The following is a 57,671-nucleotide window of genomic DNA, read 5'->3' as shown; positions in this document are numbered from 1 at the left end:
CGCGGGGGCCGCATATTAAAGGTAGTAAAGATTGGAATATGTTGTTTTGTTGGAGGGTGAATATTTAACTATTGCCGTCACGCCGTCACACCGGGATGCAGGCGGTGATGCAAGCAGTTACGCGGTGATACAGTGATGCGGCCCGCCCGCCTGAACGTCGTTCGGGCGGGTGATGCGGGGATGCGGGGATGCAAACAGTTACACGGCCCGCCCGAACGTACCGTTCGGTACGGGCGGGTGATACAGTGATACGGTGATGCAGTGATGCAGTGATGCGGGGATGCAAACAGTTACACGGTGATACAGCCCGCCCGAACGTACCGTCCGGTACGGGCGGGTGATGCGGTGATGCGGTAATGTCGTCATTCCGTCACACAGTCACGCCGGGATGCAGGGTAGAAGTACATAGGTACATAGGAAAATATGTGACAAACGGGACAAGAGGGACAGAAGGGACAAGATATGAATCTCGGAATACTGCCGACCGCTTACTGCCGACTGCTTACTGGAGTCTGGCTGCAAACTGCGAACAGCAAACCGTAAACTTCGAACCTCAAACCTCAAACCTCGAACTAATCCAGGAACCCAAACGTATCCACCATATGATAATTGGGGTTGCGGCTCATGAAGTCGCGGAAAAAGGCAGTGTGGGAGGCGCCCATCAGGATAAAGACCCGGTCATCCGGGGAGAGGGGCAACTGGTTTAAATTGGAGAACATCCGCAGGTTGCGGTGGTAAAACTTCGCGGCCTCGTCTGCGCCTTCAAAGTTCCCTTCCGTGGCAACATGGGTAAGGATATCGGCATTAACGGTGATCAGGAAATCCAGGTTGATGTTCCGGTTGATGATCCTGAGCTTGTCCAGGGTGGAGGCCGAATCGTAATCCTGTTCCCCGCGATAACCGGCCATTTTCATATAAGCCTTATAGGCGGGCGTGTCGAGGGTTCGTGCCAGGGAATCGATCCCGGGGTAGTCATAGCCCATCTGGTGGTCTATGCCGTAGATCCTTTCCGTGCCGCTAAGCCGGCCGACTTCATATGCCAGCAGTTCAATCTCGTCCGGGTACTCAAAATGCATGGACGGGTTCTCCCGGTAAGCCCGGTATTGCTCCTGGAGGCGATCGTTATACTGCGGCTCCATCTCTACTGCGATCACCGTGGGTTTAAACTTAGCCAGCCGTGCCGCGATCGCGTGCACTTCTTCCCGGTTCTTCTTATCGTGCTCATCGAACTCGGTCGTATTCGCATCCGTGGTATAACCCATATGGAAGGTCCCCAGGTTCAGGACAGGGATACCTTCTGCGGTTTCAGTTTCTGTGATGGTTTCCTTCTGAACCGGCTCTTCCCGGCACGAGAGCAGCAGGACCAGCAGGCCCAGGATCATTAATCTGTTCATGGTTGATGATTGGTAATGGTATAAAGTATTCTTCGATCAGTTACATTTCGGCTTCGTACAGCTTTTCGAGGTTCTGCAATGGCCTGCCCAGGAGTGCCTCGGCATCGGTGGGAGCGGCCTTCAGTTGTTCAGCGCTGAGCTGGTCTTCCAGTTGTTGTATTTCTTTTACTACCTGTTCCTGCTGGAAGAAAGAGAAATCGCGCTTAAACTCGTTGTAGATCATAAACCAGAGGTAAGCCCGGTAAGGATCAGCCTGTACGTCCCTGCCATCCCTGTACATATATGCGAGTTCCAGGCGGACGGAAGTAATATACCCGCTCTTCTGCAGGTCCCCGGGGTTCGGGAGTTGTGCAAGCCGCACACTCCATTCCAGCATCTGCTGCAGGTTCACCTCGGTGCCCATCCCCTGCTTATAGCAATTGGCGACGTTCCACATACAGGTGCTGTCCCCGTTATTGGCGCACTGCAGGGCGTAACTGAATGCTTTTTCGAGGTCCTGTTCCAGCCCGTCCCCGTTGCCATAGGCCATCATCATGGCATAGAGGGCGTCATTATAGCCCTGGGCTGCAGAGCGCTCGTACCAGCTATTCGCCTTTTCCAGGTCTATACGAGTGCCCATCCCCCGGTGGTAAGCATAGCCGAGGTTGTACTGGGCTTCTGCCTGTCCCATCTCTGCAGCCTGTTGCAGTAGTGGGAAGGCCTTGTCAAAATTCTTCTGGTAGAGGAGTTCCTTTGATTGCACATTCAGGGAATCGGCATCTTGCGGGTAGATCGCGAATGCCCAGAGAGCGGCCAGCAGCAGGAAAAAATATTGTTTCATAAGGGTTGGTGTATCAGCCGGGAAGGCCGGGTGTAACAACCCGCCCACCACAACAGCGCCTGAAAATAATATTTTTCTGCCAGAAAATCTTATCTGCAGGTTTTATCAAGGATAATAATACAATCTAGTAATCCCCTGGTGGAGTTTCGGAAAAATATATCTCAGTACCTTCCCCGTTGGTAAAAAACTGCGGAATATCCCGGTTTTTAATCTTGTAAGCGCCGTCGGCCCGCACCCCGTAACCAAAACCACATTCGTCTTTCAGGGTGCTGATGGTAATGGTATCGTCTTCCAGTTCCATGAGCAGTTCGCAATCCAGGTAATCACCACTCTCCTGCAGGGTGATCTTTTTGCTGTTCTTATTCACCCGGGCGTAGATGCTGCCCGAGTTATAACTGGGGGCACCCCTGCGGGCAGAAAGGTGCAGCAGGGCGGTGGATCCGGGTTCAGGGTAGATAAGCAGTTCCCCGGTCTCAGTACCATCCGGGCCGGTCCGTACATAGGTGCCGGCAGGGAAATTATCCGGTTGCACTGATTTGCAGCCCAGCACCCCTAAACAAAGGAGCAGGAAGCTTAGTCTTTTCATTAATTGGTCATTTAGGTTTGCATAGAAGAAAACTCGGACAGGCAGGGTTTATTGCCTGCCGGAACAGGAAAACAAGTAACCCCTTACAGGGCTTTTCAGAGGCTCCGGATCACCCGGCATGGATTGCCATAGGCCAGCACGTTGTCCGGGATATCTTTGGTGACCACGCTGCCCGCGCCTATGGTCACATTATTGCCGATGCTCACCCCCGGGCAGATGACAGTATTACCGCCGATCCAGGCGTTATCGCCTATGTGTACGGGTTGGGAAGTGGTAAGGTAACGGCTGCTTCCGTCTTCAGCGGTGACGATCCGGTCTTCAGCTTTTAAGGGGTGTTGGGCCGTATAGATGTGTACGCCGGGTCCGATCAGCCCGTTCTTACCGATGCGGATATGGTTATTATCCATGAACATGCAGTTGGCATTCACAAAAGTGTTCTCCGCGATAGTAATAAGGCTGCCGTAGTCACAAAAAAAAGGAGCTTCTATCCATACCCCGGGTGCTACTTCTTCAACCAGTTGCTGTAAGATGTTGTCGCGATCTGTGGCCAGGGTGCTATCCAGGCTGTTGTACTGCTGCAGCAGTGCCCGGGCCCTATGGTACATTTTTAAAAGCTCGGGGTCCCTGGAGTCATAGGCCTGGCCGGCGAGCATTTTTTGTTTTTCGGTCATTTCGGCTAATTCAATTTTACCATCCCGTACTGGTCTATGGCCTGTTGCTCATTTTCGGCCAGGATAAAGCTCAGGTCAGCCCAGGCAGTTCCCGCTATACCTTTCAATTCTATCCCGGTCTCCGTTTTCCTGATGCTGAACAGGAAATCTGTCAGCCCCGTATCCTTTCCAGAGGAAGCCCGGTTTGTATCGGTAATTCCGAATTCATCAATGGTCTGTGGCTGGTAGTTATTTAACCTGACAGCCAGTTCTGTCCAGGCCGTTCCCTGGACACCCTGCAGGGAGATGCCGGATGGGGTTTTCTGTAAGATCACTTTAAAGTTTTCCAGGTCAGCTGCTGCCTGCTCCTGGGCGATGAGAGAATTACTTGCGATTAAGAAACATACAACTGCTGACAGATCCAATATGGTCTTGCCAAAATTTGACTTTGCTTTCATAATAATGGATTTAGTTCTTTAGTTTTTCTCTTTCTTTCCCAATGGTTCTGTGTATTACTCTTTGCGGAAAATCAGCTATTAGTTTCCTCCGTAATGGAAAAATAGAAATTGCCTCAATGAGCTATACACGTTGTTATGTTCTTTTTGTATTTGAAAATCAATAAATGGGTCAATAAATAGTTTGATCTATAAAGCTTGCAATAATATTGAGGAACAATCTCATTAATTTGTAAAATTCTCTCTAAAAAAGTCCCAATATCTGTCGTCTAATGCACCGAACATAGCTTTTGGAGAATGTGCGACACCTTCCAGAATTATTGTTGTATGTTCAATTTCTAGTTTTTTAAGATGTTCCACAAATTTCTTATTGTTAATAAGACTGGGGTCTTCACCCCCCAGAATAATTCTTACTTTTATATTTCCTCTAATTTTATCGACGTTTTTTAATGCGATTTGCCAAGGGCTCTGTTCACGAAAAAATTCTATATCCCCTCCATATACCCTGTCCAAAGTTTTTTGAGCTTTTACCTCGCCAGCTAAGGGGGCTGTTTTAGGGTTTAATACTTCTTGCATAGGTCCTGGGTTTAACATAGAAATAGCTGCGAACATTTCAGGGTATTTGAATCCTAATCTAGCGACTCCATATCCTCCCATACTCCCGCCTTCTAGAATGCGACCTTGTCCATTATTAATAGTCCTAAAAGACCTATCAATATGTGGAATAACTTCATTGATTATGACGCTTTCCATTTTAACACTACCGTCTTTCCAGTCAATCCACATGCTCTCCCTTTTGCCGTCATCAAGAAAGACCACTATTACAGGAGGTATTTTTTCGTCTTTTATCGCTAAATGAAAACGGTTGGCAATCAAATTGAGTGCATAAGGAGGCCATCCACCACTGCCATGGAGCCAGTATATTACTGGAAAATAACTTGTGGTATCACTTTTATATGCATCAGGAAAATAAGTGTGAAAATCAACTTTGGTTTTCATTAAGCTACTAACAAAACTTTGATTATCTACCAAAGGAGTTTTCTGCTGTTCACCCATTTGTTGTCCTAAAAGTGATTGAACAATTAATATATGGATGATTAAAACTGTCTTTTTCATTTTAGTTCTTAATGTGTTACAACTAATGAGCAAATTCAAATTACACATAATATTTATTATGCTTTTTCTTTGATCCCGATTGGCCACGAATAAAGGCTATTATTAATTTATGATCTATATCTAAAGTTTTTCGAAAGGACCCCTTGACAATTTCCCGACGAACATTTTTACTTTAAATATTCCTGCAACCAATCTGCAGCGCGGCCGGTCCACTCAGGCGGTAAATTATGCCCACTTTCATAGAATACCAGGTTTTTGATCTCGGTCCGAATTAAATCGTGAAGCCATTCTGCCTCTTCCCTCGTATAATTTCGCGTGTCCCCGGTGCCCATCAGCATCAGTACAGGGGTATTCCGGACATAGGGAGCAAAATTAAAGACTGCCAGGGCCGAGTTTGCATCTTTAAGCAAGGGTGTCACGGCAGCTACCGCGACCTTTACCCTGGGTTCCACGGCCGCTAAATTGAATACCATCATTCCACCCATACTAAAGCCCGCAATACCCAGGCGGGTAGTGTCTATATCCTCGCGTGTCGCCAGGTAGTCCAGTGCACGCCGGTGTTCTATAACCGATTGTACCACCATATCCCTGGCCCGGTACATCCATCCTTTTTCAAAGATAAACACCCCCGCTCCTTCAAAATCATTACCGGAAATACGTTCACCATGGTATTCGGCATCAAGAGTGAGTACAGCAATTCCGGAGTTAAGAAGTTCTTTGGTAAGAAGCCCGCCAGAACTGAAACTTTGATCCTCCCACCAGCTCTCCTTGGAACTCGATACCCCATGCATCAGAAGAACGCATGGATAAGGGGCAGATCCGCCCTTCGGCAGGGCCAGGTAACCCGGAACTCGGCTGTCCCTGACGCCGCTAAAAACAATCTTTTCGCGGGTGTATGCTTCTCCTTCCGTTCGTTCAACCACCCGGGCATCTAACGGCATTCCCGTATCATATTCAAAGAAATTATGTATTACCCGGAAGGTCTCCTCATCTGCAGGATTCAGGGTTACAGTACTGTCTCTTTGAGCCTGCACCGGAACCACAAGCGCCATATAAACGCAGGACAGCAGTATGTTGAAAAAGGTTTTCATGAGTACACTATTTTTGGTTCATTTACTTTCTAAGTTTAGTTTACATCCTGTTCCACCGCCTGCACATGAATACATTTGGTACTTTCTGCTCACCCTTTTAAGATGGTCAGCAAGTACCCTTGCACCGCTACTGACCGCCCCAGGGGTTCCAGGAAGCAGGTATATACATTTATCCCTACTGCCAGCCAGGTGGCCGGGTGCTTCAGCTTCATATACTTCCAGGCCGCCAGCAGCACCAGGACAATAATTATGACCTGGGTGACATAGTTGGGGAACATAATATCTATCTCCGGCCAGTCTCCCAGGTACCAGCGAACGTACTGGTTCTGAATGCCCCGGGCCAGGGCCGGCATCATGATGATAAAGACGGTAGAGATCAACCACCAGGCGTGGTCTTCCAGCCGCTTGCGGTGGATAATGCTCATGATCACCGCATAGCCAAAGGCCAGGATCATCGGGATCTCCACGGCTGCTACCCCGTAAAAGAACCAGGGCTCAAACGGCCCGAAAAGTTCCGGGTCTGCCGCTGCCCGCTGCGTGGTCACAATATCCCGGTGCAGCATGCTGAGGGCGGTGATACTGACTCCCCCGGCCAGGAACATCCCGATGATGCCATTGGTCCGGTGCAGGGCCATCCTCCCATGGGTGGCGTAATAGGGTTGCAGTATCAAATAGAGGTACCAGGCCGTCCCCGTCCAGTAATGTATATGAACAGACCAGGCGTTGTCCGAGAAATCGCCCCAGTAATCTTCGTAGATGCCCAGTTGCATCAGCAACATCGGGAGGAGCATCCACAGGTGAAGGCTTTTATACTTTTCCATAAGCCCCGGGTTTTTAAAAAAGTGTGCTACATATATATTGTATAAAGTTTCCATCACTCCCCGGGCCTTCCGGAGCTGTCCTTCCAAGTGTGCTTTCAAAAAACCCCCAAACCTCCGCCAAGTAAGGGATGGGGGTATCAACTAACTAACTCACACTAAACAAAGTTTTCAAGCCCGCCTTGGGGCAGGCTTGAAGTTCGAGGTTTGAGGTTCGAAGTTCGAGGCCTGCCTCCAGTGGGCTGTCGGCAGTTTGCAGTTGGCAGTATTCCTTTGGCCCTTCTGTCCCCGTTGTCCCCCTATGTCACTCATCCAAAATTTGCTCCAACAACTCACTCAGGATTGCCCTGTTAACATAGAGCTGCTGTCCTCTTTGTTTTAATCGTTGCCCGAAATCATCGGTTTCGGTGATGGTTACGGCCAGGCTGTAATTACCGCGGGCACCGGGCAGCCGCTCGCCTTTGTGATCCACGGATACTGGTACCGGCGCTATCCAGGCCGATTGTATATGATAATTGCTTTTGTTGCCTTTGCTGTCCTGCAGGTAAGAGTCGTTCAGGCTGCCCTGCAGCCGGTATGTTTCGCCCAGTTGTATCTCCCGGAGCAGCAAATTGGCTTCCCCCAGGGTCTTGCTCTTTACCTGCCCGTTCTTGTCCTGCCACCAGCCGTTTAGACTAACGCTGATCTCCAGGTCTACATTTTGGTCCCCGGCCCGGAGCGCGGTTTTGGATTGAGCTAATTCGAGTTGCTCCGGGATCAGGGCCAAAAGAGTTCCCTCCGAGTTGCTTACCCACTGTAAGCGGATCGTAGCGGCAGGCACAGTGGCCCCGGCATCATCCCTAACGGTCCGCCGGAGCTCCAGGGCCTTACAGCTAACATTCAAACTAAGATCATCTGCGTAGAAATCTTCACCAGTATAGGTGGCCGCGTAAGAGGCTACGAACTTTTCGCTTTCTTTTTCGTAATAATTCTTTATAGAGGAAGCGGCCAGGTTGACCAGCCGGGGGGCGAGGGCAAGGGCCAGTGCCCCTCCGTCGAGGATGGCATTGTCTTCGCCTGCGGGGGTACAGACCGGCTGAAGGCTTACGACTTCACCCTTTTTTTGGGCAGAATCCACATGTCTGGACAACCCACAACTGCCGGGGAGGGCGACCCCCGGCAACAGCAGGAAGTAAAGTAGGTAATGTTTCATCTGTATTAAAAAAGGTAGCCAGTTTATACCCTCGCCATCAGGGGGTATTACCCGGCTACCGGGCTGGTTGTTGATCATTGGTCGTTGCAAATGGACATAGTCCCGATGAAACGAATTCGAATATAGGAAAATTTCTACAAATTGTCTCTTTTCAGAATAAAAATACGATGAAATCACCGTGTTAAAATTCCTACTTGTATGGTTTACAGGAAGAATTGTGTCACCAGCAGATCAGCGACACAGGAACGCGTGTATGTCCGGATCAGGGCAAAAAAAAACCGCGGCTGAAGAGCCGCGGTTTTCTTATTTTATAATCCCGTGATCGCTTAGTCTGCGAGGACGATGACCTTGTTGTCTTTCATTTCAACAGTACCGCTCTGTATGTGCAGCACGGTCTTCCCTTCTGCATTCCTGGTAAAGTATTCCTCTACATTTTCGGCCAGGGTAATGTTGCCTTCTATCTTAACATCACCTTCCTGCAACACAGAAACGATGGCAGCGTGGTTGTCCAGCATCTGGAACTCCCCTTCTACGCCCGGTACGGTAACCGATTTCACTTCCCCGCTGAACAGGGTTGCTTCCGGTGATACGATCTCTAAATGCATGATTATTAATTTGAGTTTGAGGTTTGAGGTTTGAGGTTCGAGGTCGTGTTCCTATCAAACCTCTAACTTCGAACCTCGAACCATTTTTTATACTTCGGCCAACATCTTCTCACCAGCTTCGATAGCCTCCTCGATGGTCCCTTTCAGGTTGAAGGCTGCTTCAGGCAGGTGATCCAGTTCCCCGTCCATGATCATGTTGAAACCTTTGATGGTCTCTTTAATGTCTACGAGGACCCCCGGGATACCGGTAAACTGCTCTGCCACGTGGAAAGGCTGTGACAGGAAACGCTGTACCCTACGGGCACGACCTACGGCCAGTTTATCCTCTTCAGACAATTCTTCCATACCAAGGATGGCGATGATGTCCTGTAATTCTTTATAACGCTGCAGTAACTCTTTTACACGCTGCGCACAGTTGTAGTGCTCTTTTCCTAAGATCTCAGGAGTAAGGATACGCGAAGTGGAATCCAGTGGATCCACAGCAGGGTAGATACCCAGCTCCGCGATCTTACGGCTAAGTACGGTAGTAGCATCCAGGTGGGCAAAGGTAGTTGCAGGTGCCGGATCCGTAAGGTCATCCGCAGGTACGTAAACCGCTTGTACAGAAGTAATGGATCCACGTTTGGTAGAAGTAATACGCTCCTGCATGGCTCCCATCTCTGTAGCCAGGGTTGGCTGGTAACCTACCGCAGAAGGCATACGACCAAGAAGTGCCGATACCTCTGAACCTGCCTGGGTGAAACGGAAAATGTTATCGACGAAGAAAAGTACGTCTTTCCCTTGTCCTTCTCCTGCCCCGTCACGGAAGTATTCCGCGATGGTCAGTCCTGAAAGGGCAACCCTTGCACGTGCTCCCGGTGGTTCGTTCATCTGTCCGAATACGAAGGTCGCTTTAGAATCGCGCATGGCTTTTTTATCCACCTTGCTCAGGTCCCATCCGCCCTCTTCCATAGAGTGCATAAAGTCGTCCCCGTACTTGATAATTCCTGATTCCAACATCTCCCTCAGCAGGTCGTTCCCCTCACGGGTACGTTCTCCTACCCCGGCGAAAACTGAAAGTCCACCGTGGCCCTTGGCGATGTTGTTGATCAATTCCTGGATCAGTACGGTCTTACCAACCCCTGCTCCTCCGAACAGTCCGATCTTACCCCCTTTGGCGTAAGGCTCGATAAGGTCGATCACCTTGATCCCTGTAAACAATACTTCGGTAGAAGTGGTCAGGTCTTCGAACTTAGGTGCCTCGCGGTGGATCGGAAGTCCGTCCTTCCCGCTCTTAGGCAGGTTTCCAAGTCCGTCGATCGGGTCACCGATCACGTTGAAAAGACGACCGTATACATCGTCCCCGATTGGCATCTGAATGGCGCTCCCGGTGGCGACAGCATCTACACCACGGCTCAGACCGTCTGTAGAGTCCATTGAGATGGTACGAACGGTGTTCTCACCTACGTGCGACTGCACTTCCAGTACCAGGATGCTCCCGTCCTCACGAGTGATCTCCAACGAATCGTAAATTTTTGGAAGGTCGGCTCCGGATGGAAACTCAACGTCTATCACCGGCCCAATGATCTGTAGAACCTTACCTGTAACTTTTGCCATTGTTTACGTATTTAATATTGTATTTAAAAACCATAAGCTTAGTGCCTATGGGGCTGTTTTTCCGGCTGCAAAGATAGTAGATTACATTTTAATTAGGAATGGTTTTAACGCCTTTTTTGGGGATAAAAAAAGCACCCCTCCCGGGGTGCTTGTAAATGCTGTTGCTTTTTGATGCTTAAGGGTTTATGGTCCAGCTTACATAATAGATGGCACCAACGGCTCCAGTACCGATAGCGGAGAAATATTCATCTCCCAGGATATTGGATCCCCCTGCCTTGAATACAGATTTGATGCTGGGCACCTGGTAATTGATCTGTGCATCGAGTACAGAATAGGAATCGATCACCCCGTCGGCAAAGGAAGCCTGCCAAAGGTAGCTGTCAGACCAACGGTAATTTACGTTAAACCCAAAGTTCTCAAATAAAGCTGTATTTCCGAAAGAAGCCTTGAACTTGTGGTTAGGGGTGTTAAAGTTGGTACGGAAATCAGGGAAAGACTCCTGGTCAAAATCCTGCTCCGCGTAGGTATAGTTGAACCCGAGGTCATAATTCCCCAGTATCTTGGTATCTATCCCTATAGTAGCCCCATAACTCTTCACCTGTGCAGGCGAGTTGGTATAGGTCTGGTAAGGAAAGAAATCCCCATTCTGCAATGCCAGCAGGGAGAGGGCGTTGTCCCCGGCCTGCCCGTAGAACGGTACGAGCACTGTAGATAAGGAAATAAAGTTGTCATACTGGTTGTAATAACCGCTCAGGTCAATAGCTGTCTTACCGAACTGTCCCCTGTACCCAAGCTCGTAAGCCGTGATCTCTTCGGGTTGTACCAGCGGAGTATTCACCGCTGTTGGCGCACCTGCCTGTACGGAAGAAGCGGAGAAAGCATTCTCGTAAGCCTGGCGACCCACTACCTGTACGGTTGGTCCGCCTGTAAAACCTTGTCCCCCGGCACTTACAGGGAAGGTGCGGATATCTCGGTCCAGGTTGTCCGGAGCCGATCCAACGAGGATAGCGCGCCCGGCATTAAGGCCGATGAACAGGTCCTGGGTGGTCGGGTTACGGAAACCTTGTTGTACAGAGACCCTGATATTCTGGTTACGGGCATTCCCCATGGTGTAGATCAGGGATCCCCTTGGCGAGAAGAACCCGTCAAAGAATTCATTCTTGTCATAGCGTACGGAACCGGTGAACTTTAACCGCTCTTCCATGAAATTTTTCTGGAGTTGCATATAGGCACCAACTTCGTTGTAAGTAATAGGCCCGTCTGTGTCGGTAAAGATGGTTCCCATGGAATTAAGTTCGTATTCGCGGAAAGAACCTCCAATCTGGATATCGGCAAAGTCACGGGTGATATGGCTGAAATTGTAATTCGCATCCACGTGGCGGAACTTGGTCTCATCGATGAACTTAGCCCCGGTCGTCAGGTCCCCGTCAGCGGTTACACGGTTAAAGACGCTCTCAAACTCCGGAGTTCCCGGGATGAGTCGGCCGGTATCTGCCTGTCCCCTTGCGATCTGGTGCGCGGTACTTTCATCATAAGGTCCACCCGGAACAAGTCCAAGCCTGGCCCCGATATATGTCTGTGCGTACTCCTGGAACCACTGCTGGTCAGGCTTCCAGCTCCTGTTGATATTGATGGCTGCGAATCGGGTATCGTAAGAATCTCCCGCATCCTCGGAAGTGATGTACCCGCGAACGAAGAAGTTATCGTTCCTGAATTCTATTTTATGCTGCTGCAGGATAAAGTTCCTGATCGCGTAGCGGTTAGCTCCCTGGTAGATGGTGTTACCACGGCCCACACGTCCCTGGTAGATGATCTCGAAATCATCGGCAAACGGACGGTAGTATACTGAGAAATCTGATTTCACACTTTCAGCATCGTAGTTCACGAGGCTGCCTTCGGCGTAACCGGTACGGGTTACAAAAGACTGTCCCACGGTACCATCCGGCAAACCTGCAAGCTGGTCAAAATTAAGCAGGGTTCCGACCTCATCACCGTATACATTGAGTCCGTCGTAGCCAGGATTGGCACGGGTAGCTCCCGGCTGCAAAGGATCGTCTTCCCTGTTCGCATGCCAGTCCTCACCTTTTAACACACTTAAATTTGCTTTAACCGCCAGTTTATCACTGAAGGCATGGGCAGCACGGATCCCGAAATCATAATAAGTATTATCACCGGCAGCTTCCTGGGAGGTGATCCCCACTTTCCCGTAGGCAGAAATGCCCTGGTAATCGAACGGGCTTTTACTGCTCATAAACAGTATCCCGTTAAAGGCGCCTGCACCGTAAAGGGCAGAAGAGGCTCCCGGAAGGATCTCTACACTCTGCACTTCCAGTTCTGACATTCCCACGAGGTTACCCAGTACGAAGTTCAGACCGGGGGCGGAGTTGTCCATCCCGTCTACCAGTTGCAGGAAACGGGTGTTGGCAAAAGTGGCAAATCCACGGGTGTTGATACTCTGGAAAGTTAAACTGTTGGTATTGATATCAACCCCTTTCAGGTTCTGAAGCCCGTCATAGAAAGAAGGGGAAGCAGAATTCTTTATCTCCTTAAGACCAAAACGCTCCACAGATACGGGCGACTCAAAGAGTCGTTCCGGGGTACGGGAGGCAGAAATGACGATCTCGTCAAGCATGGTCTGGTTCTCACTCATGGTAACGTTGATCGTTTCCCCTGAGGCACTAACCTCAGCGTTGTACAAGGTGAAGCCTATACTGGACACCTGGATGGTGAACGGCGGCTCCACGCTGGTTTCCAGAACAAAGTTCCCGTCAAAATCGGTTACAGTTCCTACAGCTTTTCCTACGATAACCACGTTGGCTCCCGGGATGGGGTCACCATTGCTGTCGGTTACAGTTCCTCTTACTTCCGTCTGCGCATAGGCTCCCAGGCTCAGCAACAACAGGGGAACCATTAATAAAAGTCTTTTCAGGGTCATATTAATTGATTGTTTATTGATCGAATGGCGGCAAGATACACAAATATTTGACCCATGATTCAGAATTTGAGAAAAATTATGCATGCATAGTAATAATTCTATTTTCCTACAAGGACTTCACTGAGAATTTGATATTCCTTTGGCATATCCTTCACTTTTTATGAAAACCAGATCGATCAGCCGCAGTATTTCAGAATTTCAACCCGGACATTGACCCATAAAAAAAGCCCCTCGAAAGGGGCTTTATATCTCAAGGAGCAGTCTTATTACTCCACGGTAACCGACTTAGCCAGGTTACGTGGCTGGTCCACGTTACACCCGCGCATCACGGCGATATGGTAAGATAGTAACTGCAGGGGGATAGTAGTCAGCAACGGGCTGAGACTTTCCATGGTCTCCGGCACTTCGATCACGTGATCGGCCAGTTCCTTCACCTGCTCATCTCCTTCTGTAACTACGGCAATGATCTTCCCTTTCCGGGATTTGATCTCCTGAATGTTACTCACAACTTTCTCGTAATGACCCTTGTTGATGGCGATCACTACTACCGGCATATGCTCATCGATCAGGGCAATAGGTCCGTGCTTCATTTCTGCAGCAGGGTATCCTTCCGCGTGTATGTAGCTGATCTCTTTCAGTTTCAGTGCACCTTCCAGGGCAACCGGGAAATTGAATCCTCGGCCCAGGTACAGGCAGTTCTCAGAATCCTTATATACGTCCGCGATGATCTCTACCAGGGCATTGGACTGTAAAGCCCGCTCAACCTTGGCAGGCATATTTTCCATCTCGGTCAGGAACTCGTGGAACTTGTCCTCGGAGAACATACCTTTATGCTTGGCCAGTTTAAGAGCCAGCAGCGTCAGTACGGTAATCTGGGTTGTAAATGCCTTGGTGGATGCCACCCCGATCTCGGGTCCGGCATGGGTATAAGCCCCGGCATCTGTTTCGCGGGCGATGGATGATCCTACCACGTTACATACCCCGAAGACAAAAGCACCCTTTTCCTTGGCCAGCTTGATAGCTGCCAGGGTATCGGCGGTCTCCCCGGACTGTGATATGGCGATGACCACATCCTTTTCTGTGATCACGGGGTTACGGTAACGGAACTCCGATGCGTACTCCACCTCTACAGGGATACGCACAAGGTCTTCAAAGATATATTCGGCGACCAGCCCGGCATGCCAGGATGTTCCGCAGGCCACTATTATAATACGGTCAGCATTCAGGAATTTCTCTATATTCTGATCCACCCCGGCCATCTTGATGATACCCTGCTCGGTACGCAACCTGCCACGGAAGGTATCCTTGATCGCCCTGGGCTGCTCATAGATCTCTTTCAACATAAAGTGGTCATAGCCACCTTTTTCAATTTCCTCCAGGTTCAGCTGCAGCTCCTGTATCAAAGGGTAAGCGATCGCATCATCCTTGATCTTCCTCAGTTTGATCTCTTTCCCCAGGCGCACAATGGCCATCTCTTCATCTTCCAGGTAAACCGATTTATTGGTGAATTCTATAAATGGAGTAGCATCTGAAGCTATAAAGAACTCGTCTTCCCCGATCCCGATAGCAAGGGGACTTCCCAGTTTGGCCACCACGATCTCGTCCGGTTTCTTGCGGTCAAATACAGCGATAGCATAAGCCCCAACAACCTGGTTAAGCGCTATTTGTACAGCCTTTCCAAGTTTTACATTTTCCTTCTTCTTGACTTCCTCTATCAGGTTGACCAGTACTTCGGTATCGGTATCGGAATGGAATTTATATCCACGTTTTACCAACTCCTTTTTGATGGATTCGTAGTTCTCGATGATCCCGTTGTGAATGATCACCAGGTCCCCGGAATTGGAATAGTGCGGGTGGGAATTCACGTCGTTGGGAACCCCGTGGGTTGCCCAACGGGTATGCCCTATCCCGAGACTTCCATTCAGGGCTATTTCTGCCTCGGCTTTCTTCTTCAGGTCTTCGACCTTTCCTTTTGTTTTCGCAAGGTTAATGTCGCTGCCGTCGTAAAGTGCGATTCCGGCGCTGTCATACCCACGGTATTCCAGTCGCTGCAGACCTTTGATGATAATGGGATAAGCATCCCTATGTCCAATATATCCTACTATTCCACACATATGGTTCTGTTATTTCTAGGGGTATTCCTTTGAAGTTTAATACGCACAAAGGTAGCAGATATTGTCCTTACTACCTTAAAATCACGTTAATCGCGCACAGATATGCTTTAAAAAGCACAATTATACCTAGTTGGTCTCTGTGTAAAAGATCTCCAGTTGTAGTTTCTTTTCTTCTGATGCCGGTACCGCGCTGCCATAGAGCACTGTCCCCAGGGGACTGTTCACAGACATATCCGGTACCTCGCCCATAGTATTCCCGGGCAACAGTACATCACGCATATTCGTCAGCCTGATATCCGGAGTTACGGTGAGCCCGAGCAGGGCGTTGGCAGAATCGCGTACAACAATATTATTGATATGCTCGGTGATACGGATGGTATACTTCAGGCCCTTGCCATCTTCCTCTACCAGGATACCATCGTGCGTCTGCAGTACACCCAGCGGGGTATTGGTCGTAGACACATCATTGATCGCATCGTAGAGCGGGGCATTGGTCTCCGCATTGTAGATGTAAAGCCTGGGGGGTTCATTGGCTTCGACAGGAATAACATCCCGGTCTACGTAGAATACAAGGTTCGCCTCGTTGATGATCCAGTTGTTGGCCTTGATCTGGTTAATCAGGGCTTCACTGTTATCCGCGTCAAACAGTTTGATGTTCGCATAGGTTCCGGCCCCACCTTTCAGGAAGATCCTGGAAGCGTTATTCCCGGTATCCAGGTTATCGGCAACAAAGGCCGGGTAGGTATCGCTAATCAGGGTGTTTACCGCGTTCCCGCTTACAGGACTGTTACCTCCCCCGGACAACAGGTTCAGGGTGAAACTACCAGCGGTGGTATCATCCTCTGTATCCGTGGCATTGTCGTAATCGTATTCTATAGTGATACGGGCGCTCTTCAGGTCTAACAGGAGGAGTAACTCTTCGGCTCCCGGCTCCAGTTCAAAATGAAGTCCCCGGAAAAATTCCTTGAAGTTACTTGCACTCAGTAATTCGGTGCTGCCTTCCTTATCAAGGATATTTTGCTGGAAAAACGCAGGGTCGAGGTTTACACGGATCCCCGGGGGAATACGTTCGTCCACGATAGTCGATTCATCTTCCTCGGTATCCGGGTCGTCTTCCTCGTAGATCACGGTCTCTTCATCACTGATGGTCACCTGCCCGTCAAACAAAACTTCCCCGGCAAAGGAAGTCAGGTCCTGGTTAGAATAGTAGGCCTGGGCCTGTTCAAAATTCGTGTTCGGATCCAGGTCTCTCAGGAAGTAGGTAGACCTGGTAACTTTAAGGTTAAAAGGAATATCCCGGTTCCCGTAAATCGAATCCAGGTCAACCCTTTTAGGGTAATTATTTCGTACGGTATCGGTATCCTCGTCATCGCGAATACCATCTCCGTCAGTATCCGGGTTCAAGGGATCGGTTCCGCTGTTCGTTTCCGCAAGGTCTGTCAGGGTATCCCCGTCACTATCACTGTTTGCATCCGTAGGGTCGGCATCAAAAACATCCGGCACCCCGTCACGATCTTCATCAGCAGAACTGTTCTGCTGATAAGGCATATACAGGATTACCTCTTTTACGGTTTCATTCTCAGATGTCGATTCGTTGTCCTGGCTCTGGGCCCCGAAGATAGGGTTAGCCGTGGAAAGCTGAACCTGGCTGGTGATCTTGGCACGGGTTTGCCCGTACACAGGATCATTATAAACGCCCAGTTGGTACAAGGCCAGTTTATTGGTCTGTGCAGCAACAATATTCCGGTTGTAAGCGAACACGTCATAAACAGCCCGGTCGGTATTGAATGGTTCCCCGCCGATCACAGAGGCGCCGATAGTGGTCGGGTCCTCGTCACAGGAGACCACGAACATCAACATTGTCAATACGGCTAAGGCCGCAAAAATCTTCCCCGGCATAAATCTTTTCATTCGTTCTGTTCTACTCACTGGATATTGCTTTCTGCTGTACAATCAAAAGAAAAGGTCCGGCCACCGGCCAGTCCTTTTTGTACGATACATTATAATGTGAATGATTTTTTCAATTCGCTATTTTACTGTCGCGTTCAACACCTTGTTGGTGTAGAAATCGGCATAAGCCTCTTCAAATTCCTGCAAAGAAACATAGGGAAGAACCGGTTTATCCAGTTTATCAATGTGCTCCTGCAGGTCTTCAGGCAGTTCTTCGGCGGCTAAAATAACGGCATCAGAAGAATCTACTGCGACTTTTAACAAATTATTATAGGTGGGTTTTTCCAGGAGAGAAATGGCTTCCTCCGGGATGCCGTCAAAGGCAATTTTAGACATCATCTTTTCATCCAGTTCTCCTTCAAAGCTCCGGCCGTAGACCGAGGTAACGATCTTACTTTCCGCGAACAACGGTTCATCCGCATAAAGTTTCTTAAGGTACAAAGGCAGCAGGGATGCCATCCAGCCATGTACATGGATAATATCCGGGGACCAGTTCAGTTTCTTGACTGTCTCCACAACACCTTTGGCAAAGAAGATAGCTCTTTCGTCGTTGTCCGGGAACAGGGTTCCGTTCTCATCCGTAAAGGTCGCTTTCCTCTTAAAATACTCCTCGTTGTCTATAAAGTAGACCTGTATCCGCTCCTTTGGGATAGAGGCAACCTTGATGATAAGAGGCATGTCCATATCGTTGATCACCAGGTTCATCCCGGAAAGCCGGATCACCTCGTGAAGTTGGTGCCTACGCTCATTGATGTTCCCGTACCTCGGCATAAAAATCCTGATCTGGCCGCCATTGCTGTTGACCATCCTGGGGGTTTCATATGACATTAAGGATACTTCGTTCTCGGGTAGATAGGGCACTAATTCTGAAGATACAAACAATATCTTTTTACCATTCATAAAAGCTGTATTTTGTTTAAGGAGGAAAACGTAGGTGCAAAATTACAAAAATTATGTAGAATAGCTTTAATTATAGTAAGTTTGCACGCTCTAAATTTGGAATATGCAGGTTTTTAAAACCAAATTTGAACTACGTGATCACCTGGACAAGTACCGCTCAAAAAACGTACCGATCGGGTTGGTGCCAACCATGGGCGCTTTACACGAGGGACACCTCGCATTGGTTTCCAGGGCTTTAGAGGAAAACGAGGTGGTGGTAGTGAGCATCTTTGTAAATCCAACCCAGTTCAACAATGCCGAAGATCTTGCCAACTATCCAAAACCGCTGGAAAAAGACCTTTCCCTGCTGGAAAGTGTATCCGATGAGTTGGTAGTTTTCGCCCCCGAGATCAGCGAGATCTATCCCGAGGTACTGGAATCCAAACATTATGATTTTGAAGGTCTTGATAAAGTGATGGAAGGTGCTTTCCGTCCGGGTCATTTTAACGGGGTTGGTACCATAGTCGAGGCGCTTTTCCGAACAGTGGAACCAGACAGGGCTTATTTCGGAGAAAAGGATTTCCAGCAACTGCAGATCATACGCAAACTGACTGATAACCAGGGTATACCGGTCACCGTGATCGGCTGCCCAATTGTCAGGGAAGCCAGCGGACTGGCCCTGAGCAGCCGTAATACAAGGCTTTCAGACAACAGCCGGCAGGAGGCGTCCTTTATTTACGATATGCTGCAGGCTGCCAAAAGTAAGTTTGGCACGGAAAGTGCGCCTAATATAACCGCATGGGTAGAAGAGGAATTCCGACGCCACCCCCTGTTAGACCTGGAATACATACAGATCACGGATGTGGATACCCTCACCCCTGCAAAAGATAAAAAAGAGAATATCAAATACAGGGCTTTTATTGCTGCTTATGCCGACGGAGTTCGGCTGATCGACAATATCGCTTTGAATTAATTACCTTTGTGCGATGCAAATAGAAGTAGTAAAATCTAAAATACACCGGGTAAAAGTTACCGGGGCCGATCTTAATTATATCGGTAGTATTACGATTGACGAAGACCTGATGGACGCCGCTAATATCATCCAGGGAGAGAAAGTGCAGATCGTGAACAACAACAACGGGGAGCGACTGGAAACTTACGCCATTCCCGGTGCACGTGGGACTGGGGAACTTACCCTGAACGGGGCTGCCGCCCGGAAAGTTGCCGTCGGTGATGTCCTTATCCTTATCACCTATGCCCGGATGGACATAGAGGAAGCAAAAAAATTCAACCCCGCCCTGGTCTTTCCCAACGAAGAGACCAATCGTTTAGACTGATTTTGAACCAAAGGCTCAAAAAACTCCTGAAGACTATACTCCCAATTGCCCTGGGAGTTTTTTTGGTATGGTATTCCTACCAGATCACCGGTGAAGAGGAACGCCGGCAGATCATCCATTATGTGCGCGAGGCCGACCTTTTCTGGGTGGCCGTTTCCGTACTGATCGGGATCCTGAGCCATATTTCCAGGGCTATCCGCTGGAACTATCTTTTACAACCTATGGGCTACCGCCCGAAGATCATCAACAACGTACTCATCATCCTGATGGCTTACTTCGCCAACCTGGGGATACCCCGGTCCGGGGAAGTACTCCGGGCTACTGCCCTGGCCACCTATGAAAACGTCCCTTTTCAAAAAGGGTTCGGCACCATTGTCACTGAAAGGGTGATAGACCTGCTGATGCTGCTCCTGATCATCGTAATCGCGCTGGTATTGCAGACCGATATCATCCTGGGTTTCCTGGAAGGCCGTGGTTTTTCCCTGGTGGGCACGCTGGTGCTTGCAGGGGTGGGAATCCTTGGCCTGTTTGTTTTTCTAGCTTTCCTGCGCCGTTCCAAATCCAAGCTGGCACTGAAGGTACGCACCCTGGTCAAAGGACTTCTGGACGGAGTTATGAGCATCTTCCGGATGGAAAAGAAACTATTGTTTGTAGCCCACACACTTTTTATCTGGTCCTGTTATATCGCCATGTTCTGGGTGATCAAATATACCGTACCGGAGACCATAGGGCTGGGACTGGACCAACTGCTTGTGGCCTTCGTCGCCGGGGCTTTCGCGATGACCACAACCAACGGCGGAATCGGGTTATACCCTATCGCAGTGAGCGGTGCCCTCGCGATCTTCGGGATCTCTTCGGTTTCCGGGGATGCTTTTGGCTGGATCATGTGGATCGCCCAGACCCTGATGGTAGTGGTGTTCGGTGCAATATCTTTTCTGCTATTACCGTTATTGAACCGGAACCGATAGCCAACCCAACATCATGAAATCATTTTTTCTACTGCTGATCGCCCTTTTCTGCACCCTGGGCCTGTCGGCACAGGTGACACAGGAGATCTTCGAATCTTTTAAACTACAGGAACGACGGGACGTGCGTTACTATTTCCCAGAGAACTACGACGCCGAAAAGACCTATCCCCTGGTAGTGGTACTGGACGCCGAGTACCTTTTTGACCAAGTCGTGGCGATCTCCAAATTCTACAGCAGCTTCCAGGGTATGCCCCAGGCTATCGTGGTGGGCATCCACCAGTACAAGGACGAGCTGCGATGGGAAGACTGTGCTTTTGACGAAGAAACCGGTCTGCCGGGTGAGAAAGCCAAGAACTTCTTTGAATTCCTCGGAATGGAAATCATCCCTTACCTGGCCACCAACTATAATATTGCGCCCTTTAAGATCTTTGTAGGATACGACATCACCGCCAATTTTGGTAATTACTACCTGTTCAAAGACCGCTCTCTTTTCAATGCCTTTATCAGTATCTCTCCCCTTCTCGCACCCGAAATGGAGAACAGGGTTCCGACCCGGATCGCCGCATTGAACCAGCAGATATTTTACCACCTCATTGTAGGCGGTAATCGTGATGAAACCAGGAACAATGTACTGCAGTTAGACCGCGCCCTTTCTTCTGTAGATAAGGATAATTTCACCTATTACCTGGACGAGTACCCGCAGGCCAACGAGCTTTCCGTGATCAGTTACGGGATGGGAAAAGCCTGGGACCGCACCTTCAGTATATTTAAACCGATATCCCGCAAGGAGTATAAAGAAAACATCCTGGCTTCTGATGACCCTGTATTCCAGTACCTGAACGATAAGTACCAGATGATCGAAGACCTGTTCGGCTTCCGCAAACCGGTAGAGCTTAACGATATCATGGCCATCTACGCAGGGAGTAAGAAGAAACAGGACCTGGAGTCGCTTAAAGCCCTTGCCGCACTATGTCATAAGGAGTATCCCAGCACAATGCTGGGCTTCTACATGGAAGGCGAGTACTACGAACAGAAAGGAGAACCTAAGAAAGCCCTGCGCACTTATGAAAAGGCTTTCGGGATGGAAGAGATCGATTTCCTGACCAAGGAGATGGCGCTGGAAAAAATGGATGCCCTGAAAGCCGATTTCGGCTTCTGACCAAACTTTACCCCGGGCTTTTTTATTAGCCGTAACCACAATATCTTTAGCCATCCTAAAACCCTGTGATGGCCAAGACCAAAACTGCTTTTTTCTGCCAGAATTGCGGCACCCAGTATGCGAAATGGGTTGGCCAATGCGGCGCCTGTAAAGAATGGAATACCGTCGTTGAAGAGGTGATACAGGCCCCGGCGAAGACAGACTGGAAACAACCGGGCAGTGAAGACCGCGCCAGGGTAAAGCCGCTGCGCGTTAAAGAGATCAGTACGGAAAAAGAATTACGCCTGGACACCTTTGACCAGGAGTTCAACCGTGTTTTGGGAGGCGGGCTTGTACCGGGATCGCTTGTACTTCTGGGTGGAGAACCGGGTATCGGGAAGAGTACGCTGCTGCTGCAGATCGCCCTTAAACTACCCTACACTACCCTTTATGTTTCCGGGGAGGAAAGCCAAAAACAGATCAAGATGCGGGCAGACCGTATCCAGCCCGACAATGACAGCTGCTATATCCTTACCGAGACCAGGACCCAGGATATCTTCCGGCACGTAGAGAAACTCAACCCGGATATCCTGGTTGTTGATTCCATACAGACACTACACTCCAATTATATAGAATCCGGGGCCGGTAGTATTTCCCAGATCCGGGAATGCACGGCAGAACTTATGAAGTTTGCCAAAGAGACCAATACCCCGGTGATCCTGATCGGCCATATCACCAAGGATGGCTCCCTGGCCGGGCCCAAGATCCTGGAACATATGGTGGATACGGTTTTGCAGTTTGAAGGGGACCGAAATTATGTATACCGGATCCTGCGAGCCCTGAAAAACCGGTTTGGTTCTACAGCCGAACTGGGAATTTACGAGATGCAGGGGAAAGGACTCAGGGAGGTAAGCAACCCATCAGAGATCCTGTTATCCAAGAATGACGAAGGCCTGAGCGGCACCGCCGTGGCTGCCACGGTTGAAGGCATGCGACCGCTCATGATAGAGATACAGGCCCTGGTGAGTACGGCTGTGTACGGCACCCCCCAGCGTTCGGCAACGGGCTATAACGCCAAGAGGCTGAATATGCTATTGGCTGTACTGGAAAAACGAGCCGGCTTTAAGCTGGGAGCAAAAGATGTCTTCTTAAATATCACGGGGGGAATTTCCGTGGATGACCCCGCCATTGACCTGGCCGTGGTAGCGGCGATCCTGTCCAGCAATGATGATACAGCCATAGATAAGGGCATCTGCTTTGCTGCAGAAGTAGGCCTTGCGGGTGAGATCAGGCCGGTACAAAGGGTAGAGCAGCGCATCCTGGAAGCTGAAAAGCTCGGGTTCACTACCATCTATGTTTCCAAGAATAATACCATCTCCCTGAAGAACACCAAGATCAGGATCATGCTTGCCTCCAAGATCGAACAGATCGTAGAGGCCCTGTTCTGAGTTAAGGCGCAGGATTAGGGGTCTGGCTGTGGATCTTTTCTATTCCCTTCAGCACCTCATCCGTCAGTTCGATATCCGCACTCCCTATGTTTTCTTTTAACTGTTCCATGGTGGTTGCCCCAATGATATTACTGGTGACAAAGGGCCTGCTGTTAACGAAGGCCAGGGCCATTTGTGCCGGGGTAAGGCCGTGATCGGCAGCCAGCGCGGCGTACTTACGGGTAGCCTCTACCGCATTGTCATTGCTATAGCGGTTGTAGTTGGGGAATAACGTTATCCGTGCATCTGCCGGCTGTTTCCCGCCAAGGTATTTTCCGCTGAGCACACCGAACCCAAGGGGAGAATAGGCGAGCAAGCCGATCTTGGAACGCATGGAGATCTCTGACAGGCCTACTTCAAAGAGTCTGTTCAGCAGGCTGTAGGGATTTTGGATAGTGATCATCCGTGGTAGTTTTATATGCACCTTCCCTTCTTCGAGGAATCGCATCACCCCCCAGGGAGTCTCGTTAGATAATCCTACCTGCCCAATTTTTCCTTCAGCAATAAGTTCACTGAGTGTTTCCAGTACCTGGTGGATATTGTCTTCCCAATGATCCGAGGGGTCGTGCGTATATCCCCGCTGCCCAAAATAGTTGGTCGATCTTTCCGGCCAGTGCAGCTGGTAGAGGTCCAGGTGGTCTGTCTGCAGTCGTTGCAGGCTTCCCTCCACAGCTTCGATAATAGATTCCCTGCTAAAACCGGTTTCACGGATAAATTTAGTGAGGGGTGCCCTGCCTGCGATCTTCGAGGCGAGTACCACCTTGTCCCTGTTCCCGGTCTTCTTGAGCCAGTTACCAATAATGATCTCGGTATGGGCATAACGGTCCGGGTGGGCAGGAATAGGATACAGTTCGGCTGTGTCAAAGAAGTTGACTCCCTGCTCCAGGGCATAGTCCATCTGCTCAAAGGCCTCAGCCTCCGTGTTCTGCTTGCCCCAGGTCATTGTACCCAGGCATATTTTACTTACCTCTATATCGGTGTGGGGGAGTTTTGTATATATCATATTATAAAAGGGGTAAAACTACTGCTATCTCGAATTTAAAAGGTGCCCGATACTGCGGTTTCAGGACGCTATCTCGAGCAGGATAGGGCAATGGTCGCTGTGCTTCGCCTCAGGCAGGATAACAGACCTTTTTAAACGATCCTCCAGGGGCTCACTCACCATCCCGTAATCCAGTCTCCAGCCCTTGTTATTGGCCCTGGCGTTAGCACGGTAGCTCCACCAGGTATAGTTATGAGGCTCATCATTAAAATACCGGAAACTGTCAATGAAGCCACTGTCGATGAAATTCCCGATCCATTCACGTTCTACGGGCAAAAACCCCGAAACATTCTTGTTCCGAACCGGGTCATGGATATCGATCGCCCTGTGACAGATATTGTAGTCACCGCAGATGACCAGGTTGGGATAATCCTGCCTCAGTTCGTTGACGTATTGCTGGAAATCGGCCATATACTGGAGCTTGTGGTCCAGGCGAGCTATATTGGTGCCCGATGGCAGGTAGAGGCTCATCACGGAAAAGTTGTCAAAATCTACCCGGAGATTACGGCCTTCCTGGTCCATATAATCGATACCGGTACCGTATTCCACGTGATTGGGCTTTATCTTGGAAAGTATGGCTACACCGCTGTATCCCTTCTTCTGTGCACTGTACCAATAATGGTAAGGATAACCGGCATCTTCAAAGAGATGGGTGGTGAGCTGGTCCTCCATAGCCTTGATCTCCTGCAGGCAGACCACATCGGCGTCTACGGTTTGCATCCATTCAATAAATCCTTTGTTAATTGCGGCGCGAATGCCATTGACATTGTATGAAACGATCTTCAAATCCTGGTGTTTTCGACAAAAATAACAATGTTTCACCGCCATGTCCAACATTTAAAGCAGTAAGTTCTTATCCCCTATAGACAGGTGTTATGAACAAAGGTGAGATTTTAAGAAATGAGATATGTATTTTTACACAGATCCTAGAACTATCCCATATGAAGAAATTGCTGTTACCTTGTTTACTGTTGCTTTTCATGGGTGCCCGTGGGCAGGCTTACCCCAATCCTGACCTGGAGAGCGAAGTCAAATTCAATATCGGGCTTTTCCTGGCCACTACCACGGTAGAAGCTTCCTACGAATACTACCTGAACGATGATGTCAGCCTTGGGGGAACCCTCTACCTGGATGACGACCCGACCGATTTTAACGGGAATTTCGGGATAGGTCCCAACCTGAGGGCGTATTTTGGTTACCAGCCCAGATCCGGTTTCTTTGCCGAAGCCTTTGGCCTGTATTTCACAGGGGAAGACGAGATAGAGACCACGGAACTCGGGAACCGTAATAACGACTACAGTAGTTTTGCCATGGGGATCGGGATGGGAAATAAATGGACCACCCGGAGCGAACGATTTGCACTCGAGGTGTTCGGCGGCTTTGGTCGTAACCTGAACCCCGAGTCTTACCAGAGTGATTTTATTTACCGCGCCGGCCTGGCCATAGGAGTCCGGTTCTGATGAAAAAGTTACAGCTCTCCTTTATATTCACCCTGCTCCTAACATTTGTCTGGGCACAGGAGCAAGAACAGGATTCTGTCACCTACCTGCAGGAGGTCATCCTTTACGACCCTGTAGACCGGCCGGTGTCTATAGGCATCACGGATGTTCAACGCCTGGGTCCTGAAGTCCTCGAGGCCCGGAACCCCATAGACCTGCCTTCTGCCATGAACAGGGTTTCGGGAGTATACCTTTTATCCGGCGCCCAGAATACCAACCGGATCACCATTCGCGGAGTGGGCGCACGTACTCCCTTTGGTACCGATAAGGTCCGCCTGTATTTCAACAACATCCCGGTGACGAACGGAACGGGGTTTTCCACGATCGAACTATTTGACCTGGAAAATCTCGCTGATATCACAGTGATCAAAGGCCCTAAGGGAAGTGCTTACGGCGCTAACCTGGGTGGTGCCATACTGCTGCGATCCGGAGCCCCGGCAAACCGTGTTTACAATACTACCACCCTGGGTTCTTACCAGCTGTTTAAGAATAATGTTGGGTTTGCCATCTCGGAGGAGCAGTATGACCTGCAGCTGACCTACGGCCACCTGGAGACAGGAGGATACCGGGAAAACAACGATTTTGAAAGAGATGCCCTGCTGCTGAACTCCAGCTTTAAATTAAGTGAGCAGACCACACTAGGGCTCCTGGTCAACCATATCGATTACTTTGCCCAGATTCCGAGTTCGCTGAATGAAACCGACTTCCGGGAAAACCCCAGGAAGGCAGCATTCACATGGCGCCAAGCCCGGGGTTACGAAGACAACAACTATACCCTGGCCGGACTGAACCTCAGCCAGGAGATCACCCCTGGGCTCCGCAATAATACCAGCATTTTCTATTCCTACCTGGATCATTATGAACCCCGGCCTTTCAACATCCTGGACGAATTCACCCATGGATATGGATTCCGAAGCATCTTTGAGGGTGCAGTTCCAGCCGGGGAACAGGCCGCACCCTTTTCCGTGGGAGCCGAACTCTACAAGGACGAATACCACTGGAGCACCTATGACAACCTTTACGAAGAGAATAATGGACAAGGCAGCCTGCAGGGAACCCAGCTGAGTGAAAACCGGGAATTCCGCCGGCAGTTCAACGCATTCGGCAGCCTGGAATGGCCCTTTACCAATAGATTTAAAGCGAGGGCCGGACTAGCCTTGAACAAGACCTATTACGATTTCCGGGATGATTTCAGGCAGGGGGCAGAGAACCGAAGTGCCGAGAGGAATTTTGACCTGTTGTTCCTGCCAAGCCTGGACCTGGAATACCGCCTGACACCTTCCCGCCATCTCTATGCGAATATCAGCAGGGGTTACTCTAACCCCAGCCTTGAGGAGACCCTTACCCCGGATGGGGTGATCAACCCGGATATTTCCCAGGAGACCGGGATGAATTACGAACTTGGAAGTCGCTGGTATTTCAGTGATCCCGGTCTGAAGGTGGACCTCTCCGTTTACCGAATGGATATCCGGAATTTACTGGTAGCCCAAAGAGTCGGGCAGGACCAGTTTATCGGCCGGAACGCCGGGGAGACCAGGCACCAGGGAGTGGAACTGGACGCACAGTTATTACTGAAACCCTGGCGGGGAATCCGGTGGATGCCTTACCTGAGTTACACTTTCAGCGATCACCAGTTTGTCGATTTCGTGGATGGAGATAATGATTATTCCGGCAATCCATTGACCGGGGTGCCGAAGCACCGCTATACTGCGGGGTGGAGACTCGCAGGGGATGCGGGTTGGTGGTGGTCCCTGGGCCTTGAACATGTGGGCGCAATTCCCCTGACCGATGCAAATACCCTGGACAGTGAGGCTTTTGATCTTGTAAACACCAAGCTCGGTTACAGCAGGGACCTGGGACCGCGATGGAGCTTAGCCTTATCTGCCGGGATAGACAATCTCTTCGACACCGCTTATGCCCGGTCGGTTTTGATCAATGCTGTTGGCTTCGGAGGTTCTGCCCCCAGGTATTATTACCCGGGGAACAACCTCAATTTTTACAGCAGCCTGCGATTAGAATACCGGTTATAAGGATCATTTCATTTTCTGAAGCCAGTGCTTCATATCCACTTCCCCGGCTACTTTAGCAGCTACCTCGCTCATCGGGATACGAATCTGTTCCATACTGTCGCGGTAGCGTAAGGTAACGGTATTATCTTCCAGGGTCTGGTGATCCACGGTCACACAGAAAGGTGTTCCCACGGCATCCTGCCTGCGGTAACGGCGACCAACGGCATCTTTCTCATCATAGGTGACATTAAAGTCCCACTGCAGCTCTTCCAGTAATTGCATCGCTACTTCGGGAAGGCCATCCTTTTTGACGAGCGGCAGAATGGCTACCTTGGTCGGGGCGAGTACTGCCGGTAACTTTAACACGGTCCGGGTTGACCCGTTTTCCAGGGTTTCTTCCTGCAGTGCATTCGAGAAAACAGCCAGGAACATCCGGTCAAGGCCGATAGAGGTCTCTATTACGTAAGGCACGTAACTCTCCTGCGTTTCCGGGTCAAAATACTGTAGTTTCTTTCCGGAGAATTCTTCGTGCCTCCCGAGGTCAAAATCCGTCCGGGAATGGATACCCTCCAATTCTTTGAGTCCAAAGGGAAACCTGAATTCTATATCAGCGGCGGCGTCAGCATAATGGGCAAGTTTCTCGTGGTCGTGGAACCTGTAGTTCTCTTCCCCTATCCCGAGAGATAGGTGCCACTTCATCCTTCTTTCTTTCCAGGTCTCGTACCATTCGCCCTGGGTGCCGGGTTTTATAAAGAACTGCATCTCCATTTGTTCAAACTCGCGCATCCTGAAAATAAACTGCCGGGCAACGATCTCGTTCCTGAACGCTTTTCCTACCTGTGCAATTCCGAAAGGGATCTTCATTCTCCCCGTCTTCTGAACGTTCAGGAAATTCACAAAGATCCCCTGTGCAGTTTCAGGTCTCAGGTAGAGGTCCATGGCACTTTCTGCAGAAGCTCCCAGTTTGGTACCGAACATCAGGTTAAACTGCTTAACGTCTGTCCAGTTCTTTGATCCTGAAAGGGGGCAGGCAATGCCCAGTTCCTCGATCAGGTTCTTTACATCCTGCAGGTCTTCCTTTTCCAGGGACCCGGCCATCCGTTTCATAATGGTGTCTGCCTCCTCTTTGTAGCGCAGTACCCTTGGGTTCGTGGCCTCGAATTGTTCCTGGTCAAAGGCGTCACCAAAGCGTTTAGCCGCCTTACTGACTTCCTTTTCTATTTTGGCTTCAATCTTGGCCACGTGATCTTCGATCAGTACGTCTGCCCGGTATCGTTTTTTGGAGTCTTTATTATCGATCAGGGGATCATTAAAAGCATCAACGTGCCCGGATGCTTTCCAGGTAGTCGGGTGCATGAAGATGGCCGAATCCAGGCCCACGATATTCTCATTCATCTGCACCATGGCCTTCCACCAGTATTCCCTGATATTCTTCTTCAGTTCCACACCGTTCTGGGCGTAATCGTAGACCGCGCTCAGGCCGTCATAGATCTCGCTCGACTGGAATACATAGCCGTATTCTTTGGCGTGGGATATTACATTCTTGAAATTGTCTTCTTGCTTTGCCATGCGGCAAAAATAGAATATTAGCCTAGAACTGCCGTAATTATTTTAGCTGAAATTCAGAGGAAGTAAGGAGTTTTTCATCCTCGAAAACATTGAGGGTATAGGTGCCTTCCTGCAGTGATGCTTCGGGAACGGTGATAAAGTCGCAGATCATCATTTCGTCTCCCTCGTACAGCACTTCCACCCTTTTACTGTAGATGTTCCCGCTCACGGAAACCGTGCTGGCATTATCCTCTATCACCTGCATCTGGGGATCCAGGAACTGCAGGTAAACTACCCGTTGCTGGGTTTCTGCCCCCGGATCTTCCAGGATAGTAACACAGCCACGGAGTTTTTCTATGGTAGATGCCTTTGTCGTTTTTATTGGTCTTTCACTCCTGAGCCTGAATCCACTCCCCTCGGCGAACTGAAGCCTGAGGTAATTCTTGGTCTTCAGCTCCCGGCTGAGTTCCCTGTTCTTTCGTCTTAACAAGGTCTCTGCGGCTGACAGCGCACTGCTCTTACTCCGGAGTTCTTCCAGGATCTCCCGGCTCTCCTCGTATTTCTCGGTCAGCAGGCTGTTATTGTATTCCAGGTAGTTGTTCTTGAGCTTCAGGCTGTCGTACATAGCTTCCAGTTTCCGCAGCCTCCGGCGGTCTTCACGCAACTTTCCCACGGTAAAGTTCAGTCGGCCGACAGAATCCAGCAACTGCTCTACCCGGAAACGGGAATCTTCAAGGTCTATCTCGTTCACCTCGTTCATAGCCGCCAGGCGGTCAACCTCGGATTTCATGATGGTAAGGTCCTTTACCAGCAGGTTCCGTTCATCTTCGAGGTAACTGATCTGGGCCTTTGACTGAGCGTAGCTGTAATAAAAGGCAATCAGTATCCCCAGGATCACGGCGACCAGAGTGGCAAATATGATCTTGTAATTGAATTTAGTATCTTGAAAATCCATTCAATCGAGGCTAAGTTTTTCAGCTGGTTATTCGCGCTAAGATTTGATTTTTCTTAAGCTATCAAATATACTAAATGACATCAACAAGGTCCTTTTACCCCCCTTGTGTTTTGGATGTAACGCTCGATTATATCGAGGAGAGCACCTTTTGTGCACCCTTTGTCGGAATCAATTACCCCTTACCGAGTACAATTTCATGACAGAAAATCCCGTAGACCGCATTTTTTACGGACGAACGGATGTCAGTAAAGCGGCTGCGTTTCTCTACTACCATGAGGATGGAATCGTCAAAAACCTTATCCACTACCTTAAATACAGGAAACAGCAGCAGCTGGGAACATTCCTGGGAGAGTGGTTTGGCCAGGACCTCATGGAAGCAGGTCTTCCCGCCATCCCGGACTATATCATTCCCGTTCCCCTGCACCCAAGGAAACAAAGACAGAGAGGGTATAACCAGGTAGACAATTTTGGAAAGGCGCTGGCCAGGGTCATGGGTTCGGAATTCCGTACGGGCTTGTTGTTAAAGACGGCCAATGTCCGTACACAGACCAGGAAAGACCGGTTTTTCCGTTGGCAAAGCCAGCAGGAACTCTATACCCTGGCAGACGGGGAAGAGCTCAGGGGAAAAAAAGTACTGCTGGTAGATGATGTGATCACCACAGGGGCAACCCTTGAAGCCTGTTCCCTGGCCCTGCAAAAAGCGGGGGATGTGGAGGTCTATATAGCTGCTATGGCCGTGGTTCCTTAATTTTATAAATCTGTAAATTAATCGTTTCTTTGCCAGCACAGAATAGACCTATGGCCCTGCTCCGAAGATCCCTGATGCTTATGTTTGCCCTGCTGTTAGTCGCGGCCCTGCTTCAGTGTGCCAAGAGGGGCAGTCCAAGCGGCGGACCTAAAGATGTTGAGGCGCCGGTAATGATCGATGCAGACCCGGATAATCTCAGCGTAAACTTCAAGAGTAATCGTATCAGGCTTTATTTTGACGAATACATCAAATTGCAGGATGTGCAGAACCAGCTGATCATATCCCCCCCACTGAAATACGCCCCTGAAATCAAACCCCAGGGTGGTGCCAGTAAATTCATCGAAATAATCCTGAAAGATACCCTCCGCGACAGTACGACCTACACCATTAATTTTGGCCAGAGTATCGTGGATAACAACGAGGGAAATCCTAACCCTTTCCTGACCTATGTCTTTTCTACGGGCGACTATATAGATTCCCTTACCCTTTCGGGCGTGGTAAAGGATGCTTTTAACCGTAATGCCGACAAGTTCATCAGCGTGATGCTCTACGAACTGGACAGTAGTTATACGGATTCTACCATCTATAACGAACCCCCGAATTATATGACCAATACGCTGGACAGCACCACGATTTTCAGGCTCAACAACCTGAAAGCCGGGAAGTATGTCCTGGTAGGCGTAAAAGATGAAGCAAAGAATAATGTATTTAACCAGGATACAGATAAGATCGCGTTCGTGGAGGATACCATACAGCTGCCCACAGACACTACTTACCTGCTGAACATGTTCCGGGAAATCCCGGATTACAGTATGCTTCCCCCCAGCCTTGCCGCAGCAAACAGGGTGCTCTTTGGTTACCAGGGAGAAGATCCTGATGTATTTATCGAACCCCTGACCCAATTGCCGGACAGTGTAAAGACCATGGTCTCCAGGATCCCGGGTAAAGATTCGCTTAATTTCTGGTTTACCCCCTTCAAGGCAGATTCCCTGGTCTTCCGGGTAAGGCTTCAGAATACAGAACAGATAGATACATTTACTGTAAAAACCAGGAAACTGGGACCCGACACCCTGCTGCTCAACCCCAGCCACAGGTCCAAGCTCCCATTTGAAGAAACTTTCTCCATAGGGGCCAACACCCCCATCATAGCGGTAGACAGGCGCCGGATCAGCGTAGTTACACAGGATTCCGTTCCCCTGCCTTTCCAAACAGAACTGGATACCCTGGAGAACCGGGTGAGGATAAGTTTTGAAAAAGATGCCAATACAGACTACAGGATCACCCTGGACGAACGAAGCCTTATGGATTTCTTCGGACAGACCAATGACAGTGTTTTCTACAGGCTATCTACGGGGGGATATGCCGACCTTGGCAACCTGAGGATGCGGTTAGAAGGAGAACTCAGCTTTCCCCTGATCGTTCAACTGACCGATGAAAAGGGAACTGTGAAGCGGGAACGCTATCTCACAGGATCACAACTACTGGAATTCAATAATGTGGATCCCGGGAAATACCTGGTGAGGCTGATCTTTGATACCAATGAAAACAAGCGATGGGACACCGGCCGCTATCTGGAAAGAAGGCAGCCAGAAAAGGTGATCTACTACCCGGAGGTCATTGAAGTAAGGGCCAACTGGGAACTTGAGCAGACCTTTACGGTTGGAGGGTAAAGGCATCCCTGTCTTGCAGGAATTTCAGTTTTCCCCGCACTTCATCTAACTTTTCTTTCTCCAGCGTAGCGTAAAGCACAGTCTCTTCTTCCGAATAGGCAATCGTACTTCCCAGGGCATCATATACTGCCGAATGACCGGCATACTCGTGCCCGGTATGGTCAGTCCCGATCCTGTTAACTCCTATGCAGTACGACATATTCTCTACCGCCCTGGCTTTTAAAAGAATGTCCCATGCTGCAACTCGGGGAGCCGGCCAGTTGGCCACGTAGATCAACAGGTCATAATTCTCGGTATTCCTGCTCCAGACCGGAAAGCGGAGATCATAACACACCAGGGGACATATCCGGAAACCTTTGAATGACACGATTAGTCTTTCCCTGCCGGCCTGGTACACCTTGTCTTCCCCTGCCAGGGTGAAGGTGTGCCTTTTATCATAGGTGTGAACCGATCCGTCCGGCGTTACAAAACAAAGCCGGTTATAAAAATTATCCCCGTCCTGGAATACAATACTCCCCGTTATTGCCAGGTTCAGTTCCCCGCCCAGGTCCTGCATCCAATTGATCGTCGCCGGACCCTCCTCTTTGGCAATGTGCTGGGGGGTCATCGTAAATGCCGTAGTGAACATTTCCGGCAGGATGACCAGGTCGGTATTTTCCCGAATTCCGCGGATGAAATTCTCAAGGACATTCCTGTTGGCTGCCGGGTCTTCCCATACGAGTGGAGTCTGTACAAGTGCTACGTTCAGTTTGTCAGCCATATTCTAGTGATTTTCAAGCAATTCTATAAGGGGTTTCACATCCTGCATGCGTGCATGGTCCAGGGCAGTATTGCCCCTGGCATCTTTGGCTTTGGTATCGGCACCGTGATCTATTAGCAACTTAGCAATATCCACATGTTTAAAGGTAATAGCAAAAATGAGGCAATTGCCCCCCATCGCATTGGTAGCGTTTACATCTGCCCCTGCCGCGATCAGTTGCTCGGCAATTTTTTTAAAGCCTTTAAAACAGACCCCCATCAGTGCGGTATTCCCGGCTGCATCTTTCTCATCTATCGGGGCATTGTAGTCCAGCAATTCTGAAACTATGCCGGCATGATCATAGTAAGCAGCGAGTATCAGTGGGGTTGAGCCTCTCTGGTCACGGGCATTTACCAGGTTTGGATCCTTGCTGAGCATGCTGCTGACAGCCTCCTTATTACCAATCCGTATCTCGTTAAAAAATTGTTCCATACACAAGATTATCTTCCTGTAAAGATAAGAACCCTCCCTGATAAGAACATCTTACCGGAATCGGAAAATATCAGTCCGCCTTTAACACCATAGGATGTATGTACTTTATGACAATATCCGTACGGATGTTGCTAAAAATCCAGTTTACTCCGTTGAGAAATACTAATTACCTGAATACCTGCAGAATCCGACTTACAAAATTGAGAAAACCTGCCAAAAATCCCGTGAGTAAAGCCTTACACTAATACTTTATGTATTAACTTAGCGTTGGAGTTAATAACCACAAACACTGATCCTTTTGCAAAATATCCAGACGCTTAACTTCATAAAGCACTCCCCCGTACCAATGGTTTCCCTGGACCAGGACCTGAGAATTCTTGCGAATTCCCGGTCTTTTGACGAAAGTTATGGGCTTACCCCCGGTGAAACAGAAGGAAAAACCCTCCGCGAGATATCCCCGGAAATCCCGGGTAAGCTCATAGATGCAATAAAAAACAGCCTCAGCAAAAATAAGACGGAAGTCAATGAGGGGGAACGCTTTGTCAGGGCAGACGGCAGCATTTACTGGTTAAAATGGAATATTAGCCCCTGGTCTGATCCTGAGGGCGATGCAGGGGGTGTTGTCCTGGTCCTTGAGTCCCTGACTTCTGCTCAACGTGAAATGGAGTTGCTGCGGATGTCGCAGAAGGTGGCCAATGTCGGGGGCTGGGAGGTTGACCTGGTCAACAACAGCATTTTCTGGAGTAAGATCACCAAGGAGATCCACGAAGTCCCTGCGGACTTTGAATCTGACCTGGCAACGGGTATAAACTTCTACAAAGAAGGTGAGGATCGTGAGACGATTACCAAGATGGTCAAACGGGCCATTGAGAGCGGGAAGCCCTGGGATGTGGAGCTCCGGATCATTACGGCTAAAGGGAATGAAAAATGGGTGCGTGCCAAAGGCCAACCCGAGTTTCTCAATAATAAATGTGTCAGGCTGTATGGTACCTTCCAGGATATCGATATTCAAAAAAGAGTTTCTGAAGAGAACTCTATAATTTCAGAACGGCTGGAGATCGCTACCAGAGCGGCCCAGGTAGGAATCTGGGATTACGATATAGTCCAGAATATACTAGTCTGGGATGCTAATATGTACAGGCTATACGGTATACGCCAGGAGGATTTCAGTGGTGTTTACGAGGCCTGGCAGGCAGCTGTACACCCAGAGGATAAGGAAAGAGGAGACGAGGAAATACAGATGGCCATCAGCGGAGAAAAACCATTTGATACGGAATTCAGGGTAGTCTGGCCCAACGGGGAAACCCGTTATATCCGGGCCATGGCCGAGACCCAGCGTGATAAAAAGGGCAATGCCCTTAAGATGATCGGAACCAACTGGGATATAACAGAACTTAAAAAAGCCCAGTTAGAACTCGCCAGGAGCGAAGAATCCTTTACCGGCACCTTTGAGCAATCGGCTGTAGGAATGGCATTTGTAGGTCTTGACGGTAGATGGAAGAAGGTGAATGACAGCCTCTGTAAAAGTATTGGTTATTCCCGGAGTGAACTGATGAAGCTCACCTTCCAGGATATCACCCATCCGGATGACCTGAATAAAGACCTTGATCTCCTGCAACAGGTCATCAAAGGCAAAAGGGATTCATACCAGATAGAGAAACGTTATTACCATAAGGATGGCCACCTGGTCCATGTTATCCTTACCGTAACCGCCGTGAAAGACATACAGGGGAAACTTACCCACTTCATTTCCCAGATCATGGATATCTCTTCTCGTATCGCCGCGGAAAAACGATTAAAGACCCTGGTCAACGTAACCAAGGACCAGAACGAAAGCCTGCTGAATTTTGCACATATCGTTTCCCATAACTTGAGGTCGCATGCCACTAATATGTCTATGCTAACCACTTTCCTCGACGGGGAAACAGATCCTTCTGAACAGAAGAACATCATCCAGATGATGAAGAATGCTTCAGAAAGCCTGAACGAAACGGTACAGCACCTCAATGAAGTAGTACAGGTGAAGACCGGGGCCCTTGAAAAAATGACCAGCGTAAGCCTTCTGAGTGCCGTTACCGCTGTGGAAAAGAATGTGAATGCCCTCCTTAAGGCAAATAATACCTCCTGTCATATTAAAATAGCGAGATCCCACTTTGTAAACGTGGTCCCCGCATATTTAGATAGTATCCTCCTGAATCTTTTTACTAACGCGATCAAATACCGCTCCCCCGATCGCACTCCAATGATCACCATAACCTCTGCCAAACGCAACGGGCGAATTATTATCCGTTTTGGCGATAACGGGCAGGGAATAGACCTTGACCGGCACAGGAATAAGATCTTTGGGATGTACAAGACCTTCCACAGTCATAAGGACGCAAAGGGGATCGGCTTGTTTATTACCAAGAACCAGATAGAAGCCATGAACGGCACTATATCTGTTGAGAGCAAGGTGGACGTAGGGACCACATTCATTATTACCCTGAACGAAGGATATTAAAAAGCACAAAGTGAAAAAGATACGCACCAGCTGTATTATCGATGATGATCCGATCTTTATCTACGGCACCAAAAGGATCATGAAAGAAGTGAATTTCTGCGATGAAGTTCTCGTATACCAGAATGGACAACAAGCCCTCGACGGGTTGTCATCCATTTTAGATGCTGATGAGAACTTCCCTTCAGTCATTTTCCTCGACCTGAATATGCCGATAATGAATGGTTGGGAGTTCCTGGAAGAACTCACGAAGATCACCCATCCCAAGATAGAACACCTGATCATATATATTATCAGTTCTTCAATAGACCCACGCGACCTTGAACGTGTAAAGGATTACGAGATCGTTCACAATTATATCCTGAAACCCGTTACGCCAAAAGATCTTTCAACAGTCATGGAAGTCCTCCATGATTATTAAGTTCAGCGTATTCCAGGACTAAAATCCCCCGGCGCCTGCTGAGGCTGGTTGATGGTACCTGCTGCCCCGGTATCATTATATATTTCCCATTCCCCCGGGTTAAAAACAGCACTTCCCCGGGTTACTGAGGCAAGGCGTACTGCCCTGCCGTCCTCAAACTCGTGATCGGTTCCCGAACCATCTTCTCCCACCCGGCCAAAACTGTCGACGATCTCCCCTTCGGCATTCACCAGTTCCATATTGTCATCCCCGTTAGAATCTGCCGCGCTGTTGGCAGCGACCTCCAGGTCTGCATTAATCCCGTAGATTGCAGCGAATGTAACTGCATCCGGGGAGAGCAGTAAGAATCCCCCGGACTGAATTGTAAAACCCGAAAGGTCGGTTACAGCCCCTGCTTCTGTATTGGCATTGGTATAGCGCCGTAATATCCATCCTTCCAGGGATACCGCCTGGTCTCCCGCATTGTACAATTCCAGGAACCTGGCATCAGGGTTATTATCGGGATCTGCCAATTCGGTAATAAGGATGGCATTGGTATCTCCTGTTCCTTCATTCTCATCCTGCTGTTCGTCCCCGGATTCTGTCTCCCCCGGTACATAACCATCCAGGCAGCGATCTCCTTCCATAGCTATATCCTCCAGATTTCGTATCCGAAGCAGGGATCTATTATTGTCCTGGGTATGGACCGCCGTTATACCTCCCTTACCGGAAGGGAGTGCTGTAGCTGCAAAGTCGGCATAACCGCTGTTCTGTAAGATCAATTGGTCCCCATTACAGTCTTCCAGGTTTCTGGCTGTATCTGTTTCGGGCAGGGCAAAGGGCTCCCCATTCTCTTCTTCGATCAGCTGTACCCCCTGAACATGGACCAGGGTATTGACCGGAATCTCACCCAGACCGGCAATACCGGTCTCTACCGGCTGCAATTCAACCGGTTCCTCACAAGCGGCAATTATATGTTCCGGAACCATCCTGGCCGGCAACCGGCCTACACTCAGGTTTCCAAAAGACGGGAAGGCACCTCCTAACATCAGGACACCTTTTCGCTTCCCGAGGTACAACCCATTGAGCTTTACCAATATCCTGGTCCCGGGAGGATACCAGAGATAAGATTTTGGCAGATCGATCTCTAACTGCAAGCCATAGCTGGGCTCGGAAGGATGGTCCTGGAAATGCAGGCTCCCAAAGAAATTTCCAGCCTCGTCAGAAGAGATCACATAACCCTCAATAACCCAATCTTCGGTTATCTCGACGGTCGTACCTTCATACAGTGAAACCAGCTCACTCATGAGCAGGTTAGGTTCCGGTATTCCATTGCATTCTCCTTCTCCCCCGCCGGACAAAAAATCACTTACACAGGAAGAGATAAGCAGAAGGGTAATTAAGCCAAATAATCGGCGCATCATACTTTTCATAATTTCACGATTTAAATTAAAAACTGACGGCCAGGTTTAAGAAAAAGTTCCGGCCCCGGCCATACCAGAACTTTGTGCCAAATGACGGGTTGCCTCCGATGTGATCCTTCAGCCACTGCCCGTAATTTGCATTCCGCCCCTGTTCATAACCCCCGGTAGCGTAAACCCTGTCAAAGAGGTTGGAAAGACTCATGAAGAAGCTGAGATAATACTGCTTGAATCTCCAGGAACGCCCCCCGGTGATATTGAGCAGGTAGATATCAGGAACAGGTTCCTGCTTCAGCAAACCGGCTGCTACTGCATCATTTGCCCCGGGATGGGGAAGACCGGTGTCAGGATCGAGTAAAAACTGCCTCGTTCTTGCCAGGGTGGTGATGGACGCGTAGGCCCCGGCCAGGTAATTGGCGTTGACAGCAACCCACCAGAAGTCAGGGTCCCTGTAATGCAGGCCCAGGGAGAAAGCCGACTGGGGCCCGGATGCCCGGTGATAGTCCTGCAAACCGGCATATCCGAGGTAAGCACTGCCGTCAGTATTGATCAGCTCTTCCTGCTTTCCACTGGTGTCAAAAAAGAGGTAGACTTCCGGATCCCGGCTGTAGCGAAAGTCCCCAAGCGCACCAACTACTGATAGGGTTACATCTGCCACGATCTCGTGTTCCAGCCCCAGCTCTAACCCTTTATGCAAGTAATCTATCCCCGTGATAACCTCCTGGATGAAATCGGATCCCAGGCCGGTGTCTGCGTAAAAGAAATTTACATCAGAACGGTTACGGAACCTGGTATAATAAGCGGTCAGCCGGCCCATCCAGGATGGAGACCTGAGGTGATAATTAATTTCAACACCTTTGTTTTCCTCCACTGCCGCCCCTGGAACAACCAAATGATGATCCCTGGGATTGACATAGGTGTTTTGGGGGAGGGGAGCCTTTTGAAAACCAGCCGCATTGAGATCCAGCCAGTGCCTGCCGTTGATACCGTACCGAATCCCGGCCTTTACACCTGTCGCAGGAAAGCGCAGCTTTTCTCCTATTCCGGCAGAGTTGTCAGGATATCTTTCATTGACAAAATGCCCTTCGCGCTGCATTTGGGTCAGTTCGTAATACCCTGTAATAAAAGCAGACATATCTGCCTTCCGGTATTCCAACTGCAGGTAAGGCCTATATCGCTTTACCAGGATAGAATAATCATATCCAAAGATATCCCCTTCGGTTTTCCTTGCTTCCCCTTGCAGGTCGTTCCGGGTTTCAGAGAACGGGTCAATGTCCAGGTGGTGATCACTCCCAAGCAGGTCCAGCAACCGGGCGCTATGCCTCGCTTGCAGGTTCTGGATCGGAATTCCCCAGGAAAACCGGAAATTTTGGAGCCCGACGTCTCCCCTTATATAGGCAGAACCCAGCCGGGTATGTACCCGGTCAGCAGATAAGAGATAGGCAGCATTCCCATTTAGCAGGGGATTTTGGTTTGCTGTATAGAGCGATTCCCATAAGAATTGAGGTGATGCGGAAAAAGCCTTTGCCGCCTGTGCTGCGCTGAGCAGGTTGGGGGAAGCCGGACTATTCAGGTAATACGATGGAAGGTACCTGTAGTAGGTCGGATCGGGATTGGGGGCGTTGTAATAGCCCAGCCGGGAATCCGATCTTTCACCCCATTGATAACCCAGGCCAGCCAGCAGCTGGAATTTGCCTTTTTCAATCCTATACTGTAGCTGGAATAGCGGTTCCTTCAATATCCTCTGCCTCGCATTCCGCACCTTCCCCTCCTGCCAACCCCAGTATGGATTATAATCCCGGCCTGCCAGTTCAAATACTTCGGAGGTAATTGCTGCAGACCTGCCCCTCCTGTTATAGGCACGGGTCAGGCTGAGAAGGAGCCGGTGCACATTGGCCCAACGATAGGCAAGGGATGAGAACAGGGAATAGGCATCGTAAGACGTGCCCTCGGTATAACCCTGTCCGGCCCAGCGCCTGGAGGCCGAGAAGGCGTAACTGAATCCATCCCCGGTATCACCTCCCACATGGGTTAGCATAAACCTGCCAGCATAACTGCGATTGGATAAACTACCCGTGATCCTGCTTCCCATTCGCAGGCCACCGGGAGCAGTATCTATATGTACAGAACCCAGCATTCCGCCCGGGGTGTGCTCCGAAGCCCCCAGGCCATAAGAGATATCCTGGTTCCTGGTCACATCGTTTAGGCCTCCCCAGAGACCCCACTCCGCCCGGCCGCTTAGCAGGCTGTTCATGGGAAACCCGTTTAATAAGACCTCGTTTTCAGCAGCGTCATATCCACGCAGCCGGAAATACACTTGGCCGAAATCAAAAGCAGCCCGGTTCAGGTAAATGTCACGACCGGCCTGCAGGAGCACCCTGTCTCCCCAGCCACTTTCCTCATCATACAACTCATTCTCCTGTAGTGGCAGGGAGACTTCCCAGGGCGTCCCCGAATATGTCATGAATATATCTCGCACCGGGATGTCCTTGCCTTTCAATTCCAATTGAACCTGGTGCATTCTATACGCTTCCTTTTCCAATTTCAGCAAGGCCTTTCCGGCCTTCCCTGTCCGGATTTCAAAATGGCCGGAGGGATCTGTGATCACCCTCGCACTATCCGTATCCACCTGTACCACCACCCCGTTCAGGGGAAGACCATTTTCACGATCATAAACAGTGCCTGTCACCGTGACGGACTGGCCATGGGTGATAGCGCAGCAAGACACAACAAATATCAATAACACTATCCCCCTCATCTTACAACTTCATCTTGCAGATCAACCCAACGTGATCTCTCTTAACAGGACCAATTTAAATTGCTCCACTGCAGCATACTTGCAGTGGCAGGAAATAAATTGAAGCATGATATATCGACTATGCCTTTGGATACTGTTCTCATCTTTCAACTCCCTGTATCTTATTGCCCAAACCGTTAATACCAGAACGGCAGTGAAGGGAGAGCAAGTACTTGTTGCATTCTACAACGTCGAAAACCTTTTCGACATCGCGAGGGACAGCAGCATCCTGGACATGGACAGGACCCCGGGCGGCAGGGACAGGTGGACAATGCAGCGTTACCAACTGAAAATAGAACGAATTGCGACGGTAATTTCCGGGATAGGAGGGATATTGAATAAAAAGGGCCCGGATATCATCGGGCTTTGCGAGGTAGAAAATTACAAGGTGCTGAACGACCTCGTCTCCCATCCCTTATTGAAAGAGTTGCAATACGGTATAATTCATAACGACAGCCCCGACGAACGCGGGATAGACGTTGCGCTTTTATACAACAAGGATAGCTTTTTCCCGAGCAGTTTTAAAAGCAGGCGACTGCTCCTGCATGACCTCGAGGGTGAGCGCGACTACACAAGGGACCTGCTGATCGTAGGCGGATGGTTAAAGGGGGAGGCGGTACATTTCCTGGTTAATCACTGGCCGTCCCGCAGTGGCGGGAAAGCCCGCAGTAATGAGAACCGGGTGAAAGCGGCGCGACTTAATGTTCGCATGATCGATTCCCTTAAAAGACTACACCCGGGATCTGGAATTATAGGGATGGGCGATTTTAATGACAACCCCGATGATGACAGCCTGTATAAAGTTTTAAGAGCGAAAGCAAGACGGGAAGCCAAGAGCAGGAATTCACTCTTTAACCCAATGCTGGATCTGTACCGGCAAGGCGGCGGAACTCTCGCATACCGGAACCGATGGAGTCTCTTTGACCAGTTTTACCTCGGAACGGAGTACCTGGAACGAGACCCTGGGAAATGGCAATTCCTTACTGCGGGAATATATTCCACTGAAGAACTGAGAACCAGGCACGGACCCTACCGGGGATACCCGTTCAGGACTTACGCCGGGGGCCGGTATACGGGCGGATACAGTGATCATTTCCCGGTATACCTGTTGCTGGTAAAAACAGAGTAGAACTATTCGGGAACGACAACCCTGATATTACGCCATTTTACTTTAATTCCACCCCCATCATGGATCTGGAGAGCGATACTCCCTTTCCCCTGCCCGATCTTCTCATCGGTAATAGAGACCATCTCGGTACCATTCAGCCAGGAGGTGAGCTGGTCGCCCATGACCCGGATCTTCAGGGTATTCCATTCTCCTTCCTTCAGCACTTCCTCTTTGGCGGCATCCGGTTTTATCAGCCAGCCCCGGCCATAGGATTCATACACGCCCCCGGTGTGTAATCCTTTCGGGGCAACCTCTACCTGCCAGCCACTGACCTTGGTGCCGTCAACTGTTGAGCGGATAAAGACCCCACTATTCCCATTTGCCTCCTGCAGGAACTCGAGCGTAAGTTCAAAATCCTGGTAGTGCTTATCGGTAGCCAGGTAACCATAGCCTTCATCCGGGCCGCTTTCAGAGATCAGCATCCCGTCCTCCACGTACCATTTCTCGGTGCCGTAGATCGTCCAGCCTTCCAGGTTGCGGCCATTAAAAAGTTCTTGCTGTGCAGGTAAAATTGACGCCCAGGTAAAGGCGAGAAGTAAGAGGGTATATTTCATTGTGGTTGATTATTTAAACTGGTTTTTTAATAAAGTCAATTATTGGTGCCGGTCCTAATTGAACCACTGCGTCCAGGGAATGCGGCTCAGGATGAGCACCAGGCCCAGTCCGTAGAAGATCGCGATACTCCTGAACTTCTTTTTTCCATCGAGGAATTTCTTGTGCCGGGACCAGCCAATAGTTATCAGCACAATGGCCAGGATATTGATGAAAGGATGTTCTACCGCAAGTAATCGTGCAGCGGAATTCAGGCCTCCCATCCCAAGGCTCTGGATGGCACTAAGCCCATTGGGTGAAAGAAAGTAGAGCAATAAGCCTACGAGTAGCTGGATATGTGACAATATCAATGCAAACAGGCTCACCCTGTAATCTTTTTCCAGGGTAAACATACGGTTTGACACGAGGCCGGTAATGGCATTGGCAACAGCCAAAAATAAGACAAGAAGGACCACGTAGGCCAGGTAAGAATGTACGGTCTGAATAATTTCCATGTTCGTTGTTTAGAGAAATTAAATGTAAGGATTTTTGAGCATAAAAAAACCCCGGCACTTGCCGGGGTTCTCTGTATGGTATGGGTCTCTTAGTTAAAGATATAACGGATACCCAGCTGGGCCTGCCATCTTGAAGACTGAAGACCGAAGTCGTCCAGTTCCTCCATGTTCGGAGAACCATCAGCATTTACAACGCCGTCGTTGATAGCAAATGTTGGAGTGCTACCTGTAGAAACAGTGGTCAAAGGAGATACTTCGCTCCTGATGAACTTACGCTTACCCCAGTCCTTATTCAAAAGGTTGGTGAAGTTGAAGATATCAGCAGAGAACTGAAGCGTGAGCTCCTTATTCCCCCAGTTTACAGTGAAATCCTGCAGCACCTTAAGGTCAACTACGTGGCTCCATGGTCCGCGAGAAGCATTCCTTTCAGCATATCCACCTTTGTTCTCACGCAGGTATTCAACACTGTTGATGAATGTCTCCAGTCTTTCGTACTGGGCAGCCTGCTCAACAGCAGTTCCAGAGAAGGTGATCTCATCGGCACTAGCCGGGATGTATATCAGGGCGTTATCCCTGGAATCATCGTTCAGTAAGTCACGTCCTTCACGGTAAGTGAAGCTGTAAGGTCCGCTCTGTACTCCTTCGTAGAAAAGTCCGATGGTAGTACTTACGTTCTCATTCCAGGTCAACTCGTAATTAACGTTAGCAGTGATCCTGTTTCCAAGAGCAAAGTCTGATCGTGTAACAGGAAGGTTAGAGTTCTTACCGTTTACACTGATCTGGTTTCTCCACTGAGAACTGTTCTGAGAAGAAGTTCCGTCAAAGATCTTATTAGATTCCCCGAAGGTATAAGATGCCTGTCCTGAGAACCCGTTCTCGAATGGCTTTCTCAAAGTGAAAGATACGTTAGTAGAGTTTCCTCCTCCTGTGTTAGAGGCCAGGTAAATTCCCTGGTAGGTATCATCGATCTCATCCCTGCGATCGTAGAAAGGACGGTTATCTGCTCCTTCGTAGAATCCTGCAGGCCCTTTCAGGTTCAGGTTCTGGTAATAGATATCCTGGATCACATCGGTGTACAGGAAGTCAGCAGAAGCGATCAGGTTCCAGATAGGAAGCTGCTGGTCGATAGCGATATTGAATTTAGCAACCTGTGGCAATTTGAAGTCCTTCGCGATCAGGTCGATGTTTCCACCAAATCCTCCGCTTCCCGGAGCCGGATCTTCGAACTGCTGGTTTACGTTAGGCTCAAATGGCTGGTTGAATTCGAACATGAAACCACCGATACTACCGTTGTTGTTATAAGTACCTCCAGGCCATACCAAAGGCAGACGGGAAGTGAACACCCCGATTCCACCACGGATCTGGGTAGTAAGGTCTCCTCTCAGGTTCCAGTTGAAACCTAACCTTGGTGCAAAGTGTACATTAGGATCAATACCCTGTCCTACACGAGCTCCCTGAAGGTCTTTCCCGAATGATTCAAGGATACCAACAGTCCTGTTGTTGAAATCTTCATTAACAGGTCCGTCTGACCAGTAAGGAATATCGATACGAGCACCCAGTGTCGCTTTGAAGTTATCCGTTACCTGGATCTCATCCTGGATGTAGAAACCGGCCTGGAAAGTGTCAAATTGTGATGACCCGGCAGATTCGTCACCAGTAACACCGTTACCTATAAGCGAGTAACCGTGCTGGTAAACATCGGCGTTCTGTCCTGTGATGAACTGGTTGATCCCTGATGAAAGCAGGTTCCCGTCACCGTCAAACTGGTCTTCGAAAGTGTAATCCCCGTAGTTGAATGCGAAGAACAGGTTCAGCATTTTTGCATATTCCATGTTCGCACCCAGGGTGATGGTATGCCTACCGGCATAGATATCAAAGTTATTGGTGAATGTGTAGACATCCTGGTTTAACAGGTTAGCTGTAGAGAATGGCTCTGATCCGAAAGAAATAGTTCCTCCGCCATCCTGGATATCAACCGTCGGGAAAGGCTGACCAAGAGGGTCACGGTCATCCCTTACACGGGTATAACTGGCTACGAAGTTGTTAGCGAATTTGTTCCCAAACCTGGAGCTGATCTCCAGAGCTGAAGAGTTGGTTGTAGTCACAAAGGACTCGGAACCGTTAATAAATCCAATGTTCCTGTTTCCGGAACTACGAGCCTCAAGGTTATCTCCTTTCACGTACCCGTGACGGAAAGATAATTTATGGTCCTGGTTGATGTTCCAGTCGATCTTAGCAGTAAGCTTATCACTGACAAGAGTCCTGGTATTAGCATCAAAGATCCCTGGGTCGTACCCGTAAGTTGTTCTTAAAAAGTTAGCCAGGTTATCGATCTCTGCACGGCTTGCACGTCCTGCATAGTTGCTGAAATTGAACGGCTGTGGAGTTTCATCATCCTGGCGCTCGTAGTTTACGAAGAAGAATAATTTATCTTCGATGATTGGCCCGCCTAAACGAACCCCGTAGGTCAATGCTTTGAAATCTGCAACTTTGCTACGCTCTTCCCCGTCTCCTACTAATGAAGGTGGAGTTTTACCTACCAGGCTCTCGTTCCTGAAGAAAGAGTAAGCAGATCCTTCAAATTCGTTAGATCCTGACCTGGTGATCGCGTTGATCGATCCCCCTGAGAATCCTGACTGGCGAACATCAAAAGGAGCGATGTTAACCTGGAAAGTTTCGATGGCATCAACGGAGAAAGGGTTAACTCCTGTCTGACCTCCGTTTGTTCCTGAGCCCGCAAGTCCAAAAACATCGTTATTTACAGCACCATCAATATAGATAGCGTTGTAACGGTTGTTCTGACCTGCAAGAGAGATAGAGAAACCATCGTTCCCCTCAGTTACCTGGGCCTGTGGCGTCAGCCTTACGAAATCCGCGATAGAACGGGAGGCTGCAGGAATAGTAGCGATCTCGCGCTGCGAGATGTTCGTCTCAGAACCGGTCTTGTTAGAACTGAAAACAGAGTTAGAAACTCCTGTCAGTACAACTTCATCCAGAGCAGTTGCAGACTCGGAAAGCTCCGCGCTGATACGTGCAGTCTGACCAAGGCTAAGGAAAACGTCATTACTAACCTTCTCGTTAAATCCTACGTAAGAAATAGTAATGGTGTAGGGTCCGCCGGTTCTCATATTCGAGATCCGGTAAAAGCCGTCAAAATCGGTGGCGGCACCGTAAGTTGTTCCAGAAGGCTGGTGAACAGCAACGACTGTTGCGCCCAGTAAAGGCTCCCCTGTCTGGTCTGTTACCTTACCCCCGATAGAGGAAGTTGTAACCCCTTGTGCAAAACCAACTGCCATACATAGAAAAGCAGCGATTGCAAAGTACAATTGTTTCATGTGCATTGTTTTTTGTTTTTGAATATGCGGTGCAAAAATCCCCCTTTTTAAGGAGTCGAATATTAAGATAATGTTAAATCGGGTTGTTAAAAACTACACCGATACAGTACATAATACCACCCCCACGGAGTTTCTTTCCGGGGCCGAAGATATAGAAAATTTGTTAATTATCTCTTAAAATGCTCTAAGAGCTGGCTTGTAGAACCATCGTGATTTCCAGATTTTTCCCCCTTCAATTCACTGAGAATAGTTGTAGCCAGTTGTTTCCCGAGCTCTACCCCCCATTGATCAAAACTGAAGATATTCCAGATCACTCCCTGCACAAAGATCTTATGTTCATACATAGCGATAAGGGATCCCAGGCTTCTCGGGGACAATTTATCGATCAGGATGGTGGTGGTAGGTTTATTTCCTTCGAACACCTTAAAAGGACGCAAGGCCGAAAGGGCATCAGGCGACATCCCCTGCTTTTGAAGTTCCGAAGTAACTTCCTCGGCTGTTTTCCCATTCATAAGGGCTTCGGTCTGGGCAAAGAAATTAGCCATAAGTTTCAGGTGGTGATCCTGGTCCCCGTGCAGGGATTTTTTAAAGCCGATAAAATCTGCCGGGATCAGCTTGGTTCCCTGGTGGATCAGCTGGAAGAATGCATGCTGGGAATTAGTTCCCGGTTCTCCCCAGATAATGGTGCCTGTCTCGTAGTTCACCCTGTTCCCGTTGCGATCCACGCTTTTACCATTACTTTCCATGATACCTTGCTGCAGGTACGCCGACAACCGGTGCAGGTACTGGCTGTAAGGGATGATAGCCTCAGTTTCCGCCCCGTAGAAATTATTGTACCAGATGCTGATCATTGCAAGCATCACGGGGATATTTTCCTCGAAGGGCGCTGTTCTGAAATGCTCGTCCATTTCGCGGGCTCCCTCTAACAGGTTCTCAAAATTCTTAAACCCTATGGCCAGGGCCACAGAAAGTCCGACAGCACTCCACAAGGAAAAGCGGCCGCCAACCCAGTCCCACATCGGGAATACATGTTCGGCAGCAATCCCGAACTCTTCTATTTTCTCGGTATTCGTAGAAACCGCGGCAAAATGTCTGGCCACATCTTCCTGGCTGGCATGTTTCAGGAACCATTTCTTCGCTGTGGTTGCATTACTCAGCGTTTCCTGCGTGGTAAATGTTTTAGAGACGATTACAAATAGGGTAGTCTCCGGGTTGAGTAACTTAAGTGTCTCGTGAATATGATCCCCGTCCACGTTACTCACAAAATGCGCTTTCAGGTGGTTGCTGTAGAATTGCAAGGCTTCGGTTACCATAGCCGGACCGAGGTCTGAACCCCCTATCCCGATATTGACGATATCGGTAAATGATTTCCCGGTATATCCTTTTTTATCCCCGGAGATAACAGCTTCTGAAAATGCTTTCATCTGTTCCCGAACCTGGTAAACCTCGGGAATTACGTTCTCACCATCAACCATCACCTGCTCTGATTTACCGGCCCTCAGCGCGGTGTGTAAAACGGCGCGTCCCTCGGTCTGGTTGATCTGGTCCCCTTCAAAATATTTTTTGATAGCAGCTTTTAAGCTGCATTCATCCGCGAGCTGCAATAACAGCTTGCGGGTGTCCGCGGTAATGCGGTGCTTGGACATATCCACAAAAAAAGAACCCCAACGAATACTGAATTTCTCAGCCCTCTTGGGATCATCTTTAAATAAGTTCTTCAGTTCCAGGGATTTTGTTTCCTGGTAATGCTTTTCCAGACCTTTCCAGGCATTGGTGGTCTCAGGGTTTGTGTTCTCTAATGGCATGTTCTCATTTCATTGTTATCATATCCTCCGTCGGGAATTGGTCATATTCAATACAGTCTAACTGCATCTTCTTCGGGTTGATGAATTCAAAGTATTCAGGTCTCAACGGTTCCGGTAGTGGTTCTGCTGCCGGTAATTTTTCACGCAGGGGATCTACCTGCCGGCCATTCTTCCAGAAGCGGTAGCAAACGTGTGGCCCCCCTGTATTCCCGGTCATTCCTATCCAACCGATCACATCTCCCTGCCGGACAAAATCGCCCTTTTTTACTTTTTGTGCCTTCATATGAAGGTACTGTGTACTGTAAGTTCCATTGTGGCGGATTTTCACGTATTTCCCGTTACCACCCCTCCGGGTAGATTCGGTTACGATCCCATCTGCCGTCGCCATGATAGGCGTCCCTATAGCAGCCGCAAAATCGGTTCCTTTGTGCGGACGTACTTTATACCCGTAATAGGCTATCCTTCGTTTCAGGTTGTACTTAGAGGAGATCCTGCTGAATTTCACAGGGGCCCTCAGGAATGTCCGCCTCAGGTTATTAGCTTTTTCATCATAGTAGTCGATCACGTTCTTCAGCGAATCAGATTCGTAGGCAAAAGCGTAGATCGGCTCCCCGTTATGTTCAAAATAAGCTGCTTCTATAGGGGTAGCACCTGCGTAAATAGTATCGTTAATATATTTTTCCTTGTAGATCACCTTGAACTTATCCCCTCGCTGCAAGTGGAAGAAGTCGATCGTCCAGGCATAAATATCGGCCAGGTTATTAGAGACATTGTAATCAATGCCCTGTTCCATGATGGTTTCTGAAAGGGAAGATGTGATAATACCCGAAGCTTCTCGCGGCACGTATTTCACTTTCCGCTTGCCCTTGTAAGCGTGGACGCTGTCACGGAAATCAACCACGGTATAATTGATGACGTCATTCTGGTAGATGAACACCTGGGCGGCGTCAAGGCTGTCTTTGGACTTAAGGATGAGATATGGCCTTCCTACACGGATGCGCCTGACATCGATTGTATCTTTATACTCTGTAGAGATCTTGAAGATCTTGGGGTAATCCACCTTATTGGCCATCATCAACTCTCCAAAGCTGTCTCCGCGACGGATAGTATCCCGGACAACCTTGAAATCGGCAAGGTTAAAACCAAACCTTTCCTCTACGGCAGGGGCTTTTTCTTCTTTGACAGTTATGTCCGCGCTGGCGGTAGCATCATTTGCATTCTGATCCTTGCAGGAGGCCAGGAGAATTGGCAGTAAGAGGAAGGTGCCCCAGATTTTTCGCATTCCTAGTAATTTATTTTCTCGGGGTTAAAGATATGGTCTACCCATTGTTTTCCCCAATTATTTAACTCTTCATTGGTGTGTACCTCCGGGAAGAAAACGATTTTCTGGAAGCTCGGAGGCAGGTATTTCTTCCAGTTGGTTCCGCCAGTTGCCTCGATCTGCTTATCCCCTTTGTTAAGGTACCTGTGGGCCGATCCCATGTGCATCAGGTTCCAGTTGACATTGGCATTGACGTCCAGTAATCTTAACGCTTCTTTAAGCGCTTTATTATCCTTGCTATCAGCAGGTAACTGCTGGTATTTTTCATAGATTGTGCAACCCTTTACTTCGTTGGCGATCCGGATGAACCTGGGGGTATAACGATACTCGAATTGCTTTAGGGTCAGCGTCTTTTCACCGGTAGCCAGGTCAGTAGCTCCGCGCTTCCAGTACATTTGCTCGTACAGCTCTTCTATACTGTTATCCGGACCGTATTGATCACGTGTTTCGGGATGTACCAGGTTATGTAACGGGGTAGCATAGATCTCTATCATCCTGAACTGGGCAGACTGGAACCCACTGGCCGGTAACAAGGCCATACGGTATTTCAGGAATTGCTCGCGCTCCATTCCCCGGATCATAATACTGAAAGAAGAGATCAGGGCTTTATAATAACTGTTGATGCGGTTCACCTTCTCTGTAAAGAACTCCACATCCTGTGATTTGTCATCAACGATCTGCTTCTGTTCGTGCAGGATCAGCTTAAAATACAACTCGGTAATCTGGTGGTACATGATGAAGATCTCCTCATCAGGGAAATGCGTTTTGGGCACCTGCAGGCTCAGGAGGGTATCCAGGTGGATGTAATCCCAGTAAGTGAGATACCTCTGGTAGAGGAGGCCGTCCAGGTAGGAACTCATATCCTGGCCGGAGTCCTTGAATTTTTCCTCCAGTTTCTCTAGTTGTGATTGCAACTGTTCATTATCCTTCATAAAGCGGTTTAGTCCATTATGATCTTAAACTGGTGTTTAAGACCGTTATAACCATCCAGGTCTGCTTTGATCGAACCTACAGCGATATCCGCCTTGATCCTGATCGGGATGCGGTTCATGTCATTGGATACCCACAGGGAAATATCTCCCTGTTCCTTGAATACCCTTCCTGCCTGTACATAAGGCCGGAATTTTAAACATTCTACCTTACCATATTTCGTCTTCAGCACTTCTTTCCCGAGGTATTTAAGACGGAACTTGAAAATTCCGTCATCGTCATACAGCATATTCAGCTCTATAGACTTACCCACCACCAGGTCTTCAGGATCATAGTGATTCCTGAGGTAGTAGAAGGCAGAGATCAGGTCATGGATGCTTTCCTGGAATTCAAAATTAAACTTTTTGTTATTCTTCTTATCATTCAGCAGGGCCTGGTCTTCTTTGTGATCAAAATTGATCTCGATGTCCTTGGTATACCCCCCTTCGTCTATCTTCCGGACAAACTTATAGGGCTTCCCGTCTTTCTTATCAAAATAGCTCTCGTAAGTATCATCTACCTTGAAAAATATACTGGCAAATCCTGTGGTACGCCCTTTCCCTACCACGTGGTAGACCGGGGAGCCTTTGATTTTATCTTCTTTTACATGGAGGGTGGCATAACTGGCGTTGAGGAAACCGTAATGGATACGGAACTTTAACCATTCCCCAACTCTGAAGGCGGATTCCGGTGCCGGTTTACCATAAGGTTCCTGGTATTGCGAGTTTGCGGAAAAACTGAGCAATAGCAGCAAGAGCCAACCAAACTTTTTCATCGCCATAATTTGCCTCAAAAGTACTAAATAGGGCCTCATTTGCATACGTTTTCGGTTATTTAAACAAATTTTGTTCCAAAGTATTGCCCTCCGCCTGAGATACCTCAGCCACTTCCGGGTACAAAAAAAGCCCCGACGAGTGTCGGGGCTTTTCCTAAATAACCAACCAAACTTTAAATTATGAAAAACCAATACTTAAAGTAACAAGGGAACCACCCCTTGCATGACACAAAAATACGGCGGTAATCAGGGAGCGAAAAACCTTTTAACGGACTTTAACTCCACTGTTAACAATACTTTATAGTATCGGCTATAAAATTCACATTTTATCAGGAAAACGGCTCTTACAATGTGCCCCTTGATTCCTGCTCGCGCTCTATGGCCTCGAACAGGGCCTTAAAGTTTCCTTTCCCGAATGATTTGGCTCCTTTTCTCTGAATAATTTCAATGAACATTGTGGGCCTGTCCAGGATAGGCTTAGTGAATATCTGTAAAAGATAACCTTCGTCATCCCGGTCAATAAGTATTCCCAGTTCCCTGAGTGGCTCAAGGTTTTCATCGATCTCCCCGACACGGTCCAGTACATCCTCGTAATATGTGGCAGGCACCGTCAGGAACTCAACCCCGCGATCGCGCAGGGAAGCCACGGTCTGGATAATATTATCGGTAGCCAGTGCCATATGCTGTACCCCGGCTCCGTTGTAGAATTCGATGTATTCCTCTATCTGGGATTTCTTTTTTCCTTCTGCCGGTTCGTTGATCGGGAATTTAATACGGCCATTCCCGTTACTCATCACCTTACTCATGAGGGCCGTGTAATCCGTAGAGATATCTTTATCATCAAAGGATACCAGTTGTGCAAACCCCATCACCTTGGCGTAGAATTCGCACCATTTGTTCATTTCATTCCATCCAACATTCCCCACCATATGATCGATGTATTTCAGACCGACATCTGATGGTTTGTAGTGCGGATCCCATTTTCGGTATCCCGGCATAAAGACCCCATTGTATTTAGAGCGCTCTACGAAAATGTGAACCGTTTCTCCATAGGTATGGATACCGGAAAGGGTTACCTCCCCATGCTCATCTTTAATCGTTTTCGGCTCCATATAGCTCTTGGCACCGCGTTTGGTGGTTTCCTCGTAGCTTTTGGTAGCGTCATCCACCCACAGTGCAATGGATTTTACTCCATCTCCATGGGAGTCGATATGTTTGTTGATCTCCCCGCCCGGCCTGATAGGAGAGGTCAGGATCAAACGGATCTTATCCTGTTGCAGGACGTAAGAAACCCTGTCTTTAGAACCGGTCTCAAGGCCGGAATAAGCCAGGGGTTGGAATCCCCATGCAGACATATAGTAATGTGCCGCTTGTTTTGCATTCCCCACGTATAATTCTACGTGGTCTGTTCCCAAGAGCGGGAGAAAGTCCTCTGCTTCTGGATTTTCTTTAGGTAATTGTAAGGAAGTTTTATCTAGTGTTGCCATAATTTTTAACTGAATTGTAATTAGAATAATATAAAGAACTTTTACGGGATCACTGCCAGAAAGGCGGTCCGTATTACCACATTGCCCGGAGGTGGGCAGAAATATCCGTTCGCATTGATAACATAAGGTGTTCCTTGTCCCGCAAATATCGTAAAAATCTATGAAACAGCAGTGTCCCGGGGCAGCTTCTCAAACCTTGTAGTAAAGGCCCTGGCCCGGTTGGGCGCGCCATTGAAAGATCAGAACCAGTACCCTACACTGATGAGGAAGCGCCCGTCGCCCAGTTCGGGCGACCAGGCATAGTATGCCTGTACCGGGCCCATGAAGGATTGCCAGCCATAACCCACGGCAAAACCGGTGTAATCCGGGGCAGTAAACCATTCTCCGGTACGGAAGAGGTCATCCTCTACATTGGCAATATTAGTGGCAAGGAGCAGGTGGTTCTTCGGGGCAAATTCATAATCGAATCGCGCGTAAGCTTTTACATAACTATTCCCGGGAAGGCTCAGGTAGTCGTAACCAAAGAAGGGCACAAAATTATTGATAAAAGAGGCCCCATAACCTCCAAGTACGAAATCCAGGGCGGTCACGCTGGAGGTCCCCAGCTTGAACCCCCCTTCCGTTTCCAGGTTGACAGAGAGTTTAGGGACAATAGGAAAGGCCATGCCCATTCTCGCCTTCGCGATAGAAAACTCCTTAAAATTATTGTTGAAGTCCGATGATAACAGGTAGAGGTGAAAATCCCCGTCAAAATACAAGCCTCGTGACGGGAAGTAGGAATCGTTATACGTATCCAGGGTCAGTTTCCCGTAGGTGCTGAAATAATTACTTTTCTCAAATACTGTCCTGGCCGAGGTTGGCGGAAGGGATTCCTGCGCCGGCTGGTTGAGGGTGAGGGTAGAATATTTCAGGAATTTGTGCTCTACCCCCAGGCTGAAAGCAAACTCTTCCTGCAGTACGGTCTGTACATATGCCTGGTTGGTAAAATCCGAGACGTCTATGGTCAGGGTATTGATCACATCTTCCCCGGGGAAATCAAAATTAGAAGCGATCAGGTCCGAATTGATCTCTCTCGAAAATTCGTTGAAGCGCGAATTTATACCAAAGCTCCAGTAGAAACCTTTGTCTATATAATACTGCATATTATACCGCACATTGTCTCCCAGGATAAGGTCAAATGAAGCCACATCATCATTAAAAAGGAACCTCTTCTTGGTGATATTGATCAGGGCTGCGCTTTTATACAGGTCATCGTAATGGGCAGACATGCGCAGGAAGGTCTTATTCGGAGTTTCCCGCAGGCTGATGATCAGATCCTGGGCGAGGCCGTTAGAGATCAGCTTATACCTGATCGTCTGGAAGTTGTTGGTCGCCGCTAGGTTGCTGATCCCCTGTTGCAGCTTTTCAAAGGTGGTAGGCTCCCCCAGGCTGAACCTGAGTTTCCCCTTTACGTAACCCCTTGTATAATTGTCGTTCCCGGTGATGATCAGCCGGTTTACGGTAAGGGAATCCACCGCCGGCACCGGGGTAGGCCGGACGGGTGCTTCTTCCTGCCGGGCCGCCAGTTGCTGCAGGGCATCCATATGTACCCGGGTCGCTTTCTCCCCCCGCTCCACGATGGTCTCTTTCAGGTTAAAATCTATAACGGAGAAATTATCGATATCGGGTTTAATATAGATATCCGTATCTGCCGATTTCCGGGTCATGGCACCTACCGTACGGTAATTGTTGATCTGCAGCAGCACTTCTGTTGCTGACAGCAGGGATTCCCTGTTCCTTAAGCCGTGCTGAACGTCTACCCCGATCACGAAATTGGCACCCAGGGCCTTCACCTCGTCTATAGGATAATTATTGAGCACCCCTCCATCGATCAGGATCTGCCCGTCAATCTCCGCCGGTTCAAACAGGGACGGGAAAGTCCCACTGGCCATGATCGCCTCGGGCAGGTAGCCTTTATTCAGCAATACCTCTTCCCCGGTTTCCACGTCGGTCGCTATACAGAAAAAAGGAATGGGTAACTTATTAAAATCCCTGACATCCTTTACGTGGTAAAGCAGGCGGACCAACTCGTTATAGATACTCTGCCCACTGGAGATGGCCGGGGGGAAGCTGATCCTGAAATTGGTGAAAGGAAGGGTAAGCGCATACCGTTCTGCATCATCCTTCTCGTAAAAAGTCTTTGCACTGCGGGGCAGGTTGTCCTGGATAAGATTGGTGAAATCAGTGTTCTGGAAAAGAGAATCCAGTTCAGAGGCTGAGTAACCACTGGCATACAGGGCGCCGACAATGGCCCCCATACTTGTCCCCCCGATATAATCAATGTGTACCCCGGCCTCTTCGATCACTTTAAGGGCACCAATATGTGCTATCCCCTTGGCACCACCCCCGCTAAGCACCAATCCAACCTTCACTTTTGGTTGGTTCCCATCCTGTTGCGCAGCTGCACCCTGGAACAGGACAAGTAACACGAGAAGAAGAAAGTACCTCATAGTCTTAAATTAATGAAAACGATCATAAACGATCCTGGCCTTGGCCTTGCCGATGGCCCGGGACAGGTCTTCAAAAGAAGCTTCCTTGACCCTTTTGACCGACCTGAAATTCTTCAGCAGGTCACTGGCGGTCTTTTCACCTATGCCATCTATGGCCTCAAGTTCGGAAGAAATTGCGGTTTTACTGCGCTTGTTCCGGTGAAACTTAATTCCAAACCTGTGTGCTTCGTTTCTGGCAGTCTGGATGATCTTCAGGGTTTCCGATTTCTTATCCAGGTACAGGGGAACCGGGTCATCGGGAAAATAGATCTCTTCCAGGCGCTTGGCAATGCCGATGATCGCGATAGTTCCTCTTAGTCCCAGTATTTCAAGGCTCTTTAGCGCTGCCGACAGCTGTCCTTTACCACCGTCGATCACGATCAGTTGCGGCAATTCTTCTCCTTCATCCAGCATGCGCCGGTACCTGCGAAATACCACTTCTTCCATGGAAGCGTAATCATCCGGTCCGGTCACCGTTTTTATCTTAAAATGGCGATACTCCTTTTTGGATGGTTTGCCATCCCTGAAGACTACGCAGGCAGCAACAGGGTTGGTACCTTGGATATTGGAGTTATCAAAGCACTCCAAATGTCTTGGTTCCTCAGACAAACGCAGGTCGGCCTTCATTTGCGCCATGATACGCTTAGTGTGCCGGTCCGGGTCTATGATCTTGATCTGGTTAAAGCGGTCCTGCCTGAAGAACCGGGCGTTCCTCACCGAGAGGTCCAGGATCAGTTTCTTATCGCCCAGTTTGGGAACGGTTACCTTTATTCCCGGCGGAACCTCTACCGGGAACGGCACATAGATCTCCCTGGACTGGGATGCAAAACGCTGACGTATTTCGGTGATCGCCAGGGTAAGTAATTCCTCATCAGATTCGTCCAGCTTCTTCTTGAGCTCTATGGTATGCGAACGGATGATCGCTCCATGTGCAAGCTGAAGGAAATTGACATAGGCAAAGGCCTCGTCTGATATGATGGAGAAGACATCCACGTTGGTGATCTTCGGGTTAACGATGGTACTTTTTGCCTGGTAGTTCTCGAGGATGTCTATCTTATCCTTTAACCTTTGAGCAGCTTCAAATTCCATGGCATCAGCTTTCGCCTTCATCTCCCTTTTAAGGTACTGCAGGGCAAATTTGAAATTCCCTTTCAGGATCTGCCGGATATCATCGATCTGCTGGTTATAGGCTTTCTCGGATTGCAACCCCTCACATGGCCCCAGGCAATTCCCCAGGTGGTACTCGAGGCATACTTTGTATTTCCCGGCCTGTATCTTTTCTTCAGAGAGATCGTAGTTACAGGTACGCAGCGGGTACACACTTTTCACCAGTTCTAACAGCGTCTTTACTGTTTTCATACTGGTATAGGGCCCATAGTATTCGGACCCATCACGGATCAGCTTCCTGGTGGGAAAGACCCTGGGAAAGCGTTCTTTTTTTATACAGATCCATGGATAGGATTTGTCATCCTTTAACAGGACGTTGTAACGGGGACGGTACTTCTTGATAAGGTTGTTCTCCAAAAGGAGCGCGTCTGACTCTGTCGGCACCACGATGTGCCGAATGGTGTCAATCTTCCTGACCATAACTTTGGTCTTGCCATATGCATGGGTCTTGCTGAAGTAGGATGCCACCCGTTTCTTGAGGTTCTTTGCCTTACCCACATAGAGGATCTTACCATCCTTGTCGTAGAATTGGTAGACACCCGGGCTGTCCGGGAGCGTACTCACTTGGATATCAATTGGGATTTCGGGCATTCAACTCGGTAGTGTCTTACAAATATAACCACAAAGAATTTAGTTCTGTCTTCTCCTTCGTGCTTTTAAAGCTGTTATTATGAACGTTAAAAGACGATCAAAAACAGAGCGAATTAATGCTCCCGAAACCAGGACCAATGATCAGCATTTATGGCTTAAAACCAGTTCTCAGATGGTCCTAATTGTTAAATCTGAATTAAAAATGTGTTGTTTATCGAGAAAAATGTGCTCTTTATGGAGTAGAATTGAATTTTTTGATTATTTTTCTAACGTCAAAAACCTTAATCTATGGATAACTATTTAATAACACTGGGCATGTATTTGATGTTAATGCTGTTCTTTAAAATTTACTTTGCCGTTGCGGCCAAAGACTAACATCCGAAAATAAGTTTCCCCATCCCACACCCGTTCCCTCCCTCTCATGTTAAAAAAAGGGCTTAGGAATCAATACACCAAACTCAGGTTGAGCATGGATCCTGAAACACTGGATAAAGCCAGTCTTTCTATAGCTAATCAATTGCTCAAAATTCC

Annotated in this window: 46 protein-coding genes (1 of these 46 cut by a window edge); 13 read left to right on the top strand and 33 right to left on the bottom strand. The window is 48.9% G+C overall.

Annotated features, from left to right (window positions below):
• Nucleotides 1–572: 572 nt before the first annotated feature.
• From CLV82_RS04785 to CLV82_RS04715, 15 genes are all read right to left on the bottom strand, one after another.
• On the bottom strand, nucleotides 573–1,394 hold the full coding sequence (locus tag CLV82_RS04785) for a DUF5694 domain-containing protein (RefSeq protein WP_133643142.1): 822 nt from the start codon (nucleotides 1,392–1,394) through the stop codon (nucleotides 573–575).
• 40 nt (nucleotides 1,395–1,434) lie between these two features.
• Nucleotides 1,435–2,214 (bottom strand): tetratricopeptide repeat protein, encoded by a 780-nt coding sequence (locus CLV82_RS04780; RefSeq protein WP_133643141.1) that lies wholly within the window; start codon nucleotides 2,212–2,214, stop codon nucleotides 1,435–1,437.
• A 124-nt stretch (nucleotides 2,215–2,338) separates the two neighbouring features.
• A complete protein-coding gene (locus CLV82_RS04775) occupies nucleotides 2,339–2,800 on the bottom strand; it encodes a hypothetical protein (protein WP_133643140.1) in 462 nt (153 codons plus the stop codon).
• A 95-nt stretch (nucleotides 2,801–2,895) separates the two neighbouring features.
• Nucleotides 2,896–3,471: a sugar O-acetyltransferase gene (locus CLV82_RS04770; protein ID WP_133643139.1), complete on the bottom strand. Its 576-nt coding sequence runs from the start codon at nucleotides 3,469–3,471 to the stop codon at nucleotides 2,896–2,898.
• Nucleotides 3,472–3,476: 5 nt separating this feature from the next.
• Entirely contained in the window at nucleotides 3,477–3,908 is a 432-nt protein-coding gene (locus CLV82_RS04765) for a hypothetical protein (protein WP_133643138.1), read from the bottom strand.
• 222 nt (nucleotides 3,909–4,130) lie between these two features.
• Nucleotides 4,131–5,021 carry an alpha/beta hydrolase gene (locus CLV82_RS04760; protein ID WP_166636668.1) on the bottom strand — a complete coding sequence of 297 codons (891 nt, stop codon included), beginning with the start codon at nucleotides 5,019–5,021 and terminating at the stop codon, nucleotides 4,131–4,133.
• Between the two features lie 167 nt (nucleotides 5,022–5,188).
• Nucleotides 5,189–6,112, bottom strand: coding sequence for an alpha/beta hydrolase (locus tag CLV82_RS04755; RefSeq protein ID WP_133643136.1), 924 nt, complete (start codon nucleotides 6,110–6,112; stop codon nucleotides 5,189–5,191).
• Between the two features lie 89 nt (nucleotides 6,113–6,201).
• Nucleotides 6,202–6,933, bottom strand: a complete 732-nt coding sequence (locus CLV82_RS04750) for a hypothetical protein (RefSeq protein WP_133643135.1) — start codon at nucleotides 6,931–6,933, stop codon at nucleotides 6,202–6,204.
• A gap of 301 nt (nucleotides 6,934–7,234) precedes the next feature.
• On the bottom strand, nucleotides 7,235–8,122 hold the full coding sequence (locus CLV82_RS04745) for a hypothetical protein (protein WP_133643134.1): 888 nt from the start codon (nucleotides 8,120–8,122) through the stop codon (nucleotides 7,235–7,237).
• 326 nt (nucleotides 8,123–8,448) lie between these two features.
• Nucleotides 8,449–8,727, bottom strand: coding sequence for a F0F1 ATP synthase subunit epsilon (locus CLV82_RS04740; protein WP_133643133.1), 279 nt, complete (start codon nucleotides 8,725–8,727; stop codon nucleotides 8,449–8,451).
• 87 nt (nucleotides 8,728–8,814) lie between these two features.
• Nucleotides 8,815–10,323 (bottom strand): F0F1 ATP synthase subunit beta, encoded by a 1,509-nt coding sequence (atpD, locus tag CLV82_RS04735; protein ID WP_133643132.1) that lies wholly within the window; start codon nucleotides 10,321–10,323, stop codon nucleotides 8,815–8,817.
• Nucleotides 10,324–10,498: 175 nt separating this feature from the next.
• A complete protein-coding gene (locus CLV82_RS04730; protein WP_243744143.1) occupies nucleotides 10,499–13,258 on the bottom strand; it encodes a TonB-dependent receptor in 2,760 nt (919 codons plus the stop codon).
• Nucleotides 13,259–13,524: 266 nt separating this feature from the next.
• Nucleotides 13,525–15,372 (bottom strand): glutamine--fructose-6-phosphate transaminase (isomerizing), encoded by a 1,848-nt coding sequence (glmS, locus tag CLV82_RS04725; RefSeq protein WP_133643131.1) that lies wholly within the window; start codon nucleotides 15,370–15,372, stop codon nucleotides 13,525–13,527.
• 126 nt (nucleotides 15,373–15,498) lie between these two features.
• Nucleotides 15,499–17,283 (bottom strand): DUF4270 domain-containing protein, encoded by a 1,785-nt coding sequence (locus CLV82_RS04720; RefSeq protein WP_133643130.1) that lies wholly within the window; start codon nucleotides 17,281–17,283, stop codon nucleotides 15,499–15,501.
• Nucleotides 17,284–17,400: 117 nt separating this feature from the next.
• A complete protein-coding gene (locus tag CLV82_RS04715; protein WP_133643129.1) occupies nucleotides 17,401–18,222 on the bottom strand; it encodes a glycogen/starch synthase in 822 nt (273 codons plus the stop codon).
• Between the two features lie 103 nt (nucleotides 18,223–18,325).
• Between CLV82_RS04715 and panC the strand changes: the two genes are divergently transcribed.
• The 5 genes from panC to radA all read left to right on the top strand — a co-directional run bounded on the left by panC (nucleotide 18,326) and on the right by radA (nucleotide 23,092).
• On the top strand, nucleotides 18,326–19,174 hold the full coding sequence (gene panC, locus CLV82_RS04710; RefSeq protein ID WP_133643128.1) for a pantoate--beta-alanine ligase: 849 nt from the start codon (nucleotides 18,326–18,328) through the stop codon (nucleotides 19,172–19,174).
• Nucleotides 19,175–19,187: 13 nt separating this feature from the next.
• The gene (gene panD, locus CLV82_RS04705) at nucleotides 19,188–19,538 is read left to right on the top strand and encodes an aspartate 1-decarboxylase (protein WP_133643127.1); all 351 of its coding nucleotides are present in this window, start codon (nucleotides 19,188–19,190) and stop codon (nucleotides 19,536–19,538) included.
• A gap of 2 nt (nucleotides 19,539–19,540) precedes the next feature.
• Nucleotides 19,541–20,506 (top strand): lysylphosphatidylglycerol synthase transmembrane domain-containing protein, encoded by a 966-nt coding sequence (locus CLV82_RS04700; RefSeq protein ID WP_133643126.1) that lies wholly within the window; start codon nucleotides 19,541–19,543, stop codon nucleotides 20,504–20,506.
• Between the two features lie 13 nt (nucleotides 20,507–20,519).
• Nucleotides 20,520–21,665: an alpha/beta hydrolase gene (locus tag CLV82_RS04695; RefSeq protein ID WP_133643125.1), complete on the top strand. Its 1,146-nt coding sequence runs from the start codon at nucleotides 20,520–20,522 to the stop codon at nucleotides 21,663–21,665.
• Between the two features lie 68 nt (nucleotides 21,666–21,733).
• The gene (gene radA / locus CLV82_RS04690) at nucleotides 21,734–23,092 is read left to right on the top strand and encodes a DNA repair protein RadA (RefSeq protein ID WP_133643124.1); all 1,359 of its coding nucleotides are present in this window, start codon (nucleotides 21,734–21,736) and stop codon (nucleotides 23,090–23,092) included.
• A 1-nt stretch (nucleotide 23,093) separates the two neighbouring features.
• Here radA and CLV82_RS04685 read toward each other — a convergent pair whose 3' ends face one another.
• The gene (locus tag CLV82_RS04685; RefSeq protein ID WP_133643123.1) at nucleotides 23,094–24,134 is read right to left on the bottom strand and encodes an NADP(H)-dependent aldo-keto reductase; all 1,041 of its coding nucleotides are present in this window, start codon (nucleotides 24,132–24,134) and stop codon (nucleotides 23,094–23,096) included.
• Between the two features lie 60 nt (nucleotides 24,135–24,194).
• Nucleotides 24,195–24,959 carry an exodeoxyribonuclease III gene (locus CLV82_RS04680; RefSeq protein ID WP_133643122.1) on the bottom strand — a complete coding sequence of 255 codons (765 nt, stop codon included), beginning with the start codon at nucleotides 24,957–24,959 and terminating at the stop codon, nucleotides 24,195–24,197.
• 155 nt (nucleotides 24,960–25,114) lie between these two features.
• Between CLV82_RS04680 and CLV82_RS04675 the strand changes: the two genes are divergently transcribed.
• Together CLV82_RS04675 and CLV82_RS04670 are read left to right on the top strand one after the other, a co-directional pair.
• Entirely contained in the window at nucleotides 25,115–25,633 is a 519-nt protein-coding gene (locus CLV82_RS04675; RefSeq protein ID WP_133643121.1) for a DUF3575 domain-containing protein, read from the top strand.
• Entirely contained in the window at nucleotides 25,633–27,702 is a 2,070-nt protein-coding gene (locus tag CLV82_RS04670) for a TonB-dependent receptor family protein (protein WP_133643120.1), read from the top strand. The genes CLV82_RS04675 and CLV82_RS04670 overlap by 1 nt, the downstream gene beginning before the upstream one ends.
• Before the next feature lie 3 nt (nucleotides 27,703–27,705).
• Here the strand turns inward: CLV82_RS04670 and CLV82_RS04665 are convergent, their stop codons facing one another.
• Entirely contained in the window at nucleotides 27,706–29,250 is a 1,545-nt protein-coding gene (locus tag CLV82_RS04665) for a glycine--tRNA ligase (protein WP_133643119.1), read from the bottom strand.
• 37 nt (nucleotides 29,251–29,287) lie between these two features.
• The gene (locus tag CLV82_RS04660; RefSeq protein ID WP_133643118.1) at nucleotides 29,288–30,184 is read right to left on the bottom strand and encodes a hypothetical protein; all 897 of its coding nucleotides are present in this window, start codon (nucleotides 30,182–30,184) and stop codon (nucleotides 29,288–29,290) included.
• Between the two features lie 196 nt (nucleotides 30,185–30,380).
• Here CLV82_RS04660 and CLV82_RS04655 point away from each other — a divergent pair, with 196 nt between their 5' ends.
• Both CLV82_RS04655 and CLV82_RS04650 read left to right on the top strand, forming a co-directional pair.
• Entirely contained in the window at nucleotides 30,381–30,932 is a 552-nt protein-coding gene (locus CLV82_RS04655) for a ComF family protein (protein WP_243744142.1), read from the top strand.
• Nucleotides 30,933–30,961: 29 nt separating this feature from the next.
• Nucleotides 30,962–32,602, top strand: coding sequence for an Ig-like domain-containing protein (locus tag CLV82_RS04650; protein ID WP_317128269.1), 1,641 nt, complete (start codon nucleotides 30,962–30,964; stop codon nucleotides 32,600–32,602).
• Here CLV82_RS04650 and CLV82_RS04645 read toward each other — a convergent pair.
• The gene (locus CLV82_RS04645) at nucleotides 32,586–33,362 is read right to left on the bottom strand and encodes an amidohydrolase (protein ID WP_133643117.1); all 777 of its coding nucleotides are present in this window, start codon (nucleotides 33,360–33,362) and stop codon (nucleotides 32,586–32,588) included. The two genes, CLV82_RS04650 and CLV82_RS04645, sit on opposite strands and share 17 nt — an antisense overlap.
• A 3-nt stretch (nucleotides 33,363–33,365) precedes the next feature.
• The gene (locus tag CLV82_RS04640; RefSeq protein WP_133643116.1) at nucleotides 33,366–33,833 is read right to left on the bottom strand and encodes an ankyrin repeat domain-containing protein; all 468 of its coding nucleotides are present in this window, start codon (nucleotides 33,831–33,833) and stop codon (nucleotides 33,366–33,368) included.
• Nucleotides 33,834–34,131: 298 nt separating this feature from the next.
• Between CLV82_RS04640 and CLV82_RS04635 the strand changes: the two genes are divergently transcribed.
• Together CLV82_RS04635 and CLV82_RS04630 are read left to right on the top strand one after the other, a co-directional pair.
• Nucleotides 34,132–36,333 (top strand): PAS domain-containing sensor histidine kinase, encoded by a 2,202-nt coding sequence (locus CLV82_RS04635; protein ID WP_133643115.1) that lies wholly within the window; start codon nucleotides 34,132–34,134, stop codon nucleotides 36,331–36,333.
• Nucleotides 36,334–36,343: 10 nt separating this feature from the next.
• Nucleotides 36,344–36,751: a response regulator gene (locus CLV82_RS04630; protein ID WP_133643114.1), complete on the top strand. Its 408-nt coding sequence runs from the start codon at nucleotides 36,344–36,346 to the stop codon at nucleotides 36,749–36,751.
• A 2-nt stretch (nucleotides 36,752–36,753) separates the two neighbouring features.
• On the opposite strand, the gene CLV82_RS04625 is transcribed toward CLV82_RS04630, so the two are convergent.
• Entirely contained in the window at nucleotides 36,754–38,163 is a 1,410-nt protein-coding gene (locus tag CLV82_RS04625; protein ID WP_133643113.1) for a DUF5689 domain-containing protein, read from the bottom strand.
• A gap of 16 nt (nucleotides 38,164–38,179) precedes the next feature.
• Nucleotides 38,180–40,909, bottom strand: coding sequence for a TonB-dependent receptor (locus CLV82_RS04620; protein WP_133643112.1), 2,730 nt, complete (start codon nucleotides 40,907–40,909; stop codon nucleotides 38,180–38,182).
• A 106-nt stretch (nucleotides 40,910–41,015) separates the two neighbouring features.
• Between CLV82_RS04620 and CLV82_RS04615 the strand changes: the two genes are divergently transcribed.
• Nucleotides 41,016–42,077, top strand: coding sequence for an endonuclease/exonuclease/phosphatase family protein (locus CLV82_RS04615; protein ID WP_133643111.1), 1,062 nt, complete (start codon nucleotides 41,016–41,018; stop codon nucleotides 42,075–42,077).
• Nucleotides 42,078–42,079: 2 nt separating this feature from the next.
• On the opposite strand, the gene CLV82_RS04610 is transcribed toward CLV82_RS04615, so the two are convergent.
• From CLV82_RS04610 to uvrC, 10 genes are all read right to left on the bottom strand, one after another.
• Nucleotides 42,080–42,670, bottom strand: coding sequence for a 3-keto-disaccharide hydrolase (locus CLV82_RS04610; protein WP_133643110.1), 591 nt, complete (start codon nucleotides 42,668–42,670; stop codon nucleotides 42,080–42,082).
• A 54-nt stretch (nucleotides 42,671–42,724) separates the two neighbouring features.
• Nucleotides 42,725–43,162 carry a hypothetical protein gene (locus CLV82_RS04605; RefSeq protein ID WP_133643109.1) on the bottom strand — a complete coding sequence of 146 codons (438 nt, stop codon included), beginning with the start codon at nucleotides 43,160–43,162 and terminating at the stop codon, nucleotides 42,725–42,727.
• An 89-nt stretch (nucleotides 43,163–43,251) separates the two neighbouring features.
• Complete coding sequence (locus tag CLV82_RS04600; protein WP_133643108.1) at nucleotides 43,252–46,497, bottom strand: TonB-dependent receptor; 3,246 nt, start codon at nucleotides 46,495–46,497, stop codon at nucleotides 43,252–43,254.
• Between the two features lie 167 nt (nucleotides 46,498–46,664).
• The gene (pgi, locus tag CLV82_RS04595; protein WP_133643107.1) at nucleotides 46,665–48,302 is read right to left on the bottom strand and encodes a glucose-6-phosphate isomerase; all 1,638 of its coding nucleotides are present in this window, start codon (nucleotides 48,300–48,302) and stop codon (nucleotides 46,665–46,667) included.
• A 4-nt stretch (nucleotides 48,303–48,306) separates the two neighbouring features.
• Nucleotides 48,307–49,584 carry a peptidoglycan DD-metalloendopeptidase family protein gene (locus tag CLV82_RS04590; protein ID WP_133643106.1) on the bottom strand — a complete coding sequence of 426 codons (1,278 nt, stop codon included), beginning with the start codon at nucleotides 49,582–49,584 and terminating at the stop codon, nucleotides 48,307–48,309.
• A gap of 2 nt (nucleotides 49,585–49,586) precedes the next feature.
• Entirely contained in the window at nucleotides 49,587–50,555 is a 969-nt protein-coding gene (locus CLV82_RS04585) for a tryptophan 2,3-dioxygenase family protein (RefSeq protein WP_133643105.1), read from the bottom strand.
• 8 nt (nucleotides 50,556–50,563) lie between these two features.
• Nucleotides 50,564–51,367: a DUF3108 domain-containing protein gene (locus tag CLV82_RS04580; protein WP_133643104.1), complete on the bottom strand. Its 804-nt coding sequence runs from the start codon at nucleotides 51,365–51,367 to the stop codon at nucleotides 50,564–50,566.
• Between the two features lie 344 nt (nucleotides 51,368–51,711).
• A complete protein-coding gene (gene hppD, locus CLV82_RS04575) occupies nucleotides 51,712–52,854 on the bottom strand; it encodes a 4-hydroxyphenylpyruvate dioxygenase (protein WP_133643103.1) in 1,143 nt (380 codons plus the stop codon).
• 239 nt (nucleotides 52,855–53,093) lie between these two features.
• On the bottom strand, nucleotides 53,094–55,343 hold the full coding sequence (locus CLV82_RS04570; RefSeq protein WP_133643102.1) for a patatin-like phospholipase family protein: 2,250 nt from the start codon (nucleotides 55,341–55,343) through the stop codon (nucleotides 53,094–53,096).
• Nucleotides 55,344–55,352: 9 nt separating this feature from the next.
• Entirely contained in the window at nucleotides 55,353–57,140 is a 1,788-nt protein-coding gene (gene uvrC, locus CLV82_RS04565) for an excinuclease ABC subunit UvrC (RefSeq protein ID WP_133643101.1), read from the bottom strand.
• A gap of 421 nt (nucleotides 57,141–57,561) precedes the next feature.
• On the opposite strand from uvrC, the gene CLV82_RS04560 reads away from it, so the two are divergent.
• Nucleotides 57,562–57,671, top strand: the 5' end (the start) of a protein-coding gene (locus CLV82_RS04560; protein WP_133643100.1) for a 5-formyltetrahydrofolate cyclo-ligase. Its footprint extends 457 nt past the window's final position; the window shows 110 of its 567 coding nt (coding positions 1–110); its start codon is at nucleotides 57,562–57,564; its stop codon lies beyond the right edge, outside the window.

The organism is Zeaxanthinibacter enoshimensis (genome assembly GCF_004362865.1).
Lineage (GTDB): Bacteria > Bacteroidota > Bacteroidia > Flavobacteriales > Flavobacteriaceae > Zeaxanthinibacter > Zeaxanthinibacter enoshimensis.
The sequence above is the reverse complement of the archived record's forward strand: the minus strand, read 5'-3'. Positions and strand labels throughout refer to the sequence as shown.

Bases quoted from the DNA above. Each gene is read 5' to 3' on its own strand.
- CLV82_RS04785 (WP_133643142.1), bottom strand. From the start codon at position 1,394: ATGAACAGATTAATGATCCTGGGCCTGCTGGTCCTGCTGCTCTCGTGC.
- CLV82_RS04780 (WP_133643141.1), bottom strand. From the start codon at position 2,214: ATGAAACAATATTTTTTCCTGCTGCTGGCCGCTCTCTGGGCATTCGCG.
- CLV82_RS04775 (WP_133643140.1), bottom strand. From the start codon at position 2,800: ATGAAAAGACTAAGCTTCCTGCTCCTTTGTTTAGGGGTGCTGGGCTGC.
- CLV82_RS04770 (WP_133643139.1), bottom strand. From the start codon at position 3,471: ATGACCGAAAAACAAAAAATGCTCGCCGGCCAGGCCTATGACTCCAGG.
- CLV82_RS04765 (WP_133643138.1), bottom strand. From the start codon at position 3,908: ATGAAAGCAAAGTCAAATTTTGGCAAGACCATATTGGATCTGTCAGCA.
- CLV82_RS04760 (WP_166636668.1), bottom strand. From the start codon at position 5,021: ATGAAAAAGACAGTTTTAATCATCCATATATTAATTGTTCAATCACTT.
- CLV82_RS04755 (WP_133643136.1), bottom strand. From the start codon at position 6,112: ATGAAAACCTTTTTCAACATACTGCTGTCCTGCGTTTATATGGCGCTT.
- CLV82_RS04750 (WP_133643135.1), bottom strand. From the start codon at position 6,933: ATGGAAAAGTATAAAAGCCTTCACCTGTGGATGCTCCTCCCGATGTTG.
- CLV82_RS04745 (WP_133643134.1), bottom strand. From the start codon at position 8,122: ATGAAACATTACCTACTTTACTTCCTGCTGTTGCCGGGGGTCGCCCTC.
- CLV82_RS04740 (WP_133643133.1), bottom strand. From the start codon at position 8,727: ATGCATTTAGAGATCGTATCACCGGAAGCAACCCTGTTCAGCGGGGAA.
- atpD (WP_133643132.1), bottom strand. From the start codon at position 10,323: ATGGCAAAAGTTACAGGTAAGGTTCTACAGATCATTGGGCCGGTGATA.
- CLV82_RS04730 (WP_243744143.1), bottom strand. From the start codon at position 13,258: ATGACCCTGAAAAGACTTTTATTAATGGTTCCCCTGTTGTTGCTGAGC.
- glmS (WP_133643131.1), bottom strand. From the start codon at position 15,372: ATGTGTGGAATAGTAGGATATATTGGACATAGGGATGCTTATCCCATT.
- CLV82_RS04720 (WP_133643130.1), bottom strand. From the start codon at position 17,283: ATGAAAAGATTTATGCCGGGGAAGATTTTTGCGGCCTTAGCCGTATTG.
- CLV82_RS04715 (WP_133643129.1), bottom strand. From the start codon at position 18,222: ATGAATGGTAAAAAGATATTGTTTGTATCTTCAGAATTAGTGCCCTAT.
- panC (WP_133643128.1), top strand. From the start codon at position 18,326: ATGCAGGTTTTTAAAACCAAATTTGAACTACGTGATCACCTGGACAAG.
- panD (WP_133643127.1), top strand. From the start codon at position 19,188: ATGCAAATAGAAGTAGTAAAATCTAAAATACACCGGGTAAAAGTTACC.
- CLV82_RS04695 (WP_133643125.1), top strand. From the start codon at position 20,520: ATGAAATCATTTTTTCTACTGCTGATCGCCCTTTTCTGCACCCTGGGC.
- radA (WP_133643124.1), top strand. From the start codon at position 21,734: ATGGCCAAGACCAAAACTGCTTTTTTCTGCCAGAATTGCGGCACCCAG.
- CLV82_RS04685 (WP_133643123.1), bottom strand. From the start codon at position 24,134: ATGATATATACAAAACTCCCCCACACCGATATAGAGGTAAGTAAAATA.
- CLV82_RS04675 (WP_133643121.1), top strand. From the start codon at position 25,115: ATGAAGAAATTGCTGTTACCTTGTTTACTGTTGCTTTTCATGGGTGCC.
- CLV82_RS04670 (WP_133643120.1), top strand. From the start codon at position 25,633: ATGAAAAAGTTACAGCTCTCCTTTATATTCACCCTGCTCCTAACATTT.
- CLV82_RS04665 (WP_133643119.1), bottom strand. From the start codon at position 29,250: ATGGCAAAGCAAGAAGACAATTTCAAGAATGTAATATCCCACGCCAAA.
- CLV82_RS04660 (WP_133643118.1), bottom strand. From the start codon at position 30,184: ATGGATTTTCAAGATACTAAATTCAATTACAAGATCATATTTGCCACT.
- CLV82_RS04655 (WP_243744142.1), top strand. From the start codon at position 30,381: ATGACAGAAAATCCCGTAGACCGCATTTTTTACGGACGAACGGATGTC.
- CLV82_RS04645 (WP_133643117.1), bottom strand. From the start codon at position 33,362: ATGGCTGACAAACTGAACGTAGCACTTGTACAGACTCCACTCGTATGG.
- CLV82_RS04640 (WP_133643116.1), bottom strand. From the start codon at position 33,833: ATGGAACAATTTTTTAACGAGATACGGATTGGTAATAAGGAGGCTGTC.
- CLV82_RS04625 (WP_133643113.1), bottom strand. From the start codon at position 38,163: ATGAAAAGTATGATGCGCCGATTATTTGGCTTAATTACCCTTCTGCTT.
- CLV82_RS04620 (WP_133643112.1), bottom strand. From the start codon at position 40,909: ATGAGGGGGATAGTGTTATTGATATTTGTTGTGTCTTGCTGCGCTATC.
- CLV82_RS04615 (WP_133643111.1), top strand. From the start codon at position 41,016: ATGATATATCGACTATGCCTTTGGATACTGTTCTCATCTTTCAACTCC.
- CLV82_RS04610 (WP_133643110.1), bottom strand. From the start codon at position 42,670: ATGAAATATACCCTCTTACTTCTCGCCTTTACCTGGGCGTCAATTTTA.
- CLV82_RS04605 (WP_133643109.1), bottom strand. From the start codon at position 43,162: ATGGAAATTATTCAGACCGTACATTCTTACCTGGCCTACGTGGTCCTT.
- CLV82_RS04600 (WP_133643108.1), bottom strand. From the start codon at position 46,497: ATGAAACAATTGTACTTTGCAATCGCTGCTTTTCTATGTATGGCAGTT.
- pgi (WP_133643107.1), bottom strand. From the start codon at position 48,302: ATGCCATTAGAGAACACAAACCCTGAGACCACCAATGCCTGGAAAGGT.
- CLV82_RS04590 (WP_133643106.1), bottom strand. From the start codon at position 49,584: ATGCGAAAAATCTGGGGCACCTTCCTCTTACTGCCAATTCTCCTGGCC.
- CLV82_RS04585 (WP_133643105.1), bottom strand. From the start codon at position 50,555: ATGAAGGATAATGAACAGTTGCAATCACAACTAGAGAAACTGGAGGAA.
- CLV82_RS04580 (WP_133643104.1), bottom strand. From the start codon at position 51,367: ATGAAAAAGTTTGGTTGGCTCTTGCTGCTATTGCTCAGTTTTTCCGCA.
- hppD (WP_133643103.1), bottom strand. From the start codon at position 52,854: ATGGCAACACTAGATAAAACTTCCTTACAATTACCTAAAGAAAATCCA.
- CLV82_RS04570 (WP_133643102.1), bottom strand. From the start codon at position 55,343: ATGAGGTACTTTCTTCTTCTCGTGTTACTTGTCCTGTTCCAGGGTGCA.
- uvrC (WP_133643101.1), bottom strand. From the start codon at position 57,140: ATGCCCGAAATCCCAATTGATATCCAAGTGAGTACGCTCCCGGACAGC.